The sequence below is a fragment of the Novosphingobium aquimarinum genome (genome assembly GCF_009746585.1).
In the GTDB taxonomy this organism is placed as follows: domain Bacteria; phylum Pseudomonadota; class Alphaproteobacteria; order Sphingomonadales; family Sphingomonadaceae; genus Novosphingobium; species Novosphingobium aquimarinum.
In genome coordinates this window covers 1-53,864 of record NZ_WRPO01000010.1, presented here as the reverse complement: position 1 = coordinate 53,864, position 53,864 = coordinate 1, and the positions used below count along the sequence as shown (strand labels likewise).

At 63.5% G+C, this 53,864-nt stretch carries 63 protein-coding genes and 1 tRNA gene (1 of these 64 running past the window's edge); 45 read left to right on the top strand and 19 right to left on the bottom strand.

Annotated features, from left to right (window positions below):
• From rpsS to GQO94_RS11540, 26 genes are all read left to right on the top strand, one after another.
• Positions 1 to 74, top strand: the 3' portion of a protein-coding gene (gene rpsS, locus GQO94_RS11665) for a 30S ribosomal protein S19 (protein WP_156841625.1). It extends 205 nt beyond the left edge of the window; the window shows 74 of its 279 coding nt (coding positions 206–279); the start codon falls outside the window, past its left edge; it ends in the stop codon at positions 72 to 74.
• Complete coding sequence (rplV, locus tag GQO94_RS11660; protein WP_156841623.1) at positions 74 to 451, top strand: 50S ribosomal protein L22; 378 nt, start codon at positions 74 to 76, stop codon at positions 449 to 451. Before rpsS ends, rplV begins: the two co-directional genes overlap by 1 nt.
• A 2-nt stretch (positions 452 to 453) precedes the next feature.
• Entirely contained in the window at positions 454 to 1,149 is a 696-nt protein-coding gene (rpsC, locus tag GQO94_RS11655) for a 30S ribosomal protein S3 (RefSeq protein WP_156841621.1), read from the top strand.
• A 15-nt stretch (positions 1,150 to 1,164) separates the two neighbouring features.
• The gene (rplP, locus tag GQO94_RS11650; protein ID WP_156841619.1) at positions 1,165 to 1,596 is read left to right on the top strand and encodes a 50S ribosomal protein L16; all 432 of its coding nucleotides are present in this window, start codon (positions 1,165 to 1,167) and stop codon (positions 1,594 to 1,596) included.
• Between the two features lie 2 nt (positions 1,597 to 1,598).
• The gene (gene rpmC / locus GQO94_RS11645; RefSeq protein ID WP_156841617.1) at positions 1,599 to 1,802 is read left to right on the top strand and encodes a 50S ribosomal protein L29; all 204 of its coding nucleotides are present in this window, start codon (positions 1,599 to 1,601) and stop codon (positions 1,800 to 1,802) included.
• A 12-nt stretch (positions 1,803 to 1,814) separates the two neighbouring features.
• Entirely contained in the window at positions 1,815 to 2,108 is a 294-nt protein-coding gene (gene rpsQ, locus GQO94_RS11640) for a 30S ribosomal protein S17 (protein WP_156841615.1), read from the top strand.
• Between the two features lie 56 nt (positions 2,109 to 2,164).
• A complete protein-coding gene (gene rplN, locus GQO94_RS11635) occupies positions 2,165 to 2,533 on the top strand; it encodes a 50S ribosomal protein L14 (protein WP_156841613.1) in 369 nt (122 codons plus the stop codon).
• Positions 2,533 to 2,853 carry a 50S ribosomal protein L24 gene (gene rplX / locus GQO94_RS11630; RefSeq protein ID WP_156841611.1) on the top strand — a complete coding sequence of 107 codons (321 nt, stop codon included), beginning with the start codon at positions 2,533 to 2,535 and terminating at the stop codon, positions 2,851 to 2,853. The genes rplN and rplX overlap by 1 nt, the downstream gene beginning before the upstream one ends.
• Positions 2,846 to 3,427, top strand: coding sequence for a 50S ribosomal protein L5 (rplE, locus tag GQO94_RS11625; RefSeq protein ID WP_156841609.1), 582 nt, complete (start codon positions 2,846 to 2,848; stop codon positions 3,425 to 3,427). The genes rplX and rplE overlap by 8 nt, the downstream gene beginning before the upstream one ends.
• A 42-nt stretch (positions 3,428 to 3,469) precedes the next feature.
• The gene (rpsN, locus tag GQO94_RS11620; protein ID WP_156841607.1) at positions 3,470 to 3,775 is read left to right on the top strand and encodes a 30S ribosomal protein S14; all 306 of its coding nucleotides are present in this window, start codon (positions 3,470 to 3,472) and stop codon (positions 3,773 to 3,775) included.
• An 11-nt stretch (positions 3,776 to 3,786) separates the two neighbouring features.
• Complete coding sequence (rpsH, locus tag GQO94_RS11615) at positions 3,787 to 4,182, top strand: 30S ribosomal protein S8 (protein ID WP_156841605.1); 396 nt, start codon at positions 3,787 to 3,789, stop codon at positions 4,180 to 4,182.
• Positions 4,182 to 4,715 carry a 50S ribosomal protein L6 gene (gene rplF, locus GQO94_RS11610; protein ID WP_156841603.1) on the top strand — a complete coding sequence of 178 codons (534 nt, stop codon included), beginning with the start codon at positions 4,182 to 4,184 and terminating at the stop codon, positions 4,713 to 4,715. Before rpsH ends, rplF begins: the two co-directional genes overlap by 1 nt.
• On the top strand, positions 4,715 to 5,053 hold the full coding sequence (gene rplR, locus GQO94_RS11605; protein WP_156841601.1) for a 50S ribosomal protein L18: 339 nt from the start codon (positions 4,715 to 4,717) through the stop codon (positions 5,051 to 5,053). The genes rplF and rplR overlap by 1 nt, the downstream gene beginning before the upstream one ends.
• A 2-nt stretch (positions 5,054 to 5,055) precedes the next feature.
• Complete coding sequence (rpsE, locus tag GQO94_RS11600) at positions 5,056 to 5,838, top strand: 30S ribosomal protein S5 (RefSeq protein ID WP_156841599.1); 783 nt, start codon at positions 5,056 to 5,058, stop codon at positions 5,836 to 5,838.
• Between the two features lie 5 nt (positions 5,839 to 5,843).
• Positions 5,844 to 6,020 (top strand): 50S ribosomal protein L30, encoded by a 177-nt coding sequence (gene rpmD / locus GQO94_RS11595; protein WP_156841597.1) that lies wholly within the window; start codon positions 5,844 to 5,846, stop codon positions 6,018 to 6,020.
• An 87-nt stretch (positions 6,021 to 6,107) separates the two neighbouring features.
• Positions 6,108 to 7,277, top strand: a complete 1,170-nt coding sequence (locus GQO94_RS11590; RefSeq protein ID WP_198045930.1) for a hypothetical protein — start codon at positions 6,108 to 6,110, stop codon at positions 7,275 to 7,277.
• A gap of 110 nt (positions 7,278 to 7,387) precedes the next feature.
• Entirely contained in the window at positions 7,388 to 7,870 is a 483-nt protein-coding gene (gene rplO / locus GQO94_RS11585) for a 50S ribosomal protein L15 (protein ID WP_156841593.1), read from the top strand.
• 192 nt (positions 7,871 to 8,062) lie between these two features.
• Positions 8,063 to 9,430, top strand: a complete 1,368-nt coding sequence (gene secY, locus GQO94_RS11580) for a preprotein translocase subunit SecY (RefSeq protein WP_156841591.1) — start codon at positions 8,063 to 8,065, stop codon at positions 9,428 to 9,430.
• 32 nt (positions 9,431 to 9,462) lie between these two features.
• Positions 9,463 to 10,107, top strand: a complete 645-nt coding sequence (locus GQO94_RS11575; protein WP_156841589.1) for an adenylate kinase — start codon at positions 9,463 to 9,465, stop codon at positions 10,105 to 10,107.
• A gap of 28 nt (positions 10,108 to 10,135) precedes the next feature.
• The gene (locus GQO94_RS11570) at positions 10,136 to 10,867 is read left to right on the top strand and encodes an SRPBCC family protein (RefSeq protein WP_156841587.1); all 732 of its coding nucleotides are present in this window, start codon (positions 10,136 to 10,138) and stop codon (positions 10,865 to 10,867) included.
• A 291-nt stretch (positions 10,868 to 11,158) separates the two neighbouring features.
• Positions 11,159 to 11,527: a 30S ribosomal protein S13 gene (gene rpsM, locus GQO94_RS11565; protein WP_156841585.1), complete on the top strand. Its 369-nt coding sequence runs from the start codon at positions 11,159 to 11,161 to the stop codon at positions 11,525 to 11,527.
• 63 nt (positions 11,528 to 11,590) lie between these two features.
• Positions 11,591 to 11,980, top strand: a complete 390-nt coding sequence (rpsK, locus tag GQO94_RS11560; RefSeq protein ID WP_058736858.1) for a 30S ribosomal protein S11 — start codon at positions 11,591 to 11,593, stop codon at positions 11,978 to 11,980.
• Positions 11,981 to 12,089: 109 nt separating this feature from the next.
• Complete coding sequence (locus GQO94_RS11555) at positions 12,090 to 13,148, top strand: DNA-directed RNA polymerase subunit alpha (RefSeq protein ID WP_156841583.1); 1,059 nt, start codon at positions 12,090 to 12,092, stop codon at positions 13,146 to 13,148.
• Positions 13,149 to 13,239: 91 nt separating this feature from the next.
• Positions 13,240 to 13,662 (top strand): 50S ribosomal protein L17, encoded by a 423-nt coding sequence (rplQ, locus tag GQO94_RS11550; protein ID WP_156841582.1) that lies wholly within the window; start codon positions 13,240 to 13,242, stop codon positions 13,660 to 13,662.
• Positions 13,663 to 13,812: 150 nt separating this feature from the next.
• Complete coding sequence (locus GQO94_RS11545; RefSeq protein WP_198045934.1) at positions 13,813 to 15,900, top strand: prolyl oligopeptidase family serine peptidase; 2,088 nt, start codon at positions 13,813 to 13,815, stop codon at positions 15,898 to 15,900.
• Between the two features lie 113 nt (positions 15,901 to 16,013).
• Positions 16,014 to 16,547, top strand: coding sequence for a hypothetical protein (locus GQO94_RS11540; RefSeq protein ID WP_156841580.1), 534 nt, complete (start codon positions 16,014 to 16,016; stop codon positions 16,545 to 16,547).
• A gap of 66 nt (positions 16,548 to 16,613) precedes the next feature.
• Here the strand turns inward: GQO94_RS11540 and GQO94_RS11535 are convergent, their stop codons facing one another.
• A complete protein-coding gene (locus GQO94_RS11535; protein WP_408636624.1) occupies positions 16,614 to 17,222 on the bottom strand; it encodes a trimeric intracellular cation channel family protein in 609 nt (202 codons plus the stop codon).
• A gap of 143 nt (positions 17,223 to 17,365) precedes the next feature.
• Between GQO94_RS11535 and GQO94_RS11530 the strand changes: the two genes are divergently transcribed.
• On the top strand, positions 17,366 to 19,057 hold the full coding sequence (locus GQO94_RS11530) for a dipeptidyl-peptidase 3 family protein (protein ID WP_156841578.1): 1,692 nt from the start codon (positions 17,366 to 17,368) through the stop codon (positions 19,055 to 19,057).
• 15 nt (positions 19,058 to 19,072) lie between these two features.
• Here the strand turns inward: GQO94_RS11530 and GQO94_RS11525 are convergent, their stop codons facing one another.
• The 12 genes from GQO94_RS11525 to GQO94_RS11470 all read right to left on the bottom strand — a co-directional run bounded on the left by GQO94_RS11525 (position 19,073) and on the right by GQO94_RS11470 (position 32,426).
• A complete protein-coding gene (locus GQO94_RS11525; protein WP_156841576.1) occupies positions 19,073 to 19,843 on the bottom strand; it encodes a TorF family putative porin in 771 nt (256 codons plus the stop codon).
• Positions 19,844 to 19,895: 52 nt separating this feature from the next.
• Positions 19,896 to 20,318, bottom strand: coding sequence for a VOC family protein (locus GQO94_RS11520; RefSeq protein ID WP_156841574.1), 423 nt, complete (start codon positions 20,316 to 20,318; stop codon positions 19,896 to 19,898).
• A gap of 3 nt (positions 20,319 to 20,321) precedes the next feature.
• Positions 20,322 to 20,936: an energy transducer TonB gene (locus GQO94_RS11515; RefSeq protein ID WP_156841572.1), complete on the bottom strand. Its 615-nt coding sequence runs from the start codon at positions 20,934 to 20,936 to the stop codon at positions 20,322 to 20,324.
• A gap of 76 nt (positions 20,937 to 21,012) precedes the next feature.
• Positions 21,013 to 22,410 (bottom strand): dihydrolipoyl dehydrogenase, encoded by a 1,398-nt coding sequence (lpdA, locus tag GQO94_RS11510; RefSeq protein WP_156841570.1) that lies wholly within the window; start codon positions 22,408 to 22,410, stop codon positions 21,013 to 21,015.
• Between the two features lie 137 nt (positions 22,411 to 22,547).
• The gene (gene odhB, locus GQO94_RS11505) at positions 22,548 to 23,786 is read right to left on the bottom strand and encodes a 2-oxoglutarate dehydrogenase complex dihydrolipoyllysine-residue succinyltransferase (RefSeq protein WP_156841568.1); all 1,239 of its coding nucleotides are present in this window, start codon (positions 23,784 to 23,786) and stop codon (positions 22,548 to 22,550) included.
• 8 nt (positions 23,787 to 23,794) lie between these two features.
• Positions 23,795 to 26,635 carry a 2-oxoglutarate dehydrogenase E1 component gene (locus GQO94_RS11500; RefSeq protein WP_156841566.1) on the bottom strand — a complete coding sequence of 947 codons (2,841 nt, stop codon included), beginning with the start codon at positions 26,633 to 26,635 and terminating at the stop codon, positions 23,795 to 23,797.
• Positions 26,636 to 26,755: 120 nt separating this feature from the next.
• Positions 26,756 to 27,646, bottom strand: coding sequence for a succinate--CoA ligase subunit alpha (gene sucD / locus GQO94_RS11495; RefSeq protein WP_156841564.1), 891 nt, complete (start codon positions 27,644 to 27,646; stop codon positions 26,756 to 26,758).
• 111 nt (positions 27,647 to 27,757) lie between these two features.
• Complete coding sequence (mdh, locus tag GQO94_RS11490; protein WP_156841562.1) at positions 27,758 to 28,720, bottom strand: malate dehydrogenase; 963 nt, start codon at positions 28,718 to 28,720, stop codon at positions 27,758 to 27,760.
• Positions 28,721 to 28,940: 220 nt separating this feature from the next.
• Positions 28,941 to 29,261: a hypothetical protein gene (locus tag GQO94_RS20800; protein ID WP_198045929.1), complete on the bottom strand. Its 321-nt coding sequence runs from the start codon at positions 29,259 to 29,261 to the stop codon at positions 28,941 to 28,943.
• A 126-nt stretch (positions 29,262 to 29,387) separates the two neighbouring features.
• Positions 29,388 to 30,530, bottom strand: a complete 1,143-nt coding sequence (locus GQO94_RS11480; RefSeq protein WP_156841560.1) for a cell wall hydrolase — start codon at positions 30,528 to 30,530, stop codon at positions 29,388 to 29,390.
• A 169-nt stretch (positions 30,531 to 30,699) separates the two neighbouring features.
• Positions 30,700 to 31,839 carry a M14 family metallopeptidase gene (locus GQO94_RS11475; RefSeq protein ID WP_156841558.1) on the bottom strand — a complete coding sequence of 380 codons (1,140 nt, stop codon included), beginning with the start codon at positions 31,837 to 31,839 and terminating at the stop codon, positions 30,700 to 30,702.
• Positions 31,836 to 32,426, bottom strand: coding sequence for a DUF4136 domain-containing protein (locus tag GQO94_RS11470; protein WP_156841538.1), 591 nt, complete (start codon positions 32,424 to 32,426; stop codon positions 31,836 to 31,838). Before GQO94_RS11470 ends, GQO94_RS11475 begins: the two co-directional genes overlap by 4 nt.
• Positions 32,427 to 32,604: 178 nt before the next feature.
• Here GQO94_RS11470 and ykgO point away from each other — a divergent pair, with 178 nt between their 5' ends.
• The 6 genes from ykgO to GQO94_RS11440 all read left to right on the top strand — a co-directional run bounded on the left by ykgO (position 32,605) and on the right by GQO94_RS11440 (position 37,691).
• Positions 32,605 to 32,730, top strand: coding sequence for a type B 50S ribosomal protein L36 (gene ykgO, locus GQO94_RS11465; protein WP_004210176.1), 126 nt, complete (start codon positions 32,605 to 32,607; stop codon positions 32,728 to 32,730).
• Positions 32,731 to 32,823: 93 nt separating this feature from the next.
• Positions 32,824 to 33,450, top strand: a complete 627-nt coding sequence (locus GQO94_RS11460; RefSeq protein WP_408636620.1) for an HAD family hydrolase — start codon at positions 32,824 to 32,826, stop codon at positions 33,448 to 33,450.
• A 139-nt stretch (positions 33,451 to 33,589) separates the two neighbouring features.
• Positions 33,590 to 35,020 carry a circularly permuted type 2 ATP-grasp protein gene (locus GQO94_RS11455; RefSeq protein ID WP_156841536.1) on the top strand — a complete coding sequence of 477 codons (1,431 nt, stop codon included), beginning with the start codon at positions 33,590 to 33,592 and terminating at the stop codon, positions 35,018 to 35,020.
• Positions 35,020 to 35,967: an alpha-E domain-containing protein gene (locus GQO94_RS11450; protein ID WP_156841534.1), complete on the top strand. Its 948-nt coding sequence runs from the start codon at positions 35,020 to 35,022 to the stop codon at positions 35,965 to 35,967. Before GQO94_RS11455 ends, GQO94_RS11450 begins: the two co-directional genes overlap by 1 nt.
• A 10-nt stretch (positions 35,968 to 35,977) precedes the next feature.
• Complete coding sequence (locus GQO94_RS11445) at positions 35,978 to 36,838, top strand: transglutaminase family protein (RefSeq protein WP_156841532.1); 861 nt, start codon at positions 35,978 to 35,980, stop codon at positions 36,836 to 36,838.
• A 70-nt stretch (positions 36,839 to 36,908) separates the two neighbouring features.
• The gene (locus GQO94_RS11440; protein WP_156841530.1) at positions 36,909 to 37,691 is read left to right on the top strand and encodes a proteasome-type protease; all 783 of its coding nucleotides are present in this window, start codon (positions 36,909 to 36,911) and stop codon (positions 37,689 to 37,691) included.
• Positions 37,692 to 37,714: 23 nt separating this feature from the next.
• Here the strand turns inward: GQO94_RS11440 and GQO94_RS11435 are convergent, their stop codons facing one another.
• The gene (locus tag GQO94_RS11435; RefSeq protein ID WP_156841528.1) at positions 37,715 to 38,023 is read right to left on the bottom strand and encodes a hypothetical protein; all 309 of its coding nucleotides are present in this window, start codon (positions 38,021 to 38,023) and stop codon (positions 37,715 to 37,717) included.
• A 134-nt stretch (positions 38,024 to 38,157) separates the two neighbouring features.
• A complete protein-coding gene (locus tag GQO94_RS11430) occupies positions 38,158 to 38,826 on the bottom strand; it encodes an extensin family protein (protein ID WP_156841526.1) in 669 nt (222 codons plus the stop codon).
• A gap of 344 nt (positions 38,827 to 39,170) precedes the next feature.
• Between GQO94_RS11430 and GQO94_RS11425 the strand changes: the two genes are divergently transcribed.
• The 5 genes from GQO94_RS11425 to GQO94_RS11405 all read left to right on the top strand — a co-directional run bounded on the left by GQO94_RS11425 (position 39,171) and on the right by GQO94_RS11405 (position 45,114).
• On the top strand, positions 39,171 to 40,301 hold the full coding sequence (locus tag GQO94_RS11425) for a phosphoserine transaminase (RefSeq protein WP_156841524.1): 1,131 nt from the start codon (positions 39,171 to 39,173) through the stop codon (positions 40,299 to 40,301).
• Positions 40,302 to 40,409: 108 nt separating this feature from the next.
• Positions 40,410 to 41,993 (top strand): phosphoglycerate dehydrogenase, encoded by a 1,584-nt coding sequence (serA, locus tag GQO94_RS11420; RefSeq protein ID WP_156841522.1) that lies wholly within the window; start codon positions 40,410 to 40,412, stop codon positions 41,991 to 41,993.
• A 69-nt stretch (positions 41,994 to 42,062) separates the two neighbouring features.
• Complete coding sequence (locus tag GQO94_RS11415) at positions 42,063 to 43,178, top strand: ATP phosphoribosyltransferase regulatory subunit (RefSeq protein ID WP_156841520.1); 1,116 nt, start codon at positions 42,063 to 42,065, stop codon at positions 43,176 to 43,178.
• Positions 43,179 to 43,322: 144 nt separating this feature from the next.
• A complete protein-coding gene (locus GQO94_RS11410) occupies positions 43,323 to 44,612 on the top strand; it encodes an adenylosuccinate synthase (RefSeq protein ID WP_156841518.1) in 1,290 nt (429 codons plus the stop codon).
• 4 nt (positions 44,613 to 44,616) lie between these two features.
• A complete protein-coding gene (locus GQO94_RS11405) occupies positions 44,617 to 45,114 on the top strand; it encodes a L,D-transpeptidase family protein (protein ID WP_156841516.1) in 498 nt (165 codons plus the stop codon).
• A 105-nt stretch (positions 45,115 to 45,219) separates the two neighbouring features.
• On the opposite strand, the gene GQO94_RS11400 is transcribed toward GQO94_RS11405, so the two are convergent.
• Positions 45,220 to 45,390, bottom strand: coding sequence for a DUF1674 domain-containing protein (locus GQO94_RS11400; protein WP_156841514.1), 171 nt, complete (start codon positions 45,388 to 45,390; stop codon positions 45,220 to 45,222).
• 54 nt (positions 45,391 to 45,444) lie between these two features.
• Between GQO94_RS11400 and GQO94_RS11395 the strand changes: the two genes are divergently transcribed.
• Complete coding sequence (locus GQO94_RS11395) at positions 45,445 to 46,674, top strand: RsmB/NOP family class I SAM-dependent RNA methyltransferase (protein WP_156841512.1); 1,230 nt, start codon at positions 45,445 to 45,447, stop codon at positions 46,672 to 46,674.
• 7 nt (positions 46,675 to 46,681) lie between these two features.
• Here GQO94_RS11395 and msrA read toward each other — a convergent pair whose 3' ends face one another.
• A complete protein-coding gene (gene msrA / locus GQO94_RS11390; protein WP_156841510.1) occupies positions 46,682 to 47,215 on the bottom strand; it encodes a peptide-methionine (S)-S-oxide reductase MsrA in 534 nt (177 codons plus the stop codon).
• 124 nt (positions 47,216 to 47,339) lie between these two features.
• On the opposite strand from msrA, the gene GQO94_RS11385 reads away from it, so the two are divergent.
• The 5 genes from GQO94_RS11385 to GQO94_RS11365 all read left to right on the top strand — a co-directional run bounded on the left by GQO94_RS11385 (position 47,340) and on the right by GQO94_RS11365 (position 50,542).
• Complete coding sequence (locus tag GQO94_RS11385) at positions 47,340 to 48,197, top strand: class I SAM-dependent methyltransferase (RefSeq protein WP_156841508.1); 858 nt, start codon at positions 47,340 to 47,342, stop codon at positions 48,195 to 48,197.
• A gap of 76 nt (positions 48,198 to 48,273) precedes the next feature.
• Positions 48,274 to 49,056 carry an SIMPL domain-containing protein gene (locus tag GQO94_RS11380; protein WP_232332898.1) on the top strand — a complete coding sequence of 261 codons (783 nt, stop codon included), beginning with the start codon at positions 48,274 to 48,276 and terminating at the stop codon, positions 49,054 to 49,056.
• A gap of 9 nt (positions 49,057 to 49,065) precedes the next feature.
• The gene (gene aguB / locus GQO94_RS11375; protein WP_156841506.1) at positions 49,066 to 49,932 is read left to right on the top strand and encodes an N-carbamoylputrescine amidase; all 867 of its coding nucleotides are present in this window, start codon (positions 49,066 to 49,068) and stop codon (positions 49,930 to 49,932) included.
• A 4-nt stretch (positions 49,933 to 49,936) separates the two neighbouring features.
• A complete protein-coding gene (folK, locus tag GQO94_RS11370) occupies positions 49,937 to 50,431 on the top strand; it encodes a 2-amino-4-hydroxy-6-hydroxymethyldihydropteridine diphosphokinase (RefSeq protein WP_156841504.1) in 495 nt (164 codons plus the stop codon).
• A gap of 35 nt (positions 50,432 to 50,466) precedes the next feature.
• Positions 50,467 to 50,542, top strand: a tRNA-Lys gene (locus tag GQO94_RS11365).
• 443 nt (positions 50,543 to 50,985) lie between these two features.
• Here the strand turns inward: GQO94_RS11365 and GQO94_RS11360 are convergent.
• A complete protein-coding gene (locus GQO94_RS11360; RefSeq protein WP_232332897.1) occupies positions 50,986 to 51,600 on the bottom strand; it encodes a lytic transglycosylase domain-containing protein in 615 nt (204 codons plus the stop codon).
• A gap of 136 nt (positions 51,601 to 51,736) precedes the next feature.
• On the opposite strand from GQO94_RS11360, the gene GQO94_RS11355 reads away from it, so the two are divergent.
• A complete protein-coding gene (locus GQO94_RS11355; protein WP_332310843.1) occupies positions 51,737 to 52,618 on the top strand; it encodes a DUF7146 domain-containing protein in 882 nt (293 codons plus the stop codon).
• Positions 52,619 to 52,869: 251 nt separating this feature from the next.
• On the opposite strand, the gene GQO94_RS21030 is transcribed toward GQO94_RS11355, so the two are convergent.
• Entirely contained in the window at positions 52,870 to 53,661 is a 792-nt protein-coding gene (locus tag GQO94_RS21030; protein ID WP_232332896.1) for a phage integrase N-terminal SAM-like domain-containing protein, read from the bottom strand.
• Positions 53,662 to 53,864 lie beyond the last annotated feature (203 nt).

The window sequence follows — 53,864 nt, the reverse complement described above, 5'->3', positions numbered from 1 at the left end:
GCCACAAGCTCGGCGAGTTCGCTCCCACGCGCAGCTTCCCCGGCCACGCCGCCGACAAGAAGGGTAAGCGCTGATGAGCAAGAACAAGGCACCCCGCCGCGTTGCCGACAACGAGGCGCTCTCGGTCGGCACGCAGATCCGCGGCTCGGCGCAGAAGCTGAATCTCGTCGCCGGTCTGATCCGCGGCAAGAAGGCCGAGGAAGCGATGAACATCCTCGCCTTCTCGAAGAAGGGCATGGCCGAAGACGCGCGCAAGGTTCTCGCCTCGGCGATCGCCAACGCGGAAAACAACCACAACCTGGACGTCGACGCGCTCGTCGTGGCCGAGGCTTCGGTGGGCAAGTCGATCACGATGAAGCGTTTCCACACGCGCGGTCGCGGCAAGTCCACTCGGATCCTGAAGCCGTTCTCGCGCCTTCGGATCGTCGTTCGCGAAGTCGAGGAGGCCTGATCATGGGTCATAAATCCAATCCGATCGGCCTGCGTCTGCAGATCAACCGCACGTGGGACAGCCGCTGGTACGCCGAAGGGCGTGACTATCGGCAGCTGCTCGAAGAGGATCTCAAGATCCGCAAGTTCATCATCGAATCGCTGCCGCAGGCCGCGATCTCGAAGGTGGTCATCGAGCGCCCGGCCAAGCTGTGCCGTGTGTCGATCTATGCCGCTCGTCCGGGCGTCATCATCGGCAAGAAGGGCGCGGACATCGAGAAGCTCCGCAAGAAGCTGGCTTCGATGACTGACAGCGAAGTGAAGCTGAACATCGTCGAGATCCGCAAGCCGGAAATCGATGCCAAGCTCATCGCGCAGGGCATTGCCGACCAGCTGATCCGCCGCGTGGCGTTCCGCCGGGCGATGAAGCGCGCGATGCAGTCCGCCATGCGTCTGGGTGCCGAAGGCATCAAGGTGATGTGCGGTGGCCGTCTCGGCGGCGCCGAAATCGCTCGTGTCGAGCAGTACCGCGAAGGCCGCGTTCCGCTGCACACGCTGCGCGCCAACGTGGACTATGCCGACGCCGAGGCACTGACCGCCTACGGCATCATCGGCATCAAGGTCTGGGTCTTCAAGGGCGAGATCCTCGGCCATGACCCGACGGCGCAGGATCGCCTGATGATGGAGGCTCAAACCTCCGGCGTCCGTCCGGCCCGCTAAGGTAGAGTAAGCAACATGCTGCAACCGAAGAAAACCAAGTTCCGCAAGGCCTTCAAGGGCCGGATCAAGGGCGACGCCAAGGGCGGCACCGATCTGAACTTCGGATCCTACGGCCTCAAGGCCATGGAACCCGAGCGGATCACTGCACGCCAGATCGAGGCCGCTCGGCGGGCGATCACGCGTCACATCAAGCGCCAGGGTCGCCTCTGGATCCGCATCTTTCCGGATGTGCCGGTGTCGAAGAAGCCTGCCGAAGTCCGTCAGGGTAAGGGCAAGGGCTCGGTCGAATACTGGGCCGCTCGCGTGAAGCCGGGCCGGATCCTGTTCGAGCTCGACGGCGTTGCCGGGCCGCTCGCGGCCGAGGCGTTCAGCCGCGCCGCGATGAAGCTGCCGATCAAGACCAAGGTCGTTGCCCGTCTCGGCGACACCTCGCACCTGGGAGGCTGACAATGGCTAGCAACACTGAAGACATGCGCGCCAAGACCGATGATCAGCTCGTCACCGATCTGACCGATCTGAAGCGCGAGCAGTTCAATCTTCGCTTCCAGGCGGCGACCAACCAGCTGGAGCGCCCTGCGCGGATCAAGGAAGTGCGTCGCGACATCGCTCGCATCAAGACGCTCCAGGCCGAGCGCGCCGCGGCTGCGAAGTAAGGAGGAAACACGATGCCCAAGCGAATCCTGATCGGGACCGTCGTTTCCGACAAGACCGACAAGACCGTGACCGTGCTGGTCGAGCGCAAGGTTAAGCACCCGCTCTACGGCAAGATCATCCGTCGCTCGAAGCGCTATCACGCGCACGACGAGGAGAACGGCTACAAGACCGGCGACCGCGTGCGGATCGAGGAGACCAAGCCGATCTCCAAGACCAAGTCGTGGAAGGTGCTCGATCGTCTGCAGGCGAGCAAGGGCACTGCGGTCGAAGCCAACCTCGATGTCGAGGCAGCGGGCAGCAACTGACGTATTTTGGAACTGCCGGACCCGTACCGGCAAGCCAGTGAGAAGGAACCGGATCGATGATCCAGATGCAATCCAATCTCGACGTCGCGGACAACAGCGGCGCGAAGCGCGTCCAGTGCATCAAGGTGCTGGGTGGCTCTAAGCGTCGTACCGCGGGCGTCGGCGACATCATCGTGGTGTCGGTGAAGGAAGCGCAGCCTCGTGCTCGCGTGAAGAAGGGCGACGTGCACCGCGCCGTGATCGTTCGCACCCGTAAGGACGTGCGTCGTCCCGACGGCAGCGTGATCCGCTTCGACACGAACGCCGCGGTCCTCATCAACAAGAATGAGGAACCGATCGGCACGCGTATCTTCGGCCCCGTGGTCCGCGAACTGCGTGGCCGTGGCTTCATGAAGATCATCTCGCTCGCTCCGGAGGTGCTGTGATGGCTGCCGCGAAGATCAAGAAGGGTGACAACGTCGTCGTCCGTTCGGGCAAGGACAAGGGCCGCACCGGCACTGTTCTTCAGGTCATGCCGAAAGAAGGCAAGGTCCTGGTCGAAGGTGTCAACGTAGCCACTCGTCACCGCAAGCCGACCCAGGCGAACCCGCAGGGCGGCATCGACCGCGTTCCGGCGCCGATGGCGATCAGCAAGGTTTCGGTTGCCGATCCCAAGGACGGCAAGCCGACCCGCGTTCGCTTCGAAACCAAGGACGGCAAGAAGGTCCGTGTGGCCGTAAAGTCCGGGGAGACCATCGATGGCTGATTCCTATACTCCGCGTCTGCGCTCGAAGTACGACGACGAGATCATCAAGGCGATGACCGAGAAGTTCGGTTACGCCAACCACATGATGGTCCCGCGGATCGAGAAGATCACGCTCAACATGGGCGTTGGCGAAGCGAGCCAGGACAAGAAGAAGGTCCAGATCGCTGCCGAGGAAATGCAGCTGATTGCCGGCCAGAAGCCGGTGATCACCAAGGCCCGCAAGTCGATCGCGCAGTTCAAGCTGCGTGAAGGCATGCCGATCGGCTGCAAGGTGACGCTCCGTCGTGAGCGCATGTACGAATTCCTCGATCGCCTGGTGACCATCGCGATGCCCCGCATCCGTGACTTTCGTGGTCTTAACCCGAAGTCGTTCGACGGCCGCGGCAACTATGCGATGGGCCTGAAGGAGCAGATCATCTTTCCGGAGATCAGCTACGACAGGATCGAGAAGGTTCGTGGCATGGACATCATCGTGACCACCACGGCCAAGACTGACGAGGAAGCGCGCGAACTGCTCCGGTTGTTCGGCTTCCCGTTCCCCGTCGAAGAGGCGGAACAGAAGGAAGCGGCGTAAGCCGCTGCCTTGAATTGAACACGCGAAAGAGAGCTTAAGTCCATGGCGAAACTGAGTTCCGTAAACAAGAATGAGCGTCGCAAGAAGCTCGTGAAGAAGTATGCAGGCAAGTACGAGCGTCTGAAGGCGATTGCCGACGATACCTCGCTTGACGAAACCGAGCGGCTGATTGCCCGCCTCAAGCTGGCCGAGATTCCCCGCAACGGGAACCCGACGCGCGTGCGCAACCGCTGCGCCACGACCGGCCGCCCCCGCGGTTACTACCGCAAGTTCGGCCTGTGCCGTATCGAGCTGCGTGATCTTGCCAACAAGGGCATGATCCCCGGCGTCACCAAGTCGAGCTGGTAAGGAATTAGCAGATGGCTATGACCGATCCCCTGGGTGACATGCTCACCCGTATCCGCAACGGCCAGCAGGCGAAGAAGGACTCGGTCCTTTCGCCGGCGTCGAAGCTGCGTACCCGCGTTCTCGAAGTGCTCCAGCGTGAAGGCTACATTCGTGGCTACACCGAGGATGCTTCGGGCAAGCACCCGCAGCTGCGGATCGAACTGAAGTATTTCGAAGGCGAGCCTGCGATCAAGCATGTTGCCCGCGTTTCGAAGCCCGGCCGCCGCGTTTATTCGGGTTCCAAGGAACTGCCGATCGTGCGCAACGGCCTTGGCATCACCATCGTTTCGACGCCGCGCGGCGTGCTCTCGGATGCCGAGGCCCGCTCGCAGAACGTGGGCGGCGAAGTGCTCGCGGAGGTGTTCTGATGAGCCGCATCGGTAAGAAGCCGGTCTCGATCCCGAGTGGGGTCACGGCCGAGATGAAGGACGGCTCGCTGTCGGTGAAGGGGCCCAAGGGCACGCTTTCGATGGGTCTGTCCGACTACGTTTCGTACAAGCTGGAAGACGGTTCGATCTCGGTTCATCCCGCGAACGACAGCAAGCAGGCGCGCAGCCACTGGGGCATGCAGCGCACGCTCGTCTCGAACCTGATCGAAGGCGTGACCCAGGGTTACACCAAGGTTCTCGAGATCACCGGCGTCGGTTATCGTGCTTCGGCGCAGGGCAAGAAGCTCAAGCTTCAGCTCGGCTACTCGCACGACGTCGACATCGACGTGCCCGAGGGCATCGAGATCAAGACGCCCGACAACACGACCGTCGAGATTTCCGGGATCGACAAGCAGAAGGTCGGCCAGGTCGCGGCCGAAATTCGTCGCTGGCGCAAGCCCGAGCCCTACAAGGGCAAGGGTATCAAGTACCGCGGCGAGTACATCTTCCGCAAGGAAGGGAAGAAGAAGTAATGGCCAAGCTTTCGCTTTTCGAACGCCGTCGCCAGCGCGTCCGCACTTCGTTGCGCGCGCAGGCCACTGGCCGTCCTCGTCTTTCGGTGCACCGCACCGGCCGGCACATCTACGCGCAGATCATCGATGATCTGCAGGGCAGGACGCTTGCCGCCGCGAATACGCTGGGCGGGAAGGGCACCGACACCGACGCCGCGACGCGCGTCGGCAAGGAGCTTGCCGAGGCTGCCAAGAAGGCCGGCGTGACGACCGTCGTGTTCGACCGCGGTGGTTTCCTCTATCATGGCCGCGTCAAGGCGCTGGCCGATGCCGCCCGCGAAGGCGGGCTGGAGTTCTGATCATGGCAGAAGAAAACAACCAGACGGCCGAACAGTTGGCCGAGAACCCGATCGCCGCGGAGCACCCGCAAGGCGCCGAGCCGCAGGATGCGCGCGAATCCGGCGGCAACGCCGGTGGCGGCCATAGCGGTGGCCCCGGTGGTCGTGGCCCCGGCGGCGGTGGCCGTGGTCGTGGTCGTAACGATCGCAATGACCGTGGCGGCGGCCGTGGTCGTGGCCGTCGCGACGATCGTCGCGGCGACGACGATGGCGAGGAGCTGATCGAGAAGCTCGTCCACATCAACCGCGTTTCCAAGACGGTGAAGGGCGGCAAGCGCTTCGGCTTTGCGGCGCTGGTCGTCGTGGGCGACGGCAAGGGTCGCGTCGGCTTCGGTCACGCCAAGGCGCGCGAAGTGCCCGAGGCGATCACCAAGGCGACCGCGTCGGCCAAGAAGAAGATGGTTCGCGTTCCGCTCAAGGAAGGTCGCACGCTGCATCACGATGGCCGTGGTCACTTCGGTGCCGGTCGCGTGAATGTGCGCACCGCGCCTGCGGGTACCGGCATCATCGCCGGCGGTCCGATGCGCGCCGTCTTCGAGAGCCTGGGCGTTCAGGACGTCGTGACCAAGTCGGTCGGGACCTCGAACCCCTACAACATGATCCGCGCCACGTTCGACGCTTTGACCACGCAGACTTCGCCGAAGTCGGTGGCGCAGCGTCGCGGCAAGAAGGTCGCTGACCTTCTCGGCCGGGGTGGTGTGACCGAGGTAGAGGCCGAGGCCGCTGCCGAAGCGATTGCGGAGTAATCCAGATGGCCAAGATCAAGCTCAAGCAGATCGGTTCGCCGATCCGTCGGCCCGAGAGCCAGAAGAAGATCCTCGTGGGTCTCGGCCTCGGCAAGATGCATCGCGTCGTCGAGATCGAGGACACGGCCGAGGTGCGTGGCGCCGTCGCCAAGGTGCCTCACCTGGTCACGGTCGTCGACTGATCGTTGCCGGTTGCCGGTAATCAGGTTGCCGGTCATCACAAGGGGCTCCGGTCGTAAGGCCGGGGCCCCTTTGGCATGAGAGAAGCCATGTTTCGCGGGAATCCGTCAGGCAGATCTGTGCTCGGGACCCTGGCTCTCGTGGGCCTGCTGGTGGTGGCGGGATGCGAGCAGACCGAGGAAAACGTCAGCGACGGCGGCATCGAAAAGGGCAAGGCCTTGACGGTGTGCGACGAGGCCTTGCTGGCCCCTGCGGCGATCGCCGCCCATCGCGAGAGTGACGCGGCGCTGCGCAGGGCATTCGCTGCGGGCAAGCTCGATCCTAGCCAAGCTGCGCATGAGGCGGTCGAGGCAGGGGATTTTCGTCTGATCGCGAACGGTGCCGCATCGGAAGAAGTCGACGCGACATACGGCGTCCAATGCGCGCTGCCGAACGGGCTCGATGCCTGGACCGTGCGCGGCATGATCGCCGAGACGCAGGATGGTCGGGAGACCGGGCCCGACCTCGAGCGTTTCGCGACGCAATACAATCGCGAGATCGTGGCAGATCCTGGCTATCCCTATGGCGACATCTGCAGGCCGACCGATCCCTCGCTCACTCCGACTCGAACCGGTTCGGGTTTCGTGAAACTGGGCGCGCCCCGAACGCAATACGATGCCGCCGAGGCTGCGCGGCGCGGGGATGCCTGGCGGCTGCGTCAGCTTCGTCGCCGCGAGCCGTCTCTGCTTCACCAGCCCGACATGTTCGGAATGACGCCGCTCGCCTGGGCGATTGCGTACCGTGAACCGGTTGCGGTCGATTATCTGCTCAAAGCCGGGGCGGATCCTACCGGGACGAATTGCCGGGCGATGCCCGATGCGCAATCGCCGTTGCAGCTGGCGCGGGCGATGAAATGGCAGTCGGCGGTTCTGAGAATGCGGCCAAGGCTTGCGCCGGGCACCTTCGAGGAACTGCGCGAGGAGCCGCGCATGCTGGAAAAGAGTGAGCTCGCCTATCGCAAGGCGCTGATCGACATCGGCTCGAAGTACCAGAAGCAGCTGATGCGCCAAAAACGAAGCGTTCAGCGCGTGACCTTCGAGATCGATGCGAAAGGCGCTCCGACATCCTGCCGGCTCGAGCCGGGAACCGCGGTGCCGGACTTCGATGCGGAAATCTGCGCAATCGGTATCGCGCAGCTACGCTGGCGCGCCGCGCGCAATCCGTTCGGAGTGGAAGTTCCCGGTGAGACCACCATCTCTGTGCGTACGGCCGGCTACTGACGTCCGGACCATCGGGCGGTCCAACGGGAATTAGGGGGTGACACCGGTCACTCTTTTCCTTAAGGGGCCGCCTTCCCATTAGCGCGACAAAAGCGAAAGCGAGTGCAGATATGAAACTGAATGAAATCCGTGACAACGAAGGTGCCCGTCATCGCCGCATGCGCGTAGGCCGTGGCATCGGCTCGGGTAAGGGCAAGACCGGCGGGCGTGGCCAGAAGGGCCAGAAGAGCCGTTCGGGCGTTGCCGTCAAGGGCTTCGAAGGCGGCCAGATGCCGCTGCACATGCGGCTCCCGAAGCGTGGCTTCTCGAACACCAAGTTCGCGAAGGACTACGCCGAAGTGAACCTGGGCATGATCCAGAAGGCCATCGATGCGGGCAAGCTCGATGCCTCTTCGACGATCGATCAGGCGGCGCTGCAGGCGGCCGGTCTGGCCCGCGGCGGCAAGCACGGCGTGAGACTGCTGGGCAAGGGCGAGCTGACCTCCAAGGCGAGCTTCAAGGTCGCCGGTGCCTCCAAGGGCGCTCGTGAGGCCGTGGAAAAGTCCGGCGGTTCGGTCGAAGTGACCGTCGTCAAGGAGACGGTCGAGGCCTGAGCCTGCCGTGATTTGATCGGTATCGTACGAAAGGGCGGGCGCCAGGCGCTTCGCCCTTTCTGCGTTCCGGCGACAACGGGTTTCACCCGGCGACCGACGAACTATATTGGCAACCACTTTCACGGGTTCGACAAGCCGCGCCACAGGCGTTAAGGCCTTGTCGAATCGTATAACGAAGGCTTTCCCGACGTAATGGCTTCCCGCGCCGACAACATTGCCAGCAGCCTGAGCCTGGCCAATTTCTCCAAGGCGACCGAGCTCAAGAAGCGGATCTGGTTCACGATCGGAGCGCTGATCGTGTTCCGGTTTCTGAGCTTCGTGCCGTTGCCCGGCATCAATCCGCTGGTGCTGCAGTCGCTCTACAGCCAGACTCAGGGCGGTATTCTCGACCTGTTCAACACCTTTTCGGGTGGCAGTCTCTCGCGGATGAGCCTGATCGCGCTGGGGGTGATGCCGTACATCACCGCCTCTATCGTGGTACAGCTTGCCGCCTCGCTCCATCCCGCGCTGATGGCGTTGAAGAAGGAAGGCGAGGCCGGGCGCAAGAAACTCAATCAGTACACGCGCTACGGCACGGTGCTGCTGTGCGCGATCCAGGGGTGGTTCGTCGCCACCGGCCTCGAAGCCTACGCCGCGCAGAGCGGCCTGCAGGCGGTCGTCAGCCCCGGTTACATGTTCCGCGTGGGCGCCGTAATCAATCTCGTCGGCGGCACGATGTTCCTGCTCTGGCTGGGCGAGCAGATCACCTCGCGCGGCATCGGCAACGGCGTTTCGCTGATCATCATGGCGGGCATCGTCGCGCAGATGCCGACGTTCGTCTCGCAGCTGATGGCACAGTATAGCGCGGGCGATACCGGAAGCCTTCTGATCCTGTCGCTGATCGCGCTGATCGTCGTGCTGATCCTCTTCATCTGCTTCATGGAGCGAGCGCAACGGCGGCTGCTGATCCAGTATCCCAAGCGCGCCACCCAGCGCGGGATGATGCAGGCCGATCGCAGCCACTTGCCGCTCAAGATCAACACGGCAGGCGTCATTCCGCCGATCTTCGCCAGTTCGCTGCTGTTGCTGCCGTTGACGATCACGCAGTTCGCGGGCAATTCGCTTTCGACGGATACCGCGCTTGGCAGCTTCGTCGTTTCGCTGAACCAGTACCTGGGTCACGGCAAGCCGCTGTACATGCTGCTCTATGCCGCCGGCATCATCTTCTTCTGCTTCTTCTACACCGCTGTCGTCTTCAATCCTGAGGAGACGGCGGACAACCTGAAGAAGAACGGCGGCTTCATTCCCGGGATTCGTCCCGGCAAGAACACCGCCAACTATCTCGATTACGTCCTCACGCGGATTACCGTGGTCGGCGCGATCTATCTGACCTTGGTGTGCGTCGTACCGGAATACTTTATCTCGCAGACCGGTCTGCCCTTGCTTTTCCTTGGCGGAACCAGCTTGTTGATCGTGGTCAACGTCACTGTCGACACGATCACGCAAATCCAGTCGCACCTGCTGGCGCACCAGTATGGTGACCTTATCAAGAAGGCCAAACTGAAAGGCCGTTTGCGCTAGGCGCGCGTCGAGACACGGGGGATCGAGGCTAAGTGAACATCATTCTTCTGGGCCCGCCGGGAGCGGGGAAGGGCACCCAGTCGCAGCGACTTGTCGAGCGTCGCGGTATGCGCCAGCTCTCGACGGGAGACATGCTACGTGCCGCGGTCAAGGCAGGAACGCCGACCGGGCTGAAGGCCAAGGCGGTGATGGAGCGAGGCGAACTCGTATCCGATGAGATCGTCTCGGGGATCATCGGCGAGGAACTCGATTCCATGGGGCCGGAATCCGGCGCCATCTTCGACGGATATCCCCGGACCGAAGCCCAGGCGCAGGCGCTCGAAAAACTGCTGTCCGATCGCGGCCGCACGCTGGATCACGTGATCGAGCTCGACGTCAACGAGGACGCGCTGGTCGAGCGCATCACCGGCCGCTTTACCTGCGCGTCGTGCGGGAAGGGCTATCACGACAAGTTCGAGCAGCCGCGCTTGCCTGGCACGTGCGACAAGTGCGGCGGCACCGAGTTCAAGCGCCGCCCGGACGATAACGCAGAGACGGTTCGGACCCGGATGGCGGAATATCGCGCCAAGACGGCTCCGATCCTGCCGTTCTACGAGGCCAAAGGTATCGTCAGCCGGGTCGATGGCATGGCCGACATGGATTCGGTGACCGAAGCGATCGAGGCGATCATCGGCTGAACCGTAAGCCCGGGACAGGAGGGAACAGATGTTGAAGTGCGCGCTCTCGGCCTTGCTCGCCTTTCTGTCGTTCTCTTCTCCCGCCCTCGCGAACGTGAGCGAGGCGTCCGAACGCGGATTTGTCATCCGGCAAGTTGCCGAAGTGCCGGTGTCTGCGCAGGAAGCCTGGGACGTCCTGGTGGAGCCCTCACGGTGGTGGAACCCGGCGCACACGTTTTCGGCGGACGCGGCGAATCTTTCCCTGGATGCGCGCGCCGGCGGATGCTGGTGCGAGATCTTGCGCAATCCGGAATCTCCGAATGCCGCCCCTCTCGGAAGCGTCGAGCATCTGCGGGTGATCTACATCGAACGTGCTCGCGCGCTGCGCTTGTCGGGTGCTCTCGGGCCGCTGCAGTCGGATGCCGTGGTCGGGACGCTGACGTTCCAGCTCAAATCCGAAGACGGCGCTACTCGGATCCTGATGGAATATGTCGTCGCGGGCTACATGCGCACGCCCATGGCGCGCATGGCGCCGGCGGTCGATGGGGTTCTCGCTGATCAACTCAGCCGATTGGCCGACCGCCTTGGCGGCACGCTGGTCCCGACGGCGACCGGAATGACGGCTCCCGATGCGACAGCAGACGGCGAAGGGCCGATGCCGTCGAAGTCCGCAGATCCGGCGCAATTGCCGGAAGAAGCCACGCCGCCGGCGATTCTCCCGATCGATCCCGACGCCGCCGCGGAGGACGCATTCGTGCCGGCCCCGATCGAGGGCCGATGAGTTCGGCTGCGGCCATATTTTGACTGACGGGGAAAAACGGAGTAGGTTTCTCTCCATCGCCAGAGGCCTCGGCAGTGACGTGTCGTGGGCCTCCCGTTTGCGCTGCACTGCCGTTGACAGTGCAGCCGAATCGGTCTAAGCGCGCCCTTCACTCGACAGAACGGTTCGGAATCTCGGGCAAAATCATGCCCGACGCATACCGGATTTCTGCCCGACCGGGCGGCCTGTTTTGCGGGTGTTACGCTATGAGATAGGGCCTGCCAGTTTGGCCCTGTGGAGCAGGAGAATTAAGTGGCTCGTATTGCCGGGGTCAACATCCCCACCAACAAGCGCGTTATCATTGCGCTTACCTACATCCATGGAATCGGCCGCAAGAAGGCGGTCGAAATTGCGGATAAGCTGGGCATCGATCACGCCCGCCGCGTCCAGGACCTGTCCGACGCCGAAGTGCTGCAGATCCGCGAGACGATCGACGCCGATCACACCGTCGAAGGCGACCTTCGCCGCGAAACCGCGATGAACATCAAGCGTCTGATGGATCTCGCCTGCTATCGTGGCCTGCGTCACCGCAGGGGCCTGCCGGTTCGTGGCCAGCGCACGCATACCAATGCGCGCACCCGCAAGGGTAAGGCCAAGCCGATCGCCGGCAAGAAGAAGTAAGCCGGCGCGCCCCTTCACGGGGCACCCGGTCTTCCCCAGCTCTATTCGACAGGACAGACGATCATGGCACGCGAACCCCAGCGCATTAAGCGCCGCGAGCGTAAGAACATTTCCAGCGGCATCGCGCACGTCAATGCCAGCTTCAACAATACCATGGTGACCATCACCGATGCCCAGGGCAACGCCATTTCATGGTCGTCCGCCGGCATGATGGGCTTCAAGGGCAGCCGCAAGTCGACCCCGTACGCCGCGCAGGTCGCGGCCGACGATGCCGGCAAGAAGGCGGCCGAACACGGCGTTCGCACGCTCGAAGTCGAGGTCAAGGGCCCCGGCTCGGGTCGTGAGAGCGCGCTTCGCGCCCTGCAGGCCGTTGGCTTCACCATCACCTCGATCCGGGACGTTACGCCGATCCCGCATAACGGCGTCCGTCCTTCCAAGCGTCGCCGCGTTTGATCGAGCCCAAGCGGGCGGCGAACCGGTCGCCGTCCGCTGTCAGGATCGGTCCCGGCCCGGGTCTCCGGGTCTGTGACCGCCGCCAGCAAGAAAACCCCAGGGGAAGTCCATGAGCGTCAACATGAAGAACTGGCAGGAGCTCAAGAAGCCGAACAGCCTTGAGATCAAGCCCGGAGCCGACCCCAAGCTCCGCGCGACCTTCGTCGCGGAACCTCTCGAGCGCGGCTTTGGCCTCACGCTCGGCAATGCCCTGCGCCGTGTCCTGCTGTCGTCGCTTCAGGGTGCCGCAATCACCTCGATCAAGATCGACAACGTGCTCCACGAGTTCTCCTCGCTGGCCGGCGTGCGCGAGGACGTGACGGACATCGTCCTCAACGTCAAGCAGATCGCGCTGCGCATGCAGGGCGAAGGGCCGAAGCGCCTTCAGCTGTCGGCGATCGGTCCGGCCGAAGTCAAGGCGGGCGACATCGCGGTGACGGGCGACATCGAGGTGATGAACAAGAACCTCGTGATCTGCCACCTCGACGAGGGCGCGACGCTGAACATGGAACTGACGGCGGACGTCGGTAAGGGCTACGTTCCGGCGGTGCAGAACCGTCCGATCGATGCGCCGATCGGCTTGATCCCGATCGACTCGCTCTATTCGCCGGTTCGGCAGGTCAGCTACAAGGTCGACAACGCGCGTATCGGTCAGGAGCTCGACTTCGACAAGCTCAACCTGACCGTTGAAACCGACGGTACGGTCACGCCCGAAGATGCGGTCGCTTACGCTGCGCGCATCTTGCAGGACCAGCTCGCGCTGTTCGTCCACTTCGAGGACGTGGCTCCGGTTGGCCAGTCGCCGATGATCGGCATGGCTGCTGCCGCCCCCGAAGAGAGCGACACCAACCAGCTCAATCGCTACCTGCTCAAGAAGGTGGATGAGCTGGAGCTGTCGGTACGCTCGGCCAACTGCCTCAAGAACGACAACATCATCTACATCGGCGATCTGGTCCAGAAGACCGAAGCCGAGATGCTGCGCACGCCGAATTTCGGCCGCAAGTCGCTCAACGAAATCAAGGAAGTGCTTTCGAGCATGGGCCTGCGTCTCGGCATGGACATCCCCGGATGGCCGCCCGAGAACATCGAGGAAATGGCGAAGAAGCTCGAGCAGGAACTGCTCGGCTGATCACCGCTCCAGGGGCTTGGGCCGGACCCCGTTTTCCGGCCTGACAGCGGGTGCCTGATACGGCCCGCTAGCGAACGAAGGAATAAATTCAATGCGCCATAAGATTTCCGGCCGTAAGTTGCAGCGCAAGTCCGGCCACCGCGCCGCCCTCCTGCGCAACATGGCCGCCGCGCTCATCAAGCATGAGCAGATCCAGACCACGACGCCCAAGGCCAAGGAACTGCGCCCTTACGTCGAAAAGCTGATCACGCTGGCGAAGCGTGGCGGCCTTTCGAACCGTCGTCTGGCGCACAGCCGGCTGATGGACCAAGCGCAGGAAGCCAAGCTGTTCGAGGTTCTGGCCGAGCGTTATGCGGGTCGCAGCGGTGGTTACACGCGCATCATCAAGGCCGGCATCCGCATGTCGGACGCTGCGCCGATCGCGATCATCGAGCTCGTCGACCGTGACACTGATGCCAAGGGCAAGGACTCCGGTCCGGTCATGAACGAAGCGGAAGAATACGAAGAGGCCTGATCTCCTTCAGGTTGGCAAGATTGCAGGAACGGTCGCGAGTGCTAGGCTCGCGGCCGTTTTTTGCGTGTGGAGAGGATCATTGTGAGTATCGCGCTGCGGTTGGCGGCGGCCTTGTGGCTGGCGTGGCCGAGCCCCACTTTGGCGCAAGCCATGGAGCCGCTGGTGTATCCTGAAACCCGCCGTGAGGCCGTGACGGAGGACCACTTCGGTGAGGTTATCGCCGATCCCTATCGGTGGCTCGAGAACGATGTTCGAACCGATCCGGACGTTGCCAGCTGGGTGGAACGCCAGAACGCACTGACGCGGTCCCAACTCGACGATCTGCCGATGCGCGACAGCTTTGCCGAGCGGATCCGCGCACTGTTCGATTTCGAACGGTTCGGCCTGCCGGCAAAGGCCGGGGGCCGGTATTTCTATACCCGAAACTCCGGATTGCAGAACCAGTCGCAGCTGTTCGTCCGGCAAGGCCTGCAGGGAACCCCGCGCCTGTTGCTCGACCCGAACACCTGGGCTGGCGATGGTGCGGTCGCGCTCGACGCATGGGAGCCTTCGCGGGAGGGCCGGTATCTTCTCTACAGCATCCAGGATGGGGGGAGCGACTGGCGCGTCCTCAAGGTGCTGGATGTCGCCAGCGGCGAAACGCTTTCGGACGAAGTGCGCTGGGTGAAGTTCAGCGCGCTGGAGTGGGTTGGCGAGACTGGCTTTCTTTATTCGCGTTTTCCCGCACCCGACCCCGGCGCCGAATTCCGGGGATTGAACTACGATCAGGCGGTCTACTTCCACCGTATCGGTACGTCCCAAGCCGAAGACGAGTTGGTCTTCGCGACGCCGCGACACCGCGAATACAACAATTCCGCGCAACTCACCTCGGACGGACGTTGGGCGATCATCACCAGCGTCGTCGGAACCGATGCCCGGCACGAAATCCATGTCATCGATCTGGCCGCTAGCGGTAAGCGTCGTTGGAACGCGCGGCGGATCGTTCGCGGGTTCGCGGACGAATGGAAGCTGGTCGATGGACTCGGGTCGCGGCTGTGGTTCGTGACCAACCACGATGCGCCGCGCTATCGCCTGGTTCAGATCGACCTGGCGGATCACAAGCCGCGCTGGAAGACGATCGTCCCGGAAGCCAACGCGATCCTGACGCGGGCGACGATCGTGGGCGGGCAGTTGATCCTCAACTACCTCGAGGATGCCGCAAGCAAAGCGGAAATCATCTCGCTCGATGGCAACCCGCCGCGCGAGATTTCGATGACCGATATCGGGACTGCCTCCGGGTTCTCCGGCAAGCCCGGTGATCCCGAGACCTTCTTCTCTTTCACCAGTTTCAATCGGCCACCCACCATCTATCGCATGGATCTCGTCTCGGGCGACATCACGCCGTTCGCCGAGCCCTCACTCCCGTTCGATCCTGACGACTTCGCGATCGAGCAGCGCTTCTACCTCGCGAAGGACGGAACCCGCATTCCGCTCTTTCTCGTGCGTTCCAAGGCAGCCGCCATGGCGAAGAAGGCCCTGCCGACGCTGCTTTACGGTTATGGCGGTTTCGATGTCTCGCTGACGCCCGGCTATTCCTCGTCGAGAATGGCATGGCTGCAGGCAGGCGGTGCCTTCGCGCTCGCCAATGTTCGAGGCGGCGGGGAATATGGACGGGCCTGGCATGATGCCGGTCGGCTTACGAACAAGCAGAACACGTTCGACGATTTTATCGCGGCGGGCGAGTACCTGATCGCGCAAGGTATCACGCCCCAGGATGGCCTTGCGATCCAGGGCGGTTCCAACGGCGGGATGCTGGTCGGCGCTGTCGTCAATCAGCGGCCGGATCTGTTCGCGGCAGCGAATGCCCAGGTCGGGGTCATGGACATGCTGCGCTTCGATCGCTTCACGGCAGGTCGCTACTGGATCGACGACTATGGCGATCCTGCGAAGGAAGCGGATTTTCGCGTGCTGCGCGCGTACTCGCCCTACCACAACATCCGTGACGGCGAGCGTTACCCGGCAATCCTGGTGACGACGGCGGATACCGACGATCGCGTCGTGCCCGGCCATTCGTTCAAGTATACCGCCGCTTTGCAGCACGCGGACCTCGGCGAGAAGCCCCGGCTGATCCGCATAGAAACGAGGGCGGGGCACGGGGCGGGCAAGCCCACGGACAAGATCATCGCGGAAAGTGCCGATGTGCTGGCGTTTTTCGCACACTGGACGAAGCTGGATGATATCAGCTGTTCAGAAAAGTGACGCAAAAGATGAATTTTCGGTGAAGCCGTGGTTCAGCGCCTCCTCAAGGGCACCTTGGTAAAAGGGTTCTACAAAGTCGGGCATGGGGCCTGACCGTACAGAGGATTTGAACCATGGAGAGATTTGCCAAAATACTGGTTGGAACCGTGGCCGCCGGTTCGTTGGCGGTCTCTGCAGCGCCTGCGATGGCGCGCGATCACGATGGTGGAATTGGTGCGGGCGAAGTGATCGCCGGCGCGCTCGTCATCGGCGGCATAGCCGCGGTGGCGGCAGCCGCCAGCGACAACGATCGAGGACGGTACAGCTACAATTCGCGATATCGCTACGACGACCGTCGCTATGATCGTCGCTATGACGACCGACGCTACCGCGGCAACCGCTATCGAGGCTACCGCGACAACCCGCGCCTCGCCGTCGAGCGATGTGTCCGCGCGGTAGAGCGATCCGCCAGTCGCTATGGCCGCGCTAATGTGACCCAGATCCGCAAGGTCAAGCGTACCGGCAAGGGTTTCGATGTGAAGGGCAGCGTCGTCGTCAACAATCGCTATCGGGGACGTCGCGGCTATGACAGCGGTCGCTTCGACTGCAATTACAACTACGGCCGGGTGGTCGACGTCGACTTCAGCGGCATTCGCGGCCTGCGGTAATTCGATCCGTACATGCGACAAGGCATTCCATTCCGGTGACGGCTTGGAATGCCTTGTCGTGCTCGATTACGGCTTGGTCTTGTAGGCCGGAAGCGCCAGGGACCAGTGGATGGCGGCGCCGCGCAAGGCGAAACCGGCACCGGTCGCGATGATCCAGAGCACCGCGAGCGGCAGGCCAATGAACCATCCCACTGCGGCCAGCGTGGCAGACAGGGCCGCCGCGGTCACGTAGATCTCGTGGCGCATCAAGATCGAGGGCTGCCCGGCGATGATGTCGCGAATGATGCCGCCGACGCAGCCGGTCACGATGCCCATCAGAATGGCGGTGGCCGGCGGAAGATCGAAGCGAAGCGCTTTGACGGTGCCCAAAACGGCATAGGCGGCGAGCCCCGCGGCGTCCGCGAAGGCAAGCAGGCGCGGGCTCCACCACCGGTCGGGAGCGAACCACACGAGGAACGCCATGGCGAGGCAGATCGGCGCCGTGAACGGGTCCCGCATCCAGAACACCGGCGCGCCGATCAGGATGTCACGCACGGTTCCTCCGCCCACGCCGGTGATCAGTGCAAAGAAGGCCATAGTGACGAAGGTCTGTTTCTCGCGCGCGGCGACGATGGCCCCCGAAAGCGCGAAGATCGCGATTCCGACGATGTCGAGTATCGGCGGCATCGGCGGCATCGGCGGCAGCGATGGCATGGCTGGCGATATCACGGTGCCTCCTTTCGATTGGTACCCTGATGAGCGTGATCCGTGACTTGCGGGCTGAGCCCGGCTAACGTTTCCAGGTAGTTGAGGTCAATCACGTCGAAAGTCCCGTTTTCATGCGCAAGACCCTTATTCCGCTTCTGCTCGCGACCAGTGCTTGCACGCAGGCTCCCACTACGGTCGCCAGCGCGCCCGAGCCCTTGTCCGAATCGCCCAACGCGAGCGCCGAGGTGCCCTATGACCTCGATGCCCAACTGGCAAAGCTTGCGGTCATCGAAATGCGTCCTGAAACGAATTTTCTGAATGCGGAGCAGCGCGAGGTGGTGAACCTCCTGATCCAGGCTTCGGACCTGATGACCGAAATCTACCTGCGCCAGCGCAGCGCCGACAATCCACAGGTTCGCAAGGCAGTCGCGATGAACCGGCGCGCCGACCGCGACAAGCTGGTCGAGATGTTCGACCGCAATCTCGGGCCCTGGGACGAAATGGCCGACCTCCATCCCTTCTGGGGGACGACGGCGATGCCGGATGGGGCGGGCTTTTATCCGACCGATCTGACGCGCGCCGAATTCGAGGCCTATCTGGCGGCTCATCCCGACCAGAAGGACGCGCTGACGAGCTGGTACACGGTCGTGCGTCGCGATGGCGACAAGCTGGAGGCCGTGCCCTATTCGGTAGCCTATCGCGAATGGCTGGAGCCGGCCGCCAAGCTGCTCGAACAAGCCGCGGCGAAGACCAGCAACGCCAGCCTCAAGAAGTTCCTTTCACTCCGCGCGAAGGCCTTTCGGACCGATGACTATTACGAGAGCGAGCTGGCCTGGATGGACTTGTCCGGCACGCCGATCGAAGTCGCGATCGGGCCTTACGAGGTCTACACCGACCGTCTGATGGGCACCAAGACCGCGTTCGAAAGCTTCGTCACTTTGAAGGACCCCGAGGAGTCCGCCGCGCTGGCGAAGTACAAGAACTACTTGCGCGACATGGAAGGCAACCTGCCGATCGACGACGCCTACAAGAACTTCAACCGCGGCTTCGAAAGCCCGATCGCGGTCGCCGAACAAGTTCATGGCGGGGGCGACAACATTCCCGGGTCGCAGACCATCGCCTTCAACCTGCCCAACGACGAGCGCGTGCGCGAAGCGAAGGGGGCAAAGAAGGTGATCCTCTCCAACGTGCTCGGTGCCAAGTACGAGCGTATTCTCGAACCGATGGCGCAGCACGTGCTTGAGCCGGCGCAGGCCGGTCTGGTCGCGAAGAAATACATGCAGCTCGAAACGCTGTTCCACGAATTGTCGCACAGCCTCGGGCCCGGTTCGATCACGGTCGACGGACGCGAAACGACCGTGAACGCCGAACTCAAGGACCAGTATTCCGCGTTGGAGGAATCCAAGGCCGATGTAGCGGGCGTCTGGAACATCCTGTTCCTGATGGAAAAGGGCGAACTGCCGATTTCCGAGCGGCCGCAATTGCTGGCCACCTATCTCACCGGGATCTTCCGGTCGGTCCGTTTCGGCGCGGTCGAGGCGCATGGCTTGGGCGCTGCCGTGCAATATGGCTATTTGCGCGACAAGGGCGCGTTCCGCTGGGATGCTTCGGCAGGGCGCTATATCATCGACGAAGCAAAAATGATCGCGGGCCTGCGCGATCTGCTGCACGACGAACTCATGCTGCAGGCTCGGGGCGATTACGCGGGGACCAAGGCGTTCCTCGCCAAGTGGGGCACGCTCGACGATGAAGCCAGGACGGTCATCGCTTCGATGAGCGACATTCCCGTCGATATCCGCCCGATCTATCCCGAGCGGATCTAGCGGGGAGCGCGTCGTTCAGAAGAAGACGCGCGCATAGCCGACCAGCTTTGCCCCGGTGTGCTTGTCAAGATACTCGGATGGGTCTGGCACCACACCGATGGCGGTGTCGGAGTAGCGCAGGCCAATCGCTCCGGGACCACTGACGTGTTCCGCGCCGACATACCAATCGGTGTAGTCTCCGTCCGGCCGCAGCCGTCGGGCGCGCGGGGTATCGTCGTTCGAACCGAGGGTGTGGCCTGCGCCGCCGTAGATCGTGAAGGGCGATCCGGGAATCCCGATCACGGCATCGGCGTGCAGATAGAGATTGCTGCCGCCAATCGCCTTCTGCGACGGCGCGAAGCTGGCACCAGCAGCCACTTGCAAAGGGCCGATCGACCGCGTGGCCGAGCCGTCAAGCTCGACGAAATTCAGCCCGCCTTCGCCAATGAAGACATGCCCGGTGACCCCGTACGCCAACCGCCATCCGCTCAGGTAGATCTGATGGTTAGGACTGATCGCGAGGCCAAAGTCGCTGCCCCCATGCCGCTGGCTTCCATGCAAAGTCGCAGCTTTCACGTCGATCGCGAGATCGGGCGTGATCGGCAGCGTGGCATCGAGCTGCAGCGCACTCTTGCCGCCGCTCCAGCTGATGCCGCGATCGCGCAAGTCGGTCGTCCCCTCCAGGATGACGCCGAAGCTGCGCGCCGCTTGCGCCTGAGAAGGCGCGCTGAAGTGCATGCATGCGAGGATCACGCCGAGTACGATGACCAGACACGGCGCTCGGCGAGTCGATGGGTTCGTTTGCAAGATCAATTCGTCCGGAAGTGACGTTAGCTATCAGGCGATGCCGCAGGCGCGATCAATCGACCGCAAACAACTGTTTCAAGTCTGCGAAGGCCTTCATCTCGATCGCGTTGCCGGCAGGATCGCGGAAGAACATCGTCGCCTGCTCGCGCGGTTGACCGGCAAAGCGGACGTGCGGCTCGATTTCGAACGCCACGCCGGCTTCGCGCAGACGCGATGCCAGTGCTTCCCAGGCGTCCATCTCGAGAACGATGCCGAAGTGGGGGACCGGAACGCCGTGGCCGTCGACCGGGTTGTTCGCCGCGTCTCCGGCGCCAGGGGCGAGGTGAGTCACGATCTGATGGCCGTAGAAATCGAAGTCGATCCACGTGGGCGAACTGCGTCCTTCGGGACAACCGATCACACCGCCCCAGAAGGCCCGCGCCGCGGCAAGATCATCGACCGGGAAGGCGAGGTGGAAGGGGCGCAATTGCCGCACGCGTCAGGACGCCGGCGCCGCGAGAGTGGTGTCTTTCTTCTGCAAGCGAAACCGCAGCCGCGTGACGTAAGGGACCGCGCTGCCGCTTTCGTCGCGAAAGACGTCCTGCGTTACTGTTTGGGTATTGGCGCAGACCGTTCGAGTCACGGGCGAGACTTCGTCTCCGGCATCCGGAGCGCAGCCCGTGATATGGCCTTCGGCATCGACGGCGACGATGACGTTGGCATCCAGCGTCTGCATCCCCGGGGGCAGGGCGGCGACCTCGAGAATGGCGTCGGGCTTGCGCAGCGCTGCGATCGCCGAGGCGGGGGAGGTGCCCGGCAGGAACATCTTGTAGACATCGCGCTCGACGAACCAGGCTGGCTTTCCGTCGGAAAACCGGGCCGGCCGATGGCGCTTGGCCTTGAAGATCTTGCAGATGCGCTGCGCCAGGTCGGGATCACCGGTACTGTCGATCGTCTCGCACCGGATCATGTTGCCTTGGGGTGTGACTGTCACGTCGGCCAGCACGGCCGCCGACTTCTCCATCGCGAGCGCCTTGTCCGGATAGTCGTCCAAATCGACGCTGTACTGGGGAGCCGCTAGCGCAGCCGCGGCAAGCAGGATCGAAACAGGCATGAAGTGCTCCTTGGCGAGATGCGACGAAAATAGCCGCAAATCGCCAAGCAGCCTAGTGCTTCGCGCGGGCGTGCGATCAGATGTGGATCGGCTTGCCGGTGACCGCCATCGCCGCTTCCTTGATCGCTTCCGAATGAGTCGGGTGGGCGTGGCAAGTATAGGCGATGTCTTCGCTGGTGGCGCCGAACTCCATCGCTTGGGTCGCCTGCGAGATCATCGTGCCGGCGACGGTGGCGATGCACCATACGCCGAGCACGCGGTCGGTCTCGGCATCCGCGATGATCTTCACGAAGCCATCGGGCTCGTGATTGGTCTTCGCGCGCGAGTTGGCGAGCATCGGGAACTTGCCGACTTTGACTTCGCCTTTTTCCCGGGCGGCTTCCTCGGTGAGCCCGACACCGGCGATCTCTGGCAGAGTGTAGACGACGCCGGGGATCAGGTCGTGATTCACGATGCCGGTCATCCCAGCGATATTCTCGGCCACCGCGATGCCTTCGTCCTCGGCCTTGTGCGCCAGCATCGGGCCGGGAATGACGTCGCCAATCGCCCACACGCCATCGACGCGGGTGGAGAAGTCGTGATCGGTCTCGATCTGGCCGCGCTGGTTGGTCTTGAGCCCGATCGCATCGAGGCCGAGCCCATCGGTATTGGGCCGGCGCCCGATCGAGACGAGGACGCAATCGGCCGTCAGCGTCTCGCTGTCACCGCCCTTGGACGGTTCCATCGTGAGCGTCGCCTTCTTGCCCTTCACCGACACGCCGGTGACTTTCATCCCGAGGCGAAGTTCCATGCCCTGCTTCTTGAAGATCTTCGCGGCTTCCTTGCGGATTTCGCCATCCATGCCGGGGAGCAGCTGATCGAGGAATTCCACCACGATCACTTCGGCGCCGAGTCGCCGCCAGACCGAGCCGAGTTCCAGCCCGATCACGCCACCACCGATCACGACCATTTTCTTTGGCACGGCAGGCAATTCGAGAGCGCCGGTGGAATCGACGACGATTCCCTTGGCGTTATCGATTTCGACATTGGCCAGCGGCGTCACTGTCGAGCCCGTGGCGATCACCACGTTCTTGGCGGTCACGGTCTTGTCGCCCACCTTCACCGTGTGCGCGTCTTGGAACTTGGCGAAACCGTTCAGCCAATCGACCTTGTTCTTCTTGAACAGGAAGGCGACGCCGCCGGTGAGCTGCTTCACCGCGTCGCGACGCTGCGCATGCATCGTCTCGAGATCGAGTTCGGGCGTCACCTTGATGCCCATCTTGGCCATCGCGCCATTGGCGGCCGCATCGAAGTATTCGGTGGCGTGCAGCATTGCCTTGGAAGGAATGCAACCGACGTTGAGGCACGTGCCACCCAGCGTCTCACGGCTCTCCGCGCAAGCCGTCTTCAGCCCGAGCTGCGCCGCGCGGATCGCCGCGACATAGCCGCCGGGGCCAGCACCGATGACAAGAACGTCGTAGTCGTATTCAGCCATTCTTGGCTCCAGCTTCCTGTTTCGTCATCCTCGCGAGGGCGGGGATCCATCTCCCGGGTTTGCGCATCCGGTCAAGTCTGGAGATGGGTTCCCGCTGTCGCGGGAATGACGGTTGATTGGTGATCGCGAATGTACGGTTACAGGTCAATCAGCAGCCGCGTGGGATCCTCGATCGCTTCCTTGATGATCTTCAATGCGGTCACCGCTTCGCGACCGTCGATCAGGCGGTGGTCGTAAGACAGCGCGATGTACATCATCGGCCGGATCACGACTTCGCCGTTCACCGCGACGGGCCGATCCTCGATCCGGTGCAGGCCAAGCACGGCGGACTGCGGCGGGTTGATGATCGGGGTCGACATCAGCGATCCGAAGACGCCGCCGTTGGAGATAGTGAAGGTGCCGCCCTTCATGTCGTCCATGGTCAGCGTGCCGTCCTTGGCCTTCTTGCCATATTCCGCGATCGACTTCTCAATTCCCGCGAACGACAGCTTGTCGCAATCGCGGACCACGGGAACGACGAGGCCGTTGGGCGCCGACACCGCGACCGAGATATCGACGTAATCGTGATAGACGATTTCCTCGCCCTCGATGTAGGCGTTGGCCGATGGCACGTCCTTAAGCGCCAGGACCGAAGCCTTGGCGAAGAAGCTCATGAAGCCGAGGCGGATGCCGTGCTTCTTCTCGAACACGTCCTTGTATTTCGTGCGCGCCTCGATGACGGCCGTCATGTCGACATCGTTGAACGTCGTCAGCAGCGCGGCGGTGTCCTGAGCGGACTTGAGCCGGCGGGCGATCGTCTGGCGCAGGCGCGTCATCTTGACGCGCTCTTCGCGGCGTTCCCCGGTGGCCGAGGGGGCAGGGGCGGGTGTGCTGGTGGAAGCCGGCGTGGGCTCCGCAGTCTTCGCCTTGGCGGCGGCGATCACGTCTTCCTTGGTGATCCGTCCGTCCTTGCCGGTGCCGGTCACTTTGGCGGGATCGATCCCGTGTTCGAGCACCGCGCGGCGTACCGCGGGCGACAGCACCACAGCGGTATCGTCCGACGGGGCAGGGGCCGGAGAAGGCGACGGCGTCGGCGCTGGTGCCGGATCGCTATCCTTGCTGTCCGACTTGGCGGCGGGCTTGGCGGCGGGCGCGCCGCTGCCTTCCTCGATCGTCGCGATCACCGCATCGACGCCGACGGTATCGCCCTCGGCGAATTTGAGTTCGCCCATGACACCGCCCTGGGGGGCCAGCACGTCCACCGCGACCTTGTCGGTCTCGAGACTGGCGATGGCTTCATCTGCGGCCACTGCTTCGCCGGGTTGCTTGAGCCACTGGCCAATCGTGGCCTCGGACACCGATTCCCCGAGTGTGGGGACCTTGACTTCAGTCGACATGGTTTACTTCAAGCCTTCTGCTTGCGCCGGATTTCGGAACGGACGGAAAGGCCAAGCGCGTCCGCAACCAGTGCGGCTTGTTCGGCGGCATGGCGCTTGGCAAGACCGGTCGCGGGCGACGCCGCGGCGTTGCGACCGGCATACCGAACGCGCCCGATCTCAATGCCCGCCTGCTCGGCGGCTTCTTCGATTTGGGAGCCGACAAAGAACCAGGCGCCGTTGTTGCGCGGCTCTTCCTGACACCAGACGATATCCTCGAGATTCTTCATCCGCGAGAGGCGGAGCGCGAGCGGCTCGCCCGGGAACGGATACAACTGCTCGAGGCGGATGATCTGAACATCGTCGATCTCGGCGGCATCGCGTGCTTCCATGAGATCGTAAGCGACTTTGCCCGAGCACAGGATGACGCGGCGCGTGTCCTCGTCTTTGGCCGGTTTCACGTCCGACAGGATCCGGAAGAAGTGCCCTTCGCCGACGAAAGCGTCCTGGTTCGATTTCGCCATGGGATGGCGCAGCAGCGACTTCGGCGTCATGATGACGAGCGGCTTGCGGAACGGGCGGTGCATCTGCCGGCGCAGCACGTGGAAGTAATTGGCCGGGCTGGTGATGTTGCAGACCTGGATGTTGTCCTGCGCGCAGAGCTGAAGAAACCGCTCGAGACGCGCCGAGGAATGCTCCGGGCCTTGACCCTCGTAGCCATGCGGCAGCAAGAGCACGAGGCCGTTCGCGCGCAGCCACTTGGCTTCGGCGGCGGCGATGTACTGATCGATGATGATCTGGGCACCGTTGGCGAAGTCGCCGAACTGCGCTTCCCACAGCACCAGCGTCTTGGGATCGGCGCTGGCATAGCCATATTCGAATCCGAGCACGCCGTATTCGGACAGCGTCGAATCGAGCACTTCGAACCGCCCGTGCGGGACGCTGTTCAAAGGCACATACTTGTGCTCGTCGGTCTGGTCGATCCAGGCGGCGTGGCGCTGGCTGAACGTGCCGCGGCCCGAATCCTGACCCGACAGGCGCACGTTGTAGCCTTCCGAAACGAGGCTGCCGAACGCGAGCGCTTCGGCGGTCGCCCAGTCAAATCCGTCGGCATTCTTGAACATCTCGCGCTTGGCATCGAGCACGCGGTTCAAGGTGCGGTGGATCTTGAGGTCGTCGGGCACTGTGGTCAGCGTGCGGCCGAGGCTGTCGAACAGCTTCTGTTCGATGCCGGTCTGGATATTGCGACGCGCGCTTTCGGGATCGACCGGCTTGTTGAAGCCGCTCCAGTGCCCGCCGAACCAGTCGGCCTCGTTGGCCTTGTAGCTCTGGGATGCCTCGAACTGTTCTTCGAGGTATTCGACGAACTTCGCCTCCGTATCGGCGACGAAACCCGGCTCGATCACGCCTTCGTCCGCGAGCCGGGCGCCGTAGATCGCGCTGACGGCGGGATGCTTGCGGATCTTGTCGTACATCAAGGGCTGGGTGAAACTGGGCTCGTCGCCTTCGTTGTGGCCGAAGCGGCGATAGCACCACATGTCGATGACGATGTCGCGGCCGAACGTCTGGCGATAATCGATCGCGAGCTTGCAGCAGAAAGTCACGGCCGCCGGATCGTCGCCGTTGACGTGCAGGATCGGGGCCTGGACGCCCTTGGCGACGTCGGACGGATAGGGCGAGTTGCGCGCGAAGTTCGGCGTCGTGGTGAAGCCGATCTGGTTGTTGATCACGAAGTGGATGCAACCGCCGGTGTTATAGCCGCGCACGCCCGAAAGGCCGAAGCACTCCCAAACAATGCCTTGCCCCGCGAAAGCCGCATCGCCGTGGATCAGCACGGGCAGCACTTCCTTGTGAAGCGCACCTTCGCCGATGTCGGTGCCAATGTCGTCGCGCAGCGTCTGATAGGCGCGCACTTTGCCCAGCACCACCGGATCGACCGTCTCGAGGTGAGAAGGGTTGGGCATCAGGCTCATGTGAACCTTGGTCCCGTCGAACTCGCGGTCGGTCGAGGTGCCGAGGTGGTATTTCACGTCGCCCGATCCGCCGACGTCTTCGGGATTGGCGGTGCCGCCCGAGAATTCGTGGAAGATCACCTTGTACGGCTTGCCCATCACGTTCGCGAGGACGTTGAGGCGGCCACGGTGGGCCATGCCGTAGACGATTTCGCGAACGCCCAGCTGTCCGCCGTACTTGATCACCGATTCGAGCGCCGGAATCATCGACTCCCCGCCGTCGAGGCCGAACCGCTTGGTGCCGACGTACTTCTTGCCGAGGAACTTTTCGTACTGCTCGCCGCGGATCACAGCGGACAGGATCGCCTTCTTGCCGTTCGGCGTGAATTCGATCTCCTTGTCGGCGCCTTCCATGCGTTCCTGCAGGAAGCGGCGCTCTTCGACATCGGCGATGTGCATGTATTCGAGGCCGACGACGCCGCAGTAGTTGAGCCGCAGGATTTCCACGAGCTCACGAACGGTCGTCCATTCGAGACCAAGATTGCCGCCGATGAACACCGGGCGATCGAGCGCCGCTCCGGTAAAGCCATGGTATTCGGGGGTCAGGTCGCGCGGCAGTTCGCGGCTCGTCAGCCCGAGCGGATCGAGCTGCGCACCGAGGTGGCCGCGGACGCGGTAGGTGCGGATCAGCATCATCGCGCGGATCGAATCCGCGGCGGCTTCTTCGATCCGGCTTTCGTCGAGCGGGATGCCCGCCTTCTTGGCCGAACCGGTGATGTCCAGCTTGAGCGCCGTCGGATCGAGCGCCTGAGTCAGATCGTCTTCGAACGCGCCGCCGACTTGCGGCCAGTTGCCGCGCTGCCAGCTCGGACCCGGCTGGGGTTCGTCGGGGACAAAATCAAGATTTTCGTTGCCCATGGTCACGACCTTTCCGCGCCGCATCGCAGCGCAAATCGAGCAGATTGCCGACGGGCTTCAGACCATCGTACTACGATAAGGCCGGAGTCCGTCCGATTGTTTCGCCCCCGCGAAATACTATCAGGCAACTTCTTTCAGCAAACCTTCCAGAGTCACGCCCAGTTCCGAAGGCGAAGGCGAGACGCGGATGCCTGCCTCTTCCATCGCCGCGATCTTGTCTTCGGCGCCGCCCTGGCCGCCCGACACGATCGCACCGGCGTGACCCATGCGGCGTCCCGGAGGCGCCGTAAGGCCGGCGATGAAGCCGACCATTGGCTTCTTCCGGCCGCGCTTGGCTTCGTCCTTGAGGAACTGCGCCGCTTCTTCCTCGGCCGAACCGCCGATTTCACCGATCATGATGATCGACTTGGTCTCGTCGTCGGCCAGGAACAGCTCGAGCACGTCGATGAAGTTGGTGCCGTTGACCGGGTCGCCGCCGATGCCGACCGCAGTGGTCTGGCCAAGGCCCGCATTGGTGGTCTGGAACACGGCTTCATAGGTGAGGGTGCCCGAACGCGAGACCACGCCGACCGAACCCTTCGAGAAGATGTTGCCGGGCATGATGCCGATCTTGCACTCGTCCGGCGTGAGCACGCCGGGGCAGTTCGGCCCGATCACGCGCGACTTCGATCCCGTAAGGGCGCGCTTCACCGGGATCATGTCGAGCACCGGAATGCCCTCGGTGATGCAGATGATCAGCTCGATCTCGGCATCGATCGCTTCCAGGATCGCATCCGCCGCGCCCGCGGGGGGAACGTAGACGCAAGAAGCGGTCGCGCCGGTCGCGGCCTTGGCTTCGTGGACCGAGTTGAACTGCGGCAGACCGAGGTGCTCGGTGCCGCCTTTGCCGGGCGTGACACCCGCGACCATCTGCGTGCCGTAGTCGAGCGCGGCCTGCGTGTGGAAGCTGCCGGTCGAACCGGTCATGCCCTGGGTGATGACCTTGGTATTCTTGTTTACGAGGATCGACATGTTTTGGCTGTCCTGTTCCTGTCCTGGGGAGCTGCCTATCGAGGCAGGCTAACACGTGGGAGCGTCGGTGGCTGCAAACCCTATTTGGTCGCAACCGCCCGACCGCTGCAATCAGGCGAGGCTGTCGTCGATGCCCTTGCAGGCTGCGACCAGTTCCTTGACCGAGTCGATCGAAACCTGGAGGCCGGACTTGGCGGTCTCGTTCAGTTCGATCTCGATCACTTCCTCGACGCCGCCGGCGCCGATCTTCACCGGGACGCCAACGTAGAGATCGTCGACGCCGTACTGGCCGGTGAGGTGGGCGGCGCAAGGCAGGATACGCTTCTGGTCGAGAAGATAGCTTTCGGCCATGCTGATCGCCGAAGCGGCAGGCGCGTAGAACGCCGAACCAGTCTTGAGCAGACCGACGATCTCGCCGCCGCCACCTGCGGTACGCTTGACGATCGCGTCGATCTTTTCCTGCGTGGAGCGGCCCATCTTGATGAGATCGGGAACGGGGATGCCTTTAACGGTCGAATACTCGACGATCGGCACCATCGTATCGCCGTGGCCGCCAAGCACGAAGCTGGTGACGTCGCGCACCGAGACGCCGAATTCCCAGGCGAGGAAGGTCGAGAAGCGCGCCGAGTCGAGCACGCCCGCCATGCCGACCACCTTGTTGTGCGGCAGACCGGAGAACTCGCGCAGCGCCCAGACCATCGCGTCGAGCGGGTTGGTGATGCAGATCACGAACGCGTCGGGGCAGTTATTCTTGATGCCTTCGCCGACCGACTTCATCACCTTGAGATTGATGCCGAGCAGGTCGTCGCGGCTCATGCCGGGCTTGCGCGGCACGCCGGCGGTGACGATCACCACATCCGCGCCTGCGATGTCCGCATAGTCGTTGGTGCCGGTGATAGAGGCATCGAAGCCTTCCACCGGGCCGCACTGTGACAGATCGAGTGCTTTGCCCTGGGGAATACCTTCGGCAATATCGAAAAGGACGATGTCGCCCAATTCCTTCTTCGCCGCGAGGTGGGCGAGGGTACCGCCAATGTTGCCGGCGCCGATTAGGGCGATCTTCTTTCGAGCCATGGTTCGAATCGGTCCTTCACGCTTGGCGGGAAAGTCGTTGCCCATGGCCCCGTGCCGTCCCGCGGCAGGCAGGCGCCGTTCGTCTCGCGGGGTGCCCTAAGCGGGATTCCAAGGCATTGCAACCAAGAAACCACCCACCTTTGGACAGGCATGTCGTTATAATTGCTAATTATTCGCATTAGTAAATAAGCAGCCGTGCGACTTCGGTGTCGTTCGGTCGCTAGCTTTGCGATGAAGACTTGCGGGCCGCCTTGCGCGACAGGCTCGCGGCCATTCTCCGGTCGAAAGTCCGGCAGATCTCCAGCCACTTTCGGAACGAGGGTTCGTCCCGATCCATCATCGCTTCCACCGCTTCGCGCTGGACCGCATCCGGTGCCGAGAGACCATGGCGCGCGAAATAGCGCAGAGCCGTCTTTAGCGTCGACGAATACTCGGTGTCGAAATCATTATCGTTGGCAGCGGAAAGATTGGCTGTCGTGGGTCTCCATGGAAGGTTGCGAAATCGCCGCCGGTTCCTCGCCATGGCAAATCGAATGGTCATGCTGCTTTGCGCCCCGTCTCTTTTCGTACGAATTGTCGTTATGAGACAGAGGGTAAGCGCAGCCGGCCTAAGCCTTGATGCAAAATTTTGGTTGCCGATGCGTTCACTATTTCACACGCAACGCAATCAGGATGTGGGGCTGGAAATCCACTTGCCGCTGTTGCGGTATTTTTCGCGAATGGCCGTTGCTTCCGGCAAGTTTCCCGCCTTGTAGCGGGCATCGCCGCCGGCTTCGCGTTGTTGCGCGGTGTAGCGCGGCGGCTCGGTCGCGGGGGGCGGCACAGTCTCCGGAGTGGCTTTTGCGATCGGGGCTGGCTCGGGCTCAGTGGCGGCAAAGGCATTCTGCACGCCGATCGGATCGAGCGCCTTTGCTTCGGCAAGCGTGGCGACACTGTCATCCCGGCGGTGCGGGGCCGCAATTGGCTCGCCACCAAAATAGGCAAAGCGGAATGCACCGGGCGCGCCGGCACCGCCGCGGAAGCTGTAGAAGCGGTGCGCGCCGATCGTGCTGAGGTAGTGCAGGCTGGGCGCCCAATAAGGATGGACCTGGACGGTGTGGTAATGCGTCGCGAGCCCTACGGGCGCGAACACCGCTCCTGCCAGCGCCGCATCGGCGACCGCGCGGGCACGGTACCAGAACATCGGGGAGGGCTTGCGCGCCAGGGAGCCGTCACAGGTAAACGAGAATTGGCAGCCCGTCGTCCGTTCGGAGCCTTGATAGACCACACCGCACACGGTGTTGGGATAAGCGGCATGCGCGACGCGGTTGAGGACGACCTGGGCGACTGCCCGTTGGCCGGCATCGGCTTCGCTGGCCGCTTCGTAATAGATCGCCGCGGTCAGGCACTGTTCGGCCCGGCGGCGATCGACCCCGCTGTTGTCTACGCGCATGGCCCGCGCGATGGGCCCGGTCAGGCTATCGCTATCGGAAGAGGTGGGTTCGGCATCGGAATGAATGCCTTCGCCGAGCTTTACCACCGGCTCTTCCAGCTCGAGATAGTAGAAGGCGGAACCCGGAAAGCTGCTTCCGGCCTGCTCGAAGGGCATTGGCTGCACGTCCGAATTGGCATTCACCGCATCGCCGATATTGAAGCGATCCCAGTCTTGCGGGGCGGCGAAGGCCGGAAGCGCGACCGCTCCGGCCAGAGCCAGCGCCCACGTGGGACGGGGGCGACCGGCCTGACGAACCCCGCGACCACGACCGCGCGCAAACCGCGCGGAAAAGTCGCGCGGCCTCGGTTCGTGGTCGTAGTCGGTCGTCTCGGTCATTGCATCCTTATCGGGCTGGGCGGCAGGCACTGCCGGTATCGCAAGCGCTTCCGAGGCGCAGCAGCGGAATCCCGAGCGTGTCGAAGCGGCACAACATGACGATATAGGATGAACGGGTTAACAAGATCGTGCGCACGCGTGTCCAGGCAACCCCGGCGCTGATTGGGCCCTAAGTCGAGCGGGTGTGAATCCATTCCAGGAGCGCGCCCATGCAGTCCCTCCCAAGTTGCGCGCAGCGCTCCGGGCTCCAGCCCTGCCTGGGATCCGGCGTGGCATCGTGATCCTTGAACGGCATTTCGAGCGTCATCGACACACAGCCGAAGCGTTCGGCAAGCTGATTGGTCGACATCGCGAGATTGCCCTTGCCTGGCGATGCTGCCGGATAGCCGAGCCGGGTCTGGAAATCGGGCGTTCGCCGGTCGAGGATGGTGCGATACAGCGCATAGCCTTCCGATTGCTCGGCCTTAAGCGACGGGATGCCCTCGAACCCGGCCAGGAAATTGCCGGGAATCGCTTCGTCGCCATGTACGTCCATGGCAAAATCGACGCCGGTGGCATCCATGGCATCCCGGATCGCGAGCACTTCGGGCGATCTCTCCGCGGACGGTTCGCCCCATTCGCGGTTGAGGTTCGTCCCGATGGCGTTGGTGCGCAAGTGTCCGCGCACCGAACCGTCGGGATTGCAATTGGGCACGAGGTGCAACCGGCACAGCCGCCGCAATTCACGTCCGACGCTCGATGCCGGATCGCACAGCAGGTCGAGCGCGCCTTCCATCCACCATTCGGCCATCGATTCCCCCGGATGCTGGCGCGCGTAGAGCCAGATCTGCAGAGGCCCGGTTCCCATCTCGATTGCGTCGATCGGTCGCCCGTCCAGCGACATGCCCAAGCAGCGATAATCCACGTCCGGTTGCGTAGCCGAGCGCGAAATGAGATCGTGATGCCGCTCGAGAGAATAGGGCGCAAAATACGCGAACCAGGCGATGTCGCTCGTCGGGGTGTAGCGGATCGTCAGAGTGCCGCCATCGGTCTTGTCGTCCCAGTGCGTGTCGGTTCGGCCCCAATAGATCCGATCCTCCGACACGCAAGCGCGGTAGTTGGGCCAGCCCATCGGATAGGCAGAGCCGTTTAGCCCGGTGATCCGCAAGGTCATTTCGCGACCCTTGGCTCCCGCGACGCGGAAGTGGAACCACTGGAAGAAGTCCGACCCCTCATCCTTGCGGATCGCCAGAATCGCGCTCTGCTCGTCGGTGGAAAGAACTTCGATGTTGCCGGAATCGAACGCGGAAGAAATGTGCAGCACTGTCATTCGACGTAGATAGTTTCCCCGGACTGGCCCGGAAAGGCCTTGAACAGCGCTTCGGCCAGACGGCTTGCGCCGAGCGAGGTTTCCGCCATGGGGGAATCGGCTTTGACCATGAAGCGCGAACGTCCCTCCCAGATGGCTTGCCCGCTGACCCGGTCGCGGATGGTCACGCGCATTTCGGTTTCGACCTGCTCCGGTGGCGGACCCGACAAGTCGATGCCCACTCCGACCCCGACGCCCGAGCCGAAGCCGCCGGTCCCGCCGCCGATCCCGACCGAGACCGGGCCACGTCGGCGCTGCGGGCTCAGCATGGCGCGACTGATGCCGAGCTCTGCGATCTGTCCTCCCGGTACGTCCGCGGGTGCATAACCGATCCGCTGCAGTTCGCGGCGCACGGCTGCGGCGTAGGTCGCGAATTCGATGCTCGCGCCGTCTTCTCCGGGCGCCGCGACCACGGTGATCGGACCACTGGCGCGGGATTGCGCCTCAGGCAGATGAAAGCGCGTGACCTCCACCGGGCCGACGGGCGCGACGCAGGCCGATGTCAGAAGCAGGGCCGAAACGCTTGCGATCTTGATGATGGACTTCATATATTCCTCTCCGCGCCAGGGGGCAGGGCGGCGTTTCGCTCAGTCTGGAACCGCGCGTCGCACGATGCAAGCAGCAGCGAAGGCAGCGGGTGAGTGCTTGACTTACCCACCATTGCCGCGTACCCGCGCGCCTTCGAATTTCCGGCGGTCGGAACCGCCAAAAGAGACGAGACCCACAATGAAGATTCGTAACAGCCTCAAGTCGCTCAAGGGCCGCCATCGCGACAATCGCGTGATCCGCCGTCGTGGCCGCACGTACGTGATCAACAAGACCAATCGCCGCTTCAAGGCTCGCCAGGGCTGATCGTACGTCGTTCCCGTTCGGCGGGAACACCTGGCGGACGGTCTGCGATTGCGACAGCGTGAAGGCCCCCGCCCAATTGCGGGGGCTTTTGTCGTGTCCGAAGTGAATTCATCGCAGCGCATCGAGGCGGTCGTCTTCGACGTGGGGCGCGTGCTGATCCGGTGGGATTTGCGCGCGCTTTACGCCAAGCTGATTCCCGATCCCGAGCGGCTCGAATGGTTCCTGGCGCACGTCGTCACGGAAGCCTGGCATGCCGAGCACGATGCCGGACGCGATCTCGCGGAGATGGTGGCGGCGCGCAAGCTGCAGTTTCCCGATTGCGCCGATCTGATCGACGCCTATGCGACGCGGTTCCTCGAATCCATCCCCGGCCCGGTGCAGGGCACGCATGAACTGGTGCGCCGGCTCGATGCGCGCGGGGTGCCGCTTTACGCAATCACCAACTTCGCGAGCCCCTTCTGGGCCGAATTCCGACCGACCGATCCGGTGTTCGATCGGTTTCGCGACATCGTCGTATCCGGGGAAGAGAAAGTCGCGAAGCCCGCAGCGCGTATTTTCGAGATCGCCGTGGACCGGTTCGGTCTCGCGCCCGGCGCGATGCTGTTCATCGACGACAATCACGACAACATCGTGGCGGCACGGACCCTGGGCTGGAACGTCCATCACTTCCACAATGCGGACCAGCTCGAGGATGATCTCGTAGCTCGCGGGCTGCTCTGAACCATAGCGTATCGTAAACGCCGCTGCGTGCCGGCGGGCGGCCCCGGACACGACTTCCAGTCTTTTTTCGCGGATGCAGCGCAACCCGCTTGGCAAGGCCGTGCACATTGTGCACTTATAGCGCCAGACGGGAGTTTAAATGACATCGACGCCAGCGCCGAAGTACGATGAAATGTTTAACGCGGACGGATCCGTCCGGCCTGCCTATGCCGACTATCGCGAGTGGTTCGATGCTCAGGACAGCAACTGGCTGAAGCGGCAGGACGCGGAGGCTGAGCGCTTCTTCCGCCGCGTTGGCATTACTTTCAACGTCTATGGGGAAGATGACGCCGAGGAGCGGCTGATCCCGTTCGACATGATCCCCAGGATCATCACCGCGCGCGAATGGCGCAAGCTGACGCGCGGGATCGAACAGCGGGTGCGGGCGCTCAACGCCTTCCTGCAGGACTTGTATCACCGGCAGGAAATCATCAAGGCGGGCCGGCTGCCGATCCATTACTTGCGCGACAACGAAGCCTTCCTCACGCAGATGATCGGCTTCACGCCGCCGGGCGGCGTCTACACCCACATCGTCGGTATCGATCTCGTGCGCACCGGTCCCGATGAGTTCGTCGTGCTCGAGGACAACGCCCGTACGCCATCGGGCGTCTCGTACATGCTCGAGAACCGCGAAACGATGATGCAGATGTTTCCGGAACTGTTCACCCGGATTCCGGTGCGGCCCGTGTCGGACTATCCGCGCCGCCTCGCGCGCTCGCTGCGGGCCTGTGCGCCGACATGCGCGGCCGATCGGCCGGTCGTCGCAGTGCTCACGCCCGGCATTTACAACTCGGCGTACTTCGAACACGCCTTCCTCGCCGACGAGATGGGCGCCGAACTGATCGAGGGCAGCGATCTGCGGGTAATGGACGGCCGCGTGCAGATGCGCACCACGACCGGCTATACCCCGGTCGACGTCATCTATCGCCGGGTGGACGACAATTTCCTCGATCCGCTGTCGTTCAATCCCGACAGCATCCTGGGGATACCCGGGATCATGGACGTCTACCGTTCGGGCGGCGTCACGATCGCCAACGCACCGGGCACCGGCATCGCCGACGACAAGGCACTGTATACGTTCATGCCCGATATCGTCGAATTCTACACCGGCGAGAAGCCGATCCTCCAGAACGTCGAGACCTGGCGCTGTATTGAGGAAGACTCGCTCAAATACGTGCTCGACAACCTGCAGGACCTGGTCGTCAAGGAAGTGCACGGCTCGGGCGGCTACGGCATGCTGATCGGCCCAGCGGCCTCGAAGAAGGAGCTGGCCGAGTTCGAAGCGAAGCTGCGGGCAAAACCGGAAAACTACATCGCGCAGCCGACGCTTTCGCTTTCGACCGTACCGATCTTCACCAAGGAAGGTCTCGCGCCGCGCCACGTCGACTTGCGTCCCTTCGTGCTGGTTTCGCCCGAAGGGATCGACATCACGCCCGGCGGCCTCACCCGCGTTGCGCTCAAGAAGGGCTCGCTGGTGGTCAATTCCTCGCAAGGGGGCGGGACCAAGGATAGCTGGGTGCTCGACGAATAATGCTGGGACGGTCTGCTACTGGGGTCTTCTGGATGGCCCGCTACCTCGAGCGCGCCGAAAACTCGGCCAGGCTCATCGACGTCGGCTTCCATCTCGCGTTGACGCGAGGCGATCGCTCGCAGCAGGAAGAAGAATGGAAGTCGGTCCTCAAAACCACGGGCCAGATCCACGACTATTCCGCAAAGTTTAGCGACTTCGTCGGTCCTCAGGTGTTCAACTACCTGCTGCGCGACAAGGATAATCCGGCCAGCGTCCTGCAGATGATCGAATCCGCGCGAACCAATGCGCGGATGGTTCGCACCAGCATCACCGACGAAGTCTGGGAAGCGATCAACGAAACCTGGATGACCTTGCGCGAGCTGATGGCCCGGCCCGTGCGGGAGACCAATCTCGGCGAAGTGTTGTCGACCATCCGTCGGCAGACCACCCTCGTACGCGGCGCGATGGACGGCTCGATGCTGCGCAACGACGTGTTCAATTTTGCCCGAATCGGGACCTTCATCGAACGCGCCGACAGCACGGCGCGCATCCTCGACGTGAAGTACTACGTCTTGTTGCCATCGGTGGCCTGGGTCGGCTCCAGCCTCGACAACGTGCAGTGGGACACGTTGCTGCGCTCGGTCGCGGGCGATCGTGCTTACTCCTGGCTCAACGCCGGCAAGATGGATCCGCGAGACATCGCCAAGTTCCTGATCCTCGACGGTCGCTTCCCTCGCAGCCTTGCGTTCTGTTACGACAAGGTCCGCTCGAACATGGCGGGCCTCGCGATGCAGTACGGCGGCGAGACCGAAGCCCACGAATTGCTGCGCGATGCCGGAGCCCAGCTCCACCAGATCACGATCGAGGAAATCTTCGATCGCGGCCTGCACGAGTTTCTGCAGAGCGTCATCAACAAGACCAACCGCATCGGCGAATGCATCGCCTCCGAATATCGCTTCGTGACATAGGACAGCGCCAGTGGATCTCGCGATCTCGCACAGCACTCGATACATTTTCGCGCACCCTGTGCAGCACGGGTTGCAGCGCTTGCGGTTGCGTCCGAAGTCGACGCACGGGCAGGAAGTGCGCGACTGGCAGATGGATTTCGAAGGCGGGTACCCGCAGGCCGAGTACGACGATCAGAACAACAACCATGTGGTGCTGATCACGATCGAGCCCGGGGTCACCGAAATGGCCGTCACCTGCAAGGGGCTCGTCACCACCGTAGACAAGTCGGGCGTGATCGGTGAGCACGTCGGACATATGCCGCTGTGGTGCTTCCTGCGGCCGACTTCGCTGACCCGCGCGGGGTTGCGTGTCCGCAATCTGGTCGCCGGGCTGGACGCGGATAAATCTGATAAGCTCGGCTTTCTGCACACGCTGTCCGCCGCGATCAGCGATGCGGTCGAATACGTACCGGGATCGACTACGACGGAGACGAGCGCGGAGCAGGCGCTCGTCAATGGCCGCGGCGTTTGCCAGGACCACGCGCATATCTTCATCAGCGCCGGGCGACTGCTCGACATTCCGATGCGCTACGTCGGCGGCTATCTGAAGATGGACGACCGGATCGAACAGGAGGCCGGGCACGGCTGGGCGGAAGCCTGGGTGGAGGGCCTCGGTTGGGTCGGCTTCGATATCTCCAACAAGATGTGCCCGGACGAACGCTACGTTCGCGTCGCGACCGGCTGCGATTACTCCGAAGCCGCGCCGGTCAAAGGGATCGATGTCGGTGCTGGGGAAACCGAAATGGAAGTCCATTTATCGGTTGAGCAGAAAATGGTAAGTCAGCAGCAACAACAAGGCTCTGATGGTCAGCAGCAGTCGCAAGGCGGCTGAGTCGCGGTTGAGGCCGGACGATCCGCGTGCCCGATCGGGCGTCGCGCTTTACGAATAAAGGCTCACTGTAATGACATACTGCGTCGGCATGATTCTCGAACGCGGGCTCGTGATGATGAGCGATACGCGCACCAATTCGGGTGTCGACAACATCTCGGTATTTCGCAAGATGTTCCAGTGGTCGATCCCGGACGAACGGATCATCACGATCATGACCGCGGGCAATCTTGCCACGACGCAAGCGGTCGTCAGCCAGCTCGAGGAGCGCAACAAGGCGCCTTCGGAGCGGCAGAATTCGCTGCTCGAGGCGGAAACCATGTTTCAGGTGGCGACCATCGTCGGCGATCTGCTGCGCGACGTCATCGCGCTGCGCGCCAGCGACAATGGCCACAGCGGCTCCGGTCCGTTTGGTGCCTCGATCATCGTCAGCGGCCAGATCAAGGGCATGGAACCGCGCCTGTTCCTGGTCTATCCGGAAGGCAACTTCATCGAGGCCAGTTTCGACACGCCTTTCTTCCAGATCGGGGAAACCAAGTACGGTCGCCCGATCCTGATCCGCGGATACGATCGCGAAATGTCGTTCGAGGATGCGATCAAGCTGCTGATGGTCTCGTTCGATTCGACGTTGAAAGCCAACCTTTCGGTGGGTCTCCCGCTCGATCTGCTGGTGGTGGAGCGCGATCAGTTCGTGCCGCTGCACGAACGGCGCATCGATGCGACCGATCCGTACTTCCAGGCGATCTCGACCGGCTGGGGCGAGGCGCTCAAGCAAGCGTTTCTCGCGCTGCCCAATTACCATATCGAGCCGCAGCAACCGGCGGACGATATGCCGCGAGTCGCCGAGACGGCCTGATTCGCGCTGTCGACGGCCTGCAATCAGCGCTGGCTGCACCGCAAATCGATGATGCGCGACTGCAGGTACGTTACCGAGCCGCCTTCGCGCGCGATCTCTTCCTCTATGCAGGCCTCGCGTGACGTCGAAGAACTGCGCGATTCCCCTCTCAGCAGACGGTCGACTTCGCGCACTTCGCGCTGTTCGATCTGGGTCAGGTCCTGCAATTGCCGGCGCCCGTTCGCGATCGCGATATAGTTGTTGATCGCGCGCACTTCGTTGAGGACCTGTGCGGCGGCAGGCAACGGTAACGCCACTATGGCGGCAGCGACGAGGGCGGCGATCATTCGCATGAGAGGGTCTCCCGCAAAGGCACGTTCCGGTGATCGTCGACAGCGTGTCCGCAAGCCGCTGCACCGGGCCTGAACCGTTATGGTTGATGGGCGGGCAGGGCTTAGACGAGCTCCCGCAGACACCACGGTATGCGTCAACGACAGAAGTCCGCAGCGTCCGCTTCGAGGTGGAAATGGTTGCGGTGGGCGGCGTTGTATTCCGGGCCCAGCGTGGTGCCGAAGCGCTTGCAGGCGCTGCGGTGGACGATCCGCAGGAAACGCCGCTCGTCGCTCGTGCCGTTGGACCAATCGTCGAGGACGCTGATCCGGCGACCATCGGCCAGCACGAAAGCGGCCACGTCGATGGCGTTGGCTTTGGCATGGCCGGAAAGCCGGCTCGTGCCGGCGACGGTGCGGCAGCTATAGCTGCCCATCGTTTCGATCCGAGCCAAGGGGCTACCCAGAATTTGCCGGGCAGCGCGGTCGACGCCGAAGCGGGCCCAGCCCGCGAAGGCGCTCGCAGCGGGACACGTGACGGGCCCCAGGTTAGACAAAGTGAATTGCGCGGCATCGCCTTGCAGGCTGGCCAGCTGGACCGATCCGAGAATCGAACAACCCCCGCCGGTATAGCGATCGGGCAGGGGGGTGAAATTCGCGCGGGTCATTCCGAGCTCGGCCAGGCACTGCCGTGTCTCGGGCCGCGGTGAGGTGACGCGAGTCGACTGCCGAACGCTGTCGCGCTTGCTGCCGCCCGACACCTTGGGAATGTCGAGGCAACCGCTCAGCGCTGCCAGAAGCGGGAGTAGGATGAGGCACTTGCGCATGGCGTTAGCCTGTCATCGGATAGTTAACGTTACCTTTCAATGCGTGCCGAGAATGTCTTTCGGACTATGGGACTTTGCGGATTTCCGGGTCCCTTCTCAGATAGTTGGGGCGGTGTCGTGACACAAAAGTGCTGCCTTCTGGTTCGCCGCTGAACATACTTTTGCCACTTCCAGCATGACGGGTTCGCGGGGGAGGATGGAGGGGCGCGCGCAGGTCGCCGCGCGGCCGGTTCGGCCAAGACTTTGCCCAAGACTTTGATTGACATCTCGTGGGACGAACCTAAGTGCGGCGACGGGCCACGCGGTCCCAACGCCGCGCGAGCTCTCTGCGAGGAGAGTCTTAAATGACTGATATTACGAAGCCGGCGCGCAATCCCGCGCGTCCTTATTTTTCTTCCGGTCCCTGCGCCAAGCCGCCGGGATATTCCCCCGAAAAGCTGGCCACGCAATCGCTGGGTCGCTCGCACCGCGCAAAGATCGGCAAGTCCCGGCTTGCCTACTGCATCGATCTGATGCGCGAGGTGCTCGAGCTTCCCGAGACGCACCGGATCGGCATCGTTCCGGGCTCGGATACCGGCGCTTTCGAAATGGCGATGTGGACCATGCTTGGGGCGCGCGGCGTGACGACGCTGGCTTGGGAAAGCTTCGGCGAGGGCTGGGTGACCGACGCGGTCAAGCAGCTCAAGATCGATCCTACCGTGATCCGCGCCGACTATGGCGAGCTTCCCGATTTGTCGCAGGTCGACTGGAGCACCGACGTGCTCTTCACCTGGAACGGCACTACCTCGGGCGTCCGCGTTCCCAACGCCGACTGGATCCCGGCGGACCGCGAGGGCCTGTCCTTCGCCGATGCCACCAGCGGCGTGTTCGCCTACGACATCGATTGGTCGAAGATCGATGTCGCGACGTTTTCCTGGCAGAAAGTGCTGGGCGGCGAGGGCGGCCATGGCGTGCTGATCCTCGGTCCCCGCGCGGTCGAACGGCTGGAAAGCTACACCCCGGCATGGCCGTTGCCCAAGGTCTTCCGCCTCACCAAGGGCGGCAAGCTGACCGAAGGCGTGTTCAAGGGCGAGACGATCAACACGCCCTCGATGCTCGCCGTCGAGGATGCGATCTTTGCGCTAGAATGGGCGAAAGGGCTGGGTGGTCTTCAGGGGCTCAAGGCGCGCTCGGATGCGAACGCCGCCGCGCTCGACACGATCGTGGCGGAGCGGGACTGGCTCGGCCACCTCGCCACCGATCCGGCAAGCCGTTCGAAGACGTCCGTCTGCCTGACCGTCGAGGGCGCGGATGCCGACTTCATCAAAAAGTTCGCGAAGCTGCTTGAAGATGAAGGCGCGGCTTACGACGTCGCCGGCTATCGCGACGCGCCCCCGGGCTTGCGCATCTGGTGCGGCGCCACGGTCGAGACGCAGGACATCGTCGACCTCGGCCCCTGGCTCGACTGGGCCTACGCCACCGCGAAAGCGGCCTGACTCAACGAATTGCGTCACCCCGGACTTGATCCGGGGTCCCGCTATCTCTTCACCGCCCGCGATCCAAGCGGGACCCCGGATCAAGTCCGGGGTGACGGAGTACCCGATATGACCAAACCCCGCGTCCTCATCTCCGACAAGATGGACCCCAACGCCGAACGTATCCTCAAGGAAGGCGGCTGCGACGTCGACGTCATCACCGGCGAGACGCCCGAGCAGCTGATCGCACGCATTGGCGATTACGACGGCCTCGCGATCCGCTCCTCGACCAAGGTCACGGCCGAAGTGCTCGCCGCCGCCAAGAACCTCAAGGTGATCGGCCGCGCAGGCATCGGCGTCGACAACGTCGATATTCCCGCGGCCTCGTCGCAAGGCGTAGTGGTAATGAACACGCCGTTCGGCAACTCGATCACCACGGCCGAACACGCCATCGCGCTGATGTTCGCCGTCGCCCGCCAGATCCCGGATGCCAACGAGCAGACGCAGGATGGCAAATGGCCCAAGAACGCCTTCATGGGCGTCGAACTGACCGGCAAGACGCTCGGCCTGATTGGCGCGGGCAACATCGGCTCGATCGTTGCGAGCCGGGCGCTGGGGCTGCGGATGAAGGTCGTCGCCTTCGATCCGTTCCTCACCCCTGAGCGGGCCGTGGAACTGGGCGTTGAAAAGGCGGATCTCGACACGCTGCTGGCGAAGGCCGACTTCATCACGCTGCACACGCCGCTGACCGACCAGACGCGCAACATCCTCTCGGCCGAAAATCTGGCGAAAACCAAGAAGGGCGTGCGCATTGTCAATTGCGCGCGCGGCGGTTTGATCGATGAGGCCGCGCTCAAGGAAGGGCTTGAATCCGGCCACATCGCCGGGGCGGCCCTCGACGTGTTCGCGAACGAACCGGCGAAGGATTCGCCGCTGTTCGGCACGAAGAACTTCATCTGCACGCCGCACCTCGGCGCTTCGACCAGCGAGGCGCAAGTCAACGTCGCGCTGCAGGTCGCCGAGCAGATTGCCGACTATCTCGTCAATGGTGGCATCACCAATGCGCTCAATGTGCCTTCGCTGTCCGCCGAGGAAGCGCCGAAACTGCGCCCGTACATGTCGCTCGCCGAGAAGCTCGGCAGCCTCGTTGGGCAGCTCGCGCATGGCAACCTCGACAAGATCTCGATCGAGGTGGAGGGCGATGCCGCGCAGCTCAATCAGAAGCCGATCACGGCTGCTGTGCTCGCCGGGATGATGAAGCACTACTCGCAGGCCGTGAACATGGTGAACGCGCCGTATCTCGCCAAGGAGCGCGGCATCGACGTGCGCGAAGTGCGCCACGATCGCGAGGGCGTCTATCAGACGCTGGTCCGGGTGACCGTTGCGACCAGCCAGGGTGATCGCTCTGTCGCCGGCACCCTGTTCGGGGCTGACAACCCGCGCCTCGTCGAGATCTTCGGCATCGGCATCGAAGCCGAACTTGAAGGCGATATGCTCTATATCGTCAACGAGGACGCGCCTGGCTTCATCGGCTCCATCGGGTCGCTGCTGGGCGAGAACGGCATCAACATCGGCACCTTCCATCTCGGCCGCCGTGTCGCTGGTGGCGAAGCTATCCTGCTGCTGTCGATCGACGGCTCGATTTCGCAGGAACTTGTCAAGCAGGCCTGCGATCTGCCTGGGGTGAAGCTGGTCAAGCCACTCGCGTTCTGATCACGCTGCCTTCCTTTGCCGGGCCGGGGTTCGACTCCGGCCCGGCTAGCCGCTAAAGGCCCCACCGCCATGCCGGATAACGATCGCGATCTTCTGCCCGAAGGACTGGGAGACAGGCTGCCGCGCAGCGCCGCCGCTGCAAGCCGCGTGCGCCGCGCCGCGCTCGATGTTCTATCCGGGCACGGATACGAACGCGTCGAAACGCCGATGATCGAGTTCGAGCGGTCGATGGCCTCGCGCATGGCCGGCGTCCAGCCGCAGCGCATGTTCCGCTTCGTCGATCCGCTGAGCCTGCGCACCCTGGCGCTGCGATCGGACATCACGGCTCAAGTCGCGCGGATCGCCGCGACCGGGCTTGGCGGGCTCTCCAGGCCGCTGCGGCTGAGCTATGCGGGTCAAGTCGTCACGATCAAGGGCGATGGCCTCGATCCGGTTCGCGAACGCCTGCAATTGGGCGCGGAACTGGTCGGAAACGATTCGGTCGCGGCCGCTGCGGAAATCGTCACGGTCGCCATCGAGGCGCTGCAGGCGGCCGGGGCCACCGGTATCTCGATCGATTTCACGCTTCCCGATCTTGTGGATACGCTGGCGGCGGAAGCCATGCCGCTCGGCGCCTCGCAAATCGAGGCGGTGCGGCGCGAGCTCGATTCCAAGGATGCGGGTGGTTTGGTCGAGGCTGGCGGCAAGGACTACCTGCCGCTGCTGTATTCGGTGGGACCCTTCGAAACCGCGATCGAGCGGCTGGCTGCCTTCGATGTCGGCGGCGCGCTGGCAAGCCGGATCGCCGGTCTTCGCGAAATTGCGGAGCGGGTTGGCAACAAGGCCCGCATCACGCTCGACCCGTCCGAGCGGCATGGGTTCGAGTACCAGTCCTGGTTCGGGTTCACTATCTATGCCCAAGGCGTTGCCGGGGCGCTCGGCCGGGGCGGGACCTACCGCATCCTCGGCATCGACGAGCCTGCAATTGGCTTCTCTCTCTATCCTGATCCGCTGATCGATGCGCTCGCGGCGCGGATCGGCGAGGACAAGGTCCTCTTCCTCCCGCTGGGCCACGATGCAGCGGTTGCCGAAAGGCTGCGCGCGATCGGCTGGCGGACTCGCGCGGCCCTGGGCGAGAGCGACGATGCGGTCGCGCTGGGCTGTTCGCATCGGCTAGAGGGCGTGGACGCCGTGGAAATCGCCTGATCGTCCCGCTGGCGGATCCCTTTGCCGGCTTGATGACCTTTGCGCGCGCCTTCACCGCCAGAGATTGGCTCCGCGTACGGTGTTGCCGCAGCCGGTCGCTTCGCCTAGGGCGCGCCGGGTCGGAATTTCGAAGGAAACTTAGGCTTGGCCAATGTAACCGTGATCGGCGCCCAGTGGGGCGATGAAGGCAAGGGCAAGATCGTCGACTGGCTGGCAAGCCGCGCCGATGCCGTCGTGCGGTTCCAGGGCGGTCACAATGCGGGCCATACCCTGGTGGTCGGCGAGCAGGTCTATAAGCTGAGCCTGCTGCCTTCGGGCATCGTGACGGGCACGCTGTCGATCATCGGCAATGGCGTGGTGCTCGATCCCTGGGCGCTGAAAGCCGAAGTCGAGAAGCTCGAAGGGCAGGGCGTTTCGATCACGACCGAGAATTTCGCGATTGCCGACAACTGCCCGCTGATTCTGCCCGTCCACCGCGAGCTCGATGGCCTGCGCGAGGGGGCCGCGGGCTCGGGCAAGATCGGTACGACCGGGCGCGGCATCGGCCCCGCTTACGAGGACAAGGTCGGGCGCCGCGCGATCCGCGTTTGCGATCTTGCTCACCTCGACCATCTGGAACCCCAGCTCGATCGGCTTTGCGCGCACCACGATGCGCTGCGCGCCGGCTTCGGTGAACCGCCGATCGACCGGGCGGGCTTGATCGAGGCGCTGCGCGAGATCGCGCCGTTCGTGCTGCAATATGCGCAGCCCGTTTGGAAGCGCCTCAAGAAGGTGCGCAAGGCCGGCGCGCGCATCCTGTTCGAAGGCGCACAGGGCGTGCTGCTCGACGTCGATCACGGCACTTATCCCTTCGTCACCAGCTCGAACACCGTCAGCGGCACGGCGGCGAGCGGATCGGGGCTGGGACCGTCTGCCACGGGCTTCGTGCTGGGCATCGTCAAGGCCTATACGACGCGGGTCGGCTCGGGTCCGTTCCCGACCGAGCTGGAGGACGATACCGGCCAGCGGCTCGGCGAGCGCGGGCACGAATTCGGCACGGTCACCGGACGCAAGCGCCGCTGCGGCTGGTTCGACGCGGTGCTGGTGCGCCAGTCCTGCGCGATCTCCGGCGTCACTGGTATCGCGCTCACCAAGCTCGACGTGCTCGACGGGTTCGAGACGATCAAAGTGTGCACCGGCTATCGGCTGAATGGGAAGGTTCTCGACTATTTCCCAAGTCACGCCGCCGATCAGGCCGCGGTCGAGCCGATCTACGAGGAAATGCAAGGCTGGCAGGAGACCACCGCCGGCGCACGATCCTGGGCCGATCTGCCGGCGCAGGCGATCAAATATATCCAGCGCGTGCAGGAACTGATTGAGACGCCCGTCGCACTGGTCTCGACGAGCCCGGAGCGCGAGGATACGATCCTCGTTCGCGACCCCTTCCAGGACTGACTCGATGCACCTCCTCCGCCTCGCTCCGCTCGCTTTGTTGGCCAGCGCGGGCGGCGCGGCGGCTCAGGAGGAAGTGCCGGGCGCGCTGCTCGCCAATCATGTCGTGGTCGACAAGAGCGCGCGCACGCTGACGGCTTACGCCGACGGAACGCCGCTGCGCGTGATCGAGGGGATCCAGCTGGGTGATGCGCCTGACGGTCCCAAGCGGTTCCAGGGCGACGAACGCACGCCCGAAGGCCGCTACGAGATCGACTGGGGCAATCCGCAAAGCGCCTATACGCTGTCCCTGCATGTGTCGTATCCGAATGCCGCCGATACGGCCTATGCCGCGTCTTTCGGCCGAAGTGCCGGGGGTATGATCATGATTCACGGACAGCCGACCGGCATGGCGGGGCGCATGCGGGGGGACTGGACCGATGGTTGCATCGCCGTCTCCAACGAGGAGATCGCATGGCTCTGGCAAGTGGTGCCCGATGGCGCGACGATCGATATCTTGCCGTGAGATTGGGATGTCTTGAGGAGCCCCGGACACATCTCGCCCGTCACCCAACCCGCTCGGGCTGAATGGATCTAACCACTTGGAAGTCTAGAGCTTGAGGCCTCGACCTCAAAAATCGATGGCTATGCCTTTTTTCACCCAGTCGCCGTAGCGGGTGGGGGAAAGGCCATCCGGATCGGCTTCGTCTTCCGGCGCTTTTTCCGGGCGCGGCGCCGGTTCGTCGCTCCAGTGTGCAGGCTTCTCGAAAGTGGCGGGGCGCCTTGTTGCTCGCTGAGTCATGAGATGGATGTGGGACGGGTGGCGGCCCGATGCAATCGCGGATAGGGCGAACCGATGGACATTCCCGGATTGCCCGCGCGCCGCGCGGCGCTCACCATGCTCGATGCCGTGTTGCGCCGGGGCGAAACTCTCGATCAGGCGGCAAGCAATGCACTGCGCCGTATTACCGGTAGTCCCGACCGTGCCTTGGCTCGCGCCATCGTCTCGGAAACGCTGCGCTGGAAAGTCGATCTCGATGCCCTGATCGATAGCGCCACCCGCCAACGCCTGCCCGACGATGCCAAGCCGCGCGCCGTGCTTGAAATGATGCTAGTACAGGTTTTGCGTCTGCAGACGCCCCCCCATGCGGTCGTGGCGACGGGGCTCGAACTGCTGGCGGGCGGACCGCGGCGGCTGGCGCATGGCGTTTTCTCAACGCTCACCAAGGCCAATCCGGCGCTGCCTGATCGGCCGACCCTACCCGAGGAGGTCGTGAGGCGGTGGGCCGAGCGCTCGACGGCGATCGCGGCCGGACTTGCCGATCCGCCGCCGCTCGATCTGGCTCTGCGCGATCCTGCCGCCACCCGGGAATGGGCGGCCCGGCTGGAAGGTGTCTCCCTGGCTCCCGGCCATGTCCGGCTGCCGCGCGGCACCGCGATCGAGGACATTCCCGGCTTCGCCGAGGGTGAGTGGTGGGTGCAGGATCTCGCCGCAAGCCTGCCTGTGCGCTTGCTGGGTACGGGCGGGGGTCGGCGCGTGCTCGATCTCTGCGCGGCTCCTGGCGGCAAGACGCTGCAACTCGCGGCGGCGGGCTGGACCGTGACCGCGCTCGACATCGCGAAGCGTAGGACCGAGCGACTGCGCGAGAACCTGGAACGCACCCGACTGGGAGCAGAGGTCATCGTCGCCGATGCCCTGCAGTGGCAGCCCGCGACTTCATACGATGCGATCCTGCTGGATGCCCCGTGCAGTGCCACCGGGACCTGCCGTCGTCACCCGGACGTGCTGCATCGCATTCATTCAGCGCAGATTAGCGAACTGGCCGAGTTGCAAGGCAGCTTGCTCGCCAAGGCGACGGACTGGCTCGCTCCGGGCGGCACGCTCGTCTACGCCGTTTGCTCGCTGGAAAGCGAAGAAGGCGAAGCTCAGGCCGAGCGAGTCGATCTGAACGGCGTTCCCATTCTCCCAAGCGAACTTCCGGCAGGCCTCGAACCCGGCCCGCAAGGCTGGTTGCGGACCGACCCCGGCATGTTGGCACACGCGGGCGGGCTCGACGGTTTCTTCATCGCCCGCTGGCGCCGCTGACCCCGCGTCAGGCGTCAGAGCGCACTTTCGCCTGAAAGCTTTTTCGTAGCTTCATCAACTTGGGCGGGATCACTGCCTGGCAGTAAGGATTGCGCTGGCCTTCGCCCTCCCAGTATTCCTGATGATAGTCCTCGGCCGGATACCAGGTCGCGGGGCCTTCGATCGTCGTGACCGCCGTGGCGCCGTTCTGTGCGTTCCAGCGCTCGATCGCCGCCTCCGCTTCGGCTCGTTGGGCATCGTCGAGCGGAAAAATCGCAGAGCGATACTGCGTGCCCACGTCGTTGCCCTGACGGTTGAGTTGCGTCGGGTCGTGCGTGCCCAGGAAGACGTCGAGGATTTCGGCAAGGCTGATCGTATCGGGATCATACGTCACCCGGATCGCCTCGGCGTGCCCGGTGCTGCCCGAGCAGACCGCCTTGTACGTCGGGTTCGGAACTTCGCCGCCGATGTATCCGCTTTCCACTTCGCTCACGCCTATCACGTCGCGAAACACTGCTTCGGTGCACCAGAAGCATCCGCCGGCCAGGATTGCCGTTTCCATCACATGTCTCCATCCGTGCGGGGGCCGACCCCGCGGTTGGCCTTCAGATAGGAACGTTCTGCTTGCTTGCCATCGCTGCCCGCTCGGGTAGGTTCTGGCCACGTCCTTGTTTCGGAGTCGCTCCATGCGCCGTTTTCTGCTCGCCATCTCCACCTCGTTCGGGCTGATTGCCGCCCCCGTCGCTGCCGACGCCGACGACGAGACCACAGTCGTCGCCTGTGAAGGCTGCGAAGCTCTGCTCGAGCTGGCTGCGGCGAGTCCGTCGCGCAAGGCGGACAGCGGCCGCGATACCTATCGCAATCCGGTCGCCACGCTCGCATTTCTCGGGGTTCGGCCAGACATGAAAGTCGGCGAATACGCGCCTGGCGGCGGCTGGTATTCGCGCGTACTGGCTCCGTATCTGGCCGGCGAAGGCGAGCTGGTGGGCCTGTTCTTCGACAAGGATGCCGACGGCATTCCCGAGCGGTACCGCGCGGGCGCGCCCGAGCAAGCGGCCAAGTTCGGCGGTCAGGTTGCCGGCTGGTCGGGCAAGCCAGAGGCGAAAGTCTCCGGCTTTTCGCTCGATGCCGTTCCCGATGATCAGAAAGGCACCTTCGATCGCATTCTGGTGATGCGGATGATGCACAACCTCATGCGCTGGAATGCCGCAGACAGCGAGATCGGCACGATGCGCGAACTCCTGAAGCCCGACGGCATGATCGGCATCGTCCAGCACCGCGCGAAGGCGGATGCGCCCTGGAGCTACGCCAACGGCGAACACGGCTACTTGCGCGAGGCTGACGTCATCAAGCTTATGGAGCTGAACGGCTTCGAACTGGTCGGCAAGTCCGAGATCAACGCCAACCCGAAAGACACCGCCAATTGGGAAAGCGGCGTCTGGACGTTACCGCCGACTTACGCGCTCAAGGACAAGGACAAGGCGAAATACGAGGCCATCGGCGAGAGCGACCGGATGACCCTCCTGTTCCGCAAGGCGTCCTAAAGCCGTTTATTCATCGCGCTTTAATCGGATTTTTCGCAGTTTCGCTTCGCGCCGCCCGTGCGGCTGGGAGTAATATGTGCGAAAGTTGAATTGGAAACCTGCCCCCCGCCTCGTTCCGGCGGTGCTGCCCTTGCTTGCCGCCACCGCTTGCAGCGACAAGGCGGACGAGGCGCGCGGCGTCGACCATGGCGAGACGCTGCTGTCTGTCAGTGCGAGCGGTCATTCCGAAGCGCGGCCCGACAAGGCGCAATTCGCCGCGGGCATCCAGACCACCGCTGCCAGCGCCAAGGCCGCCAGTGAAGCCAACGCGAAGAAGATCGACGAGATCGTCGGTGCCCTCAAGGAAATGGGCGTCGATGAAAAGGATATCCAGACGCGCTCACTCAGCGTCAATCGTATCGACTGGGGCGACCGCAAGGGCCAGTTCGCCGCCAGCAACACGGTGAATGTGATCTTGCGCGATGTCGACAAGGCGGGCGCAGCGGTCGCTGCTGTCACGCAGGCCGGCGCGAACCTGATGTCCGGGCCGGACCTCACGATGTCCGATCCCGAAGCGACCGCGAACCTGGCTTACGCCGAGGCCTATAAGGCTGCGCGCAAGCGGGCCGAAGTCTATGCCAATGCCGCCGGGATGCAGATCAGCCGCGTGCTCTATATCCGCGATTCGGGCGGCCAGCAGGGCAACCGTTATTTCTCGGGAGCGGTCCCGATGGCGCCTCCGCCGCCCCCGCCGCCGGTCTCGGCCTATCCGGTCGCGATGCCCGAGAGCTCCGACCAGTCGGGTGGCGCACGGATCATGCCCGGCCAGACCGCGAGCGACGTGACGATCCAGGTGGACTTCGCGCTGCGTCCGAAATAGTCGGCGCCTATGAGCCAGATCACCGTCGCAGCCCTGCAGCTCGCCCTCAACTCCGCCGACGAGGCGGAGAACATCGCCGCCGTAACCGCGCTGGTAGAGGACGCGGCGGGGAAGGGCGCGGAAGTCATCCTGCCGCCCGAACTGTTCTCCGGCCCCTACTTCTGCAAGGTCGAGGAAGAGGACCTGTTCGCACTCGCCCGCCCCACGGCGGAGCATCCCTCGGTCATCGCCATGCAGGCGCTCGCCGCGCGGCTTGGCGTGACGATCCCGACCAGCTATTTCGAGCGCGACGGGCATCATTACTTCAATACGCTGGCGATGATCGGCCCCGACGGCGCGATCGTGGGGACCTATCGCAAGAGTCACATCCCCGATGGCCCGGGCTACGAGGAAAAGTACTACTTCCGCCCCGGCAACGACGGCTTCAAGGTCTGGGATGTGGCGCTTAAGGCGGGCGGAAGCGTCAAGATCGGCGTCGGCGTCTGCTGGGACCAGTGGTACCCCGAATGCGCGCGAGTGATGGCGCTGATGGGTGCCGAATTGCTGTTCTATCCCACCGCAATCGGTTCCGAGCCCTACGACGCGGACCTCGACACCAGCCGCATGTGGCGTCGGGCGATGCTGGGCCATGCCGTCTCCAACTGCATGCCCGTGATCGCCGCCAACCGCATCGGCGTGGAGGACGGTCAGGCGTTCTACGGCCACAGCTTCATCACCGACGAATGGGGCGATTTTCTGGCCGAGTACGGCAAGGCAGAAAGCGGTGCGCTGGTGGCGACGATCGATCTCGCCCAGGCGGCCAAACACCGCGCCGGAATGGGCTTCTTCCGCGATCGCCGTCCACAGCTCTACGGACGCATCGCGCAGGATATCTGAGGGCTTGGCGCGCTACGCCTACCTCCTCGCACTTGGCTCGAATAGGCGTCACGGCCGCCATGGCAGTCCACGCCAGGTCGTCGCTGCCGCATGTGACGCCTTGGGGGCGGCCGGTTGCACTGTCGAGGCGCGTTCGCCTATCGTCACCACCGCGCCGTTGGGACCGTCGCGCCGCCGCTACGCCAACGCCGCTGCCGTCGTCGCCACAGACATGGATCCGCCTGCATTGCTGGTTCGGATCAAGCAGCTGGAAAAAGACTTCGGTCGCCGTCGCAACCAGCGCTGGGGAGCACGCGTGCTCGATGTCGACATCATCCTGTGGAGCGGCGGTCGCTGGCAATCGCGCGCGCTTGGCGTGCCGCACGGTGCGTTCCGCCAGCGCGACTTCGTTCTTGCCCCGGCTCTTGCCATTGCCCCGGACTGGCGCGACCCGGTGACCGGCCTCTCGCTGCGACATCTCTTCGCACGCTTGACCCATCCCCGCCCGGCCCCTAGGTGACTTTTCGCACCGCGAGCGGCCAGTGAGCCGCATGGGGGCCCTTAGCTCAGTCGGTAGAGCAACTGACTTTTAATCAGTAGGTCGCTGGTTCGAACCCAGCAGGGCTCACCAATAAACATCTGAAATTTAGATATATTTCTAAGAGCGACCGGTCCCAGGCGGAACTTGCGAGCACTCTAGGTAACAGCCTAGGTAACAAATTGCATTCTGGATCGGGTGGGACACTATTGGATCTGGGTGGCAAAAACTCGCGAATGCTCGACCTGAAGCTGCCAGTCTCCACATCGATCCCGCGCCCGAATCGCTAATGAATCTTTCGTCTGCCGGAAAGCCACGGTCAGCTCTGCCATCAACACGATTTCTCAGTTTGAAGGTGAGGCGGGGGGGCGTGGTGCTCACATTGGTGTCGAGCGATTGGCCGCGCGGCGAGCAATGACGGAGGACTGGATCGACCCACATGTCGGTCTCAAAGTCCATTGCATCTCGATGGCGAACCAAGAAGTCGCCTGACAGTGACGCACCGCGCCGAGCTATTGGTTCCCGGGGCGCCAACGTTAGAGGACATTTCGAACATAGGCCGGCGTCTCGCCGTTCTGTGGGACCCCGCTCGATCGTTCTACGGCTCGTGGTCCAGCGTTGTAGGCGGCTAGCGCCAGATGGATCAGGTTGAAGCGATCAATCATTTGACGAAGGTATCGGGCGGCGCCGTCGACATTCTGCCGGGGATCGAACCGGTTGCGGACTCCCAGTTCGCGAGCCGTGCCCGGCATGAGCTGCCCAAGACCTCCTGCGCCGGCTTTGCTGATTGCCAGTGGATTATAGCGCGATTCGACCCAGACCAGCGCATCCAGCAAGCCTTCGGGCAACGCATAGCGGAATTCAGCTTCGCGGACCTGGGGCAGATAGATTTCCGGGCGATAGTTTGTCCTCGGACCTGCTGGCGGACCTGACCGGGACATCTCCGACCGAGGGCGCGCAATCGGTGAGCCAGCTTCAGGCGCGACGCTTGCCCGGCTCTCCCACTTGCCGTGCTCCACCAACCGGAACCCATTATTATAGACCCTGACTGCCGCGCCGGGATCCGGACTTTCAGTTTGCAAGTCTTCAGCCCGCAGGCTCGTGGCGCCGCTCAGGATTCCCAAGCCCATGATGGCAAGCCCAAGTCTCATCCTGTGCCTCATCGATCCGCATCCATCTGTCCAAACGCGATGAGAACATTTATAGAACGATTCATCGTCAATCGGCAGTGACAGGGCGCGGAGTGGAGGCTGCGCCGGGGGAGGCATGCCCAATGGAGTAGGCCTCATGATGCATACGCAAACGTCGTCGCCACTGGCTGATCGTGCCCGCAAACTGGTGGAATCGCTGGGCGGAACCTGGCGCGGGACCAAGGGCATGTGCTGCTGTCCGGCGCACGCCGACCGAACTCCCTCGCTCAGCGTGACGCTTGGGCAACGGGCGATTCTTTTTCACTGCTTCGCGGGGTGTACCAACGAGGCCGTGCTCGCGGCTGTTGCCGGCCAGGGCACTGGCCTTCGCGAGCTGTTTGATGGCTCGTCGGCACTGGCCGAATCTCCCGCCCCGAAGGAAAGCCAGAATGCGAACGCGGTCCGGCTTTGGCGGAGCGCCTGCGCGCTCGGCGGTACGGCGGCCGAGCGCTATCTCACTCGACGCGGCATCGATGAGCGTTCGCGCGATCTGCGTTATCTGGGCCGCACGCCGCTTGGCGCTCGCGACAATGTCCAGTTCAGGGCAGCGATGCTGGCAGCCGTCCGCAGCGACGAGGGCGTCATCGCGCTCCACCGCACGTGCCTCGATCCGCGTTCGGGCAAGATCGCGAAGATCACAATGCCGAAACGGGCACTGGGAAGCCTGCAGCGCGGTGCGGTCCGGCTTGCGATGCCGAGAGGCGGGCGCCTCGGACTGGCCGAAGGTATCGAGACCGCGCTCGCCGCGGCGCAGCTGTTTGGTATTCCCTGCTGGGCGACGCTGGGGAACGAGCGCTTCGGGCAAGTCGCGATCCCCGACAGCGTCCGCGAGCTTCACCTCTTCGTCGATAACGATCCGGGCGGACGCGTCGCGGAAATGAAGGCGCGCATTGCACACGACCGCAAGGACCGCACGATCATCGCCTGCGAGCCGACCGGCGCGACACGGACTGGGCCGATGTGCTGCAGGAGCGGGTGACCAGTTCATCTTGAACAGAGGGGAGGCGGCGATTGCCTCGCGGGCTCACCAAAGCGTGACCGGTCCCGCAAGGAGGCACCATGATCCACTCTTCCCAACTGTTCGATTTTGTCACGGCGAGCGAGCCGAGATTGCTCGTCGCGGCTCGCTCGCTCGCACATCCGCTTGAGAATGACACGCCGATCGATCGTGCTGCGATTTGGCACGCTCTCCTCGAGACATTCGGCGGTTCCGATGCCGATGGCTGCTGGTCAGTCCGCGAAGCCCATGCCGCGCTCGAACTGGCGCAGGTCTTTACCCTCAAGGAGCAGAGTGGCCTGACGCCTGCAGTTCCGCCGGTCGAAGCCTTCGCGGCTTTCGATCGGCTCAAGGCGCTCGTTCCCACCCAGACCACGCGGAGCGAGGAGCAAATCGAGCCGCAGCAGTTCGTGACGCCGCCGCGGCTCGCCTGGCTGGCGGCGCGGGCAGCACGGATCGGAGCGCATGACCATGTCCTCGAACCTTCTGCTGGGACCGGCAAGCTTGCGCTCTGGGCCGGGATGACCCAGGCAAGCCTTTGGCTCAACGAAATCTCCCCGCAGTGCCGCGAGTGTCTCGAGGCGCTCTTCCGCGCGAGCAATATCACCGGCCACGATGCCGAACTCATCGACGATTTGCTTGCACCGCAACTGGTACCCAGCCTCGAGCAGCCGCGCTGTCTCCTCGACGCTCAAGACCACACGCAGCTTGGGCATGCTGCGAACAACGACGAGCCCCAGCGCCATCTCCGGGCGCTTCAGGGTTATCCCGAACAGGAACCGCAGTGCCGACACGGCCCCATTGATCGTGGCCGGCCCCACGGCGCGCTCGTGCTGGTCGAACTGATAACGCCGCAGGTCTTCCATTATGGCCGTATCCGGCGGACGGCCCAGGAACGCGGCGAAGCTCCGGGCATGCCGGATATAGTCCTTCTGCGTGTGCGCCCCGAGGCCACGCATCGTCATGTCCTGCAACATCCGCTCGCGCAGCGAATGGCTCGGGGCAGCGGTCGTGATAGTATCCATGGTAAGTTCCTCTCCGTTGCAGGAACTCCACCTTCGGCGGGCGACGTCGCCCCGCCGAAAGCCTCACAAATACTACGCTACTGAGATGGTGCCGGTTTTCTGGACAGGGTGTTAAGCTACTCCCGACCTGATGGATTGGTACGGGAATGAAGACGACGAGGAAGCGCTACAGCGCCGATTTTAAGGCCAAGGTCGCACTGGAA

What these genes read in the sequence shown, in the direction of transcription:
- rplV (WP_156841623.1), top strand. Translation starts at nt 74, where the DNA reads ATGAGCAAGAACAAGGCACCCCGCCGCGTTGCCGACAACGAGGCGCTC.
- rpsC (WP_156841621.1), top strand. Translation starts at nt 454, where the DNA reads ATGGGTCATAAATCCAATCCGATCGGCCTGCGTCTGCAGATCAACCGC.
- rplP (WP_156841619.1), top strand. Translation starts at nt 1,165, where the DNA reads ATGCTGCAACCGAAGAAAACCAAGTTCCGCAAGGCCTTCAAGGGCCGG.
- rpmC (WP_156841617.1), top strand. Translation starts at nt 1,599, where the DNA reads ATGGCTAGCAACACTGAAGACATGCGCGCCAAGACCGATGATCAGCTC.
- rpsQ (WP_156841615.1), top strand. Translation starts at nt 1,815, where the DNA reads ATGCCCAAGCGAATCCTGATCGGGACCGTCGTTTCCGACAAGACCGAC.
- rplN (WP_156841613.1), top strand. Translation starts at nt 2,165, where the DNA reads ATGATCCAGATGCAATCCAATCTCGACGTCGCGGACAACAGCGGCGCG.
- rplX (WP_156841611.1), top strand. Translation starts at nt 2,533, where the DNA reads ATGGCTGCCGCGAAGATCAAGAAGGGTGACAACGTCGTCGTCCGTTCG.
- rplE (WP_156841609.1), top strand. Translation starts at nt 2,846, where the DNA reads ATGGCTGATTCCTATACTCCGCGTCTGCGCTCGAAGTACGACGACGAG.
- rpsN (WP_156841607.1), top strand. Translation starts at nt 3,470, where the DNA reads ATGGCGAAACTGAGTTCCGTAAACAAGAATGAGCGTCGCAAGAAGCTC.
- rpsH (WP_156841605.1), top strand. Translation starts at nt 3,787, where the DNA reads ATGGCTATGACCGATCCCCTGGGTGACATGCTCACCCGTATCCGCAAC.
- rplF (WP_156841603.1), top strand. Translation starts at nt 4,182, where the DNA reads ATGAGCCGCATCGGTAAGAAGCCGGTCTCGATCCCGAGTGGGGTCACG.
- rplR (WP_156841601.1), top strand. Translation starts at nt 4,715, where the DNA reads ATGGCCAAGCTTTCGCTTTTCGAACGCCGTCGCCAGCGCGTCCGCACT.
- rpsE (WP_156841599.1), top strand. Translation starts at nt 5,056, where the DNA reads ATGGCAGAAGAAAACAACCAGACGGCCGAACAGTTGGCCGAGAACCCG.
- rpmD (WP_156841597.1), top strand. Translation starts at nt 5,844, where the DNA reads ATGGCCAAGATCAAGCTCAAGCAGATCGGTTCGCCGATCCGTCGGCCC.
- GQO94_RS11590 (WP_198045930.1), top strand. Translation starts at nt 6,108, where the DNA reads ATGTTTCGCGGGAATCCGTCAGGCAGATCTGTGCTCGGGACCCTGGCT.
- rplO (WP_156841593.1), top strand. Translation starts at nt 7,388, where the DNA reads ATGAAACTGAATGAAATCCGTGACAACGAAGGTGCCCGTCATCGCCGC.
- secY (WP_156841591.1), top strand. Translation starts at nt 8,063, where the DNA reads ATGGCTTCCCGCGCCGACAACATTGCCAGCAGCCTGAGCCTGGCCAAT.
- GQO94_RS11570 (WP_156841587.1), top strand. Translation starts at nt 10,136, where the DNA reads ATGTTGAAGTGCGCGCTCTCGGCCTTGCTCGCCTTTCTGTCGTTCTCT.
- rpsK (WP_058736858.1), top strand. Translation starts at nt 11,591, where the DNA reads ATGGCACGCGAACCCCAGCGCATTAAGCGCCGCGAGCGTAAGAACATT.
- GQO94_RS11555 (WP_156841583.1), top strand. Translation starts at nt 12,090, where the DNA reads ATGAGCGTCAACATGAAGAACTGGCAGGAGCTCAAGAAGCCGAACAGC.
- rplQ (WP_156841582.1), top strand. Translation starts at nt 13,240, where the DNA reads ATGCGCCATAAGATTTCCGGCCGTAAGTTGCAGCGCAAGTCCGGCCAC.
- GQO94_RS11545 (WP_198045934.1), top strand. Translation starts at nt 13,813, where the DNA reads ATGGAGCCGCTGGTGTATCCTGAAACCCGCCGTGAGGCCGTGACGGAG.
- GQO94_RS11540 (WP_156841580.1), top strand. Translation starts at nt 16,014, where the DNA reads ATGGAGAGATTTGCCAAAATACTGGTTGGAACCGTGGCCGCCGGTTCG.
- GQO94_RS11535 (WP_408636624.1), bottom strand. Translation starts at nt 17,222, where the DNA reads ATGCCGCCGATGCCGCCGATACTCGACATCGTCGGAATCGCGATCTTC.
- GQO94_RS11530 (WP_156841578.1), top strand. Translation starts at nt 17,366, where the DNA reads ATGCGCAAGACCCTTATTCCGCTTCTGCTCGCGACCAGTGCTTGCACG.
- GQO94_RS11515 (WP_156841572.1), bottom strand. Translation starts at nt 20,936, where the DNA reads ATGCCTGTTTCGATCCTGCTTGCCGCGGCTGCGCTAGCGGCTCCCCAG.
- lpdA (WP_156841570.1), bottom strand. Translation starts at nt 22,410, where the DNA reads ATGGCTGAATACGACTACGACGTTCTTGTCATCGGTGCTGGCCCCGGC.
- odhB (WP_156841568.1), bottom strand. Translation starts at nt 23,786, where the DNA reads ATGTCGACTGAAGTCAAGGTCCCCACACTCGGGGAATCGGTGTCCGAG.
- GQO94_RS11500 (WP_156841566.1), bottom strand. Translation starts at nt 26,635, where the DNA reads ATGGGCAACGAAAATCTTGATTTTGTCCCCGACGAACCCCAGCCGGGT.
- sucD (WP_156841564.1), bottom strand. Translation starts at nt 27,646, where the DNA reads ATGTCGATCCTCGTAAACAAGAATACCAAGGTCATCACCCAGGGCATG.
- mdh (WP_156841562.1), bottom strand. Translation starts at nt 28,720, where the DNA reads ATGGCTCGAAAGAAGATCGCCCTAATCGGCGCCGGCAACATTGGCGGT.
- GQO94_RS20800 (WP_198045929.1), bottom strand. Translation starts at nt 29,261, where the DNA reads ATGACCATTCGATTTGCCATGGCGAGGAACCGGCGGCGATTTCGCAAC.
- GQO94_RS11480 (WP_156841560.1), bottom strand. Translation starts at nt 30,530, where the DNA reads ATGACCGAGACGACCGACTACGACCACGAACCGAGGCCGCGCGACTTT.
- GQO94_RS11475 (WP_156841558.1), bottom strand. Translation starts at nt 31,839, where the DNA reads ATGACAGTGCTGCACATTTCTTCCGCGTTCGATTCCGGCAACATCGAA.
- GQO94_RS11470 (WP_156841538.1), bottom strand. Translation starts at nt 32,426, where the DNA reads ATGAAGTCCATCATCAAGATCGCAAGCGTTTCGGCCCTGCTTCTGACA.
- ykgO (WP_004210176.1), top strand. Translation starts at nt 32,605, where the DNA reads ATGAAGATTCGTAACAGCCTCAAGTCGCTCAAGGGCCGCCATCGCGAC.
- GQO94_RS11455 (WP_156841536.1), top strand. Translation starts at nt 33,590, where the DNA reads ATGACATCGACGCCAGCGCCGAAGTACGATGAAATGTTTAACGCGGAC.
- GQO94_RS11450 (WP_156841534.1), top strand. Translation starts at nt 35,020, where the DNA reads ATGCTGGGACGGTCTGCTACTGGGGTCTTCTGGATGGCCCGCTACCTC.
- GQO94_RS11440 (WP_156841530.1), top strand. Translation starts at nt 36,909, where the DNA reads ATGACATACTGCGTCGGCATGATTCTCGAACGCGGGCTCGTGATGATG.
- GQO94_RS11435 (WP_156841528.1), bottom strand. Translation starts at nt 38,023, where the DNA reads ATGCGAATGATCGCCGCCCTCGTCGCTGCCGCCATAGTGGCGTTACCG.
- GQO94_RS11430 (WP_156841526.1), bottom strand. Translation starts at nt 38,826, where the DNA reads ATGCGCAAGTGCCTCATCCTACTCCCGCTTCTGGCAGCGCTGAGCGGT.
- GQO94_RS11425 (WP_156841524.1), top strand. Translation starts at nt 39,171, where the DNA reads ATGACTGATATTACGAAGCCGGCGCGCAATCCCGCGCGTCCTTATTTT.
- serA (WP_156841522.1), top strand. Translation starts at nt 40,410, where the DNA reads ATGACCAAACCCCGCGTCCTCATCTCCGACAAGATGGACCCCAACGCC.
- GQO94_RS11415 (WP_156841520.1), top strand. Translation starts at nt 42,063, where the DNA reads ATGCCGGATAACGATCGCGATCTTCTGCCCGAAGGACTGGGAGACAGG.
- GQO94_RS11405 (WP_156841516.1), top strand. Translation starts at nt 44,617, where the DNA reads ATGCACCTCCTCCGCCTCGCTCCGCTCGCTTTGTTGGCCAGCGCGGGC.
- GQO94_RS11400 (WP_156841514.1), bottom strand. Translation starts at nt 45,390, where the DNA reads ATGACTCAGCGAGCAACAAGGCGCCCCGCCACTTTCGAGAAGCCTGCA.
- GQO94_RS11395 (WP_156841512.1), top strand. Translation starts at nt 45,445, where the DNA reads ATGGACATTCCCGGATTGCCCGCGCGCCGCGCGGCGCTCACCATGCTC.
- msrA (WP_156841510.1), bottom strand. Translation starts at nt 47,215, where the DNA reads ATGGAAACGGCAATCCTGGCCGGCGGATGCTTCTGGTGCACCGAAGCA.
- GQO94_RS11385 (WP_156841508.1), top strand. Translation starts at nt 47,340, where the DNA reads ATGCGCCGTTTTCTGCTCGCCATCTCCACCTCGTTCGGGCTGATTGCC.
- aguB (WP_156841506.1), top strand. Translation starts at nt 49,066, where the DNA reads ATGAGCCAGATCACCGTCGCAGCCCTGCAGCTCGCCCTCAACTCCGCC.
- GQO94_RS11360 (WP_232332897.1), bottom strand. Translation starts at nt 51,600, where the DNA reads ATGAGACTTGGGCTTGCCATCATGGGCTTGGGAATCCTGAGCGGCGCC.
- GQO94_RS11355 (WP_332310843.1), top strand. Translation starts at nt 51,737, where the DNA reads ATGATGCATACGCAAACGTCGTCGCCACTGGCTGATCGTGCCCGCAAA.
- GQO94_RS21030 (WP_232332896.1), bottom strand. Translation starts at nt 53,661, where the DNA reads ATGGATACTATCACGACCGCTGCCCCGAGCCATTCGCTGCGCGAGCGG.